The organism is Pseudomonas edaphica (assembly GCF_965277385.1).
Taxonomy (GTDB): Bacteria; Pseudomonadota; Gammaproteobacteria; order Pseudomonadales; family Pseudomonadaceae; genus Aquipseudomonas; species Aquipseudomonas edaphica.
In genome coordinates this window covers 2747972-2805182 of record NZ_OZ255725.1, presented here as the reverse complement: position 1 = coordinate 2805182, position 57211 = coordinate 2747972, and the positions used below count along the sequence as shown (strand labels likewise).

52 protein-coding genes (2 of these 52 cut by a window edge) are annotated in these 57211 nt (G+C 61.4%); 16 read left to right on the top strand and 36 right to left on the bottom strand.

Annotated features, from left to right (window positions below; genetic code table 11):
* The 9 genes in view from ACQY47_RS12730 to ubiE are tightly spaced (at most 41 nt apart) and all read right to left on the bottom strand, a layout consistent with a single transcriptional unit that may run on beyond the window.
* Positions 1-133 carry the start of a 16S rRNA (uracil(1498)-N(3))-methyltransferase gene (locus tag ACQY47_RS12730; protein ID WP_428557196.1) on the bottom strand. It extends 575 nt beyond the left edge of the window, so only the first 133 of its 708 coding nucleotides appear in the window; the start codon lies at positions 131-133; its stop codon lies off the left edge, out of view.
* Positions 130-921 carry a twin-arginine translocase subunit TatC gene (tatC, locus tag ACQY47_RS12725; protein WP_056860635.1) on the bottom strand — a complete coding sequence of 264 codons (792 nt, stop codon included), beginning with the start codon at positions 919-921 and terminating at the stop codon, positions 130-132. Before tatC ends, ACQY47_RS12730 begins: the two co-directional genes overlap by 4 nt.
* Positions 918-1319, bottom strand: coding sequence for a Sec-independent protein translocase protein TatB (gene tatB, locus ACQY47_RS12720; RefSeq protein WP_428557195.1), 402 nt, complete (start codon positions 1317-1319; stop codon positions 918-920). The genes tatC and tatB overlap by 4 nt, the downstream gene beginning before the upstream one ends.
* Positions 1320-1329: 10 nt before the next feature.
* A complete protein-coding gene (locus ACQY47_RS12715) occupies positions 1330-1608 on the bottom strand; it encodes a twin-arginine translocase TatA/TatE family subunit (protein ID WP_017138591.1) in 279 nt (92 codons plus the stop codon).
* 25 nt (positions 1609-1633) lie between these two features.
* Complete coding sequence (locus ACQY47_RS12710) at positions 1634-1966, bottom strand: phosphoribosyl-ATP diphosphatase (RefSeq protein WP_017138590.1); 333 nt, start codon at positions 1964-1966, stop codon at positions 1634-1636.
* A 2-nt stretch (positions 1967-1968) separates the two neighbouring features.
* Positions 1969-2361, bottom strand: coding sequence for a phosphoribosyl-AMP cyclohydrolase (hisI, locus tag ACQY47_RS12705; RefSeq protein ID WP_012721796.1), 393 nt, complete (start codon positions 2359-2361; stop codon positions 1969-1971).
* Positions 2362-2402: 41 nt separating this feature from the next.
* Positions 2403-4007 carry a ubiquinone biosynthesis regulatory protein kinase UbiB gene (gene ubiB, locus ACQY47_RS12700; protein WP_428557194.1) on the bottom strand — a complete coding sequence of 535 codons (1605 nt, stop codon included), beginning with the start codon at positions 4005-4007 and terminating at the stop codon, positions 2403-2405.
* The gene (locus ACQY47_RS12695; protein ID WP_017138587.1) at positions 4004-4627 is read right to left on the bottom strand and encodes a ubiquinone biosynthesis accessory factor UbiJ; all 624 of its coding nucleotides are present in this window, start codon (positions 4625-4627) and stop codon (positions 4004-4006) included. Before ACQY47_RS12695 ends, ubiB begins: the two co-directional genes overlap by 4 nt.
* Positions 4627-5397 (bottom strand): bifunctional demethylmenaquinone methyltransferase/2-methoxy-6-polyprenyl-1,4-benzoquinol methylase UbiE, encoded by a 771-nt coding sequence (gene ubiE / locus ACQY47_RS12690; protein WP_003171186.1) that lies wholly within the window; start codon positions 5395-5397, stop codon positions 4627-4629. Before ubiE ends, ACQY47_RS12695 begins: the two co-directional genes overlap by 1 nt.
* Before the next feature lie 145 nt (positions 5398-5542).
* Here ubiE and ACQY47_RS12685 point away from each other — a divergent pair, with 145 nt between their 5' ends.
* From ACQY47_RS12685 to ACQY47_RS12675, 3 genes are all read left to right on the top strand, one after another.
* Positions 5543-5818, top strand: a complete 276-nt coding sequence (locus tag ACQY47_RS12685; protein ID WP_017138585.1) for a polyhydroxyalkanoic acid system family protein — start codon at positions 5543-5545, stop codon at positions 5816-5818.
* A gap of 105 nt (positions 5819-5923) precedes the next feature.
* Positions 5924-6346 (top strand): phasin family protein, encoded by a 423-nt coding sequence (locus ACQY47_RS12680; protein ID WP_017138584.1) that lies wholly within the window; start codon positions 5924-5926, stop codon positions 6344-6346.
* A gap of 12 nt (positions 6347-6358) precedes the next feature.
* Positions 6359-7360 carry a phasin family protein gene (locus ACQY47_RS12675; protein ID WP_428557193.1) on the top strand — a complete coding sequence of 334 codons (1002 nt, stop codon included), beginning with the start codon at positions 6359-6361 and terminating at the stop codon, positions 7358-7360.
* Between the two features lie 170 nt (positions 7361-7530).
* Here ACQY47_RS12675 and ACQY47_RS12670 read toward each other — a convergent pair whose 3' ends face one another.
* The 10 genes from ACQY47_RS12670 to ACQY47_RS12625 form a co-directional block, all read right to left on the bottom strand.
* Complete coding sequence (locus tag ACQY47_RS12670) at positions 7531-8151, bottom strand: TetR/AcrR family transcriptional regulator (RefSeq protein WP_017138582.1); 621 nt, start codon at positions 8149-8151, stop codon at positions 7531-7533.
* Between the two features lie 27 nt (positions 8152-8178).
* Positions 8179-9861, bottom strand: a complete 1683-nt coding sequence (gene phaC, locus ACQY47_RS12665) for a class II poly(R)-hydroxyalkanoic acid synthase (protein ID WP_017138581.1) — start codon at positions 9859-9861, stop codon at positions 8179-8181.
* Between the two features lie 88 nt (positions 9862-9949).
* The gene (gene phaZ, locus ACQY47_RS12660; RefSeq protein ID WP_017138580.1) at positions 9950-10795 is read right to left on the bottom strand and encodes a poly(3-hydroxyalkanoate) depolymerase; all 846 of its coding nucleotides are present in this window, start codon (positions 10793-10795) and stop codon (positions 9950-9952) included.
* A gap of 166 nt (positions 10796-10961) precedes the next feature.
* A complete protein-coding gene (gene phaC, locus ACQY47_RS12655; RefSeq protein WP_099549478.1) occupies positions 10962-12641 on the bottom strand; it encodes a class II poly(R)-hydroxyalkanoic acid synthase in 1680 nt (559 codons plus the stop codon).
* Between the two features lie 249 nt (positions 12642-12890).
* Positions 12891-13268 carry a gamma-butyrobetaine hydroxylase-like domain-containing protein gene (locus ACQY47_RS12650; protein ID WP_017138579.1) on the bottom strand — a complete coding sequence of 126 codons (378 nt, stop codon included), beginning with the start codon at positions 13266-13268 and terminating at the stop codon, positions 12891-12893.
* A gap of 183 nt (positions 13269-13451) precedes the next feature.
* On the bottom strand, positions 13452-14789 hold the full coding sequence (hslU, locus tag ACQY47_RS12645) for an ATP-dependent protease ATPase subunit HslU (protein ID WP_138817210.1): 1338 nt from the start codon (positions 14787-14789) through the stop codon (positions 13452-13454).
* 36 nt (positions 14790-14825) lie between these two features.
* Entirely contained in the window at positions 14826-15356 is a 531-nt protein-coding gene (gene hslV, locus ACQY47_RS12640) for an ATP-dependent protease subunit HslV (protein WP_010563201.1), read from the bottom strand.
* A 258-nt stretch (positions 15357-15614) separates the two neighbouring features.
* Entirely contained in the window at positions 15615-16316 is a 702-nt protein-coding gene (locus ACQY47_RS12635; RefSeq protein ID WP_056860622.1) for an SPOR domain-containing protein, read from the bottom strand.
* A gap of 1 nt (position 16317) precedes the next feature.
* Positions 16318-18054, bottom strand: coding sequence for an arginine--tRNA ligase (argS, locus tag ACQY47_RS12630; protein WP_428557192.1), 1737 nt, complete (start codon positions 18052-18054; stop codon positions 16318-16320).
* Positions 18055-18258: 204 nt separating this feature from the next.
* Positions 18259-20478 carry a primosomal protein N' gene (locus tag ACQY47_RS12625; protein WP_138452622.1) on the bottom strand — a complete coding sequence of 740 codons (2220 nt, stop codon included), beginning with the start codon at positions 20476-20478 and terminating at the stop codon, positions 18259-18261.
* Between the two features lie 342 nt (positions 20479-20820).
* Here ACQY47_RS12625 and rpmE point away from each other — a divergent pair, with 342 nt between their 5' ends.
* On the top strand, positions 20821-21048 hold the full coding sequence (gene rpmE / locus ACQY47_RS12620; RefSeq protein WP_017138574.1) for a 50S ribosomal protein L31: 228 nt from the start codon (positions 20821-20823) through the stop codon (positions 21046-21048).
* Positions 21049-21336: 288 nt separating this feature from the next.
* On the top strand, positions 21337-22605 hold the full coding sequence (locus ACQY47_RS12615; protein WP_099548044.1) for a malic enzyme-like NAD(P)-binding protein: 1269 nt from the start codon (positions 21337-21339) through the stop codon (positions 22603-22605).
* 742 nt (positions 22606-23347) lie between these two features.
* Here the strand turns inward: ACQY47_RS12615 and ACQY47_RS12610 are convergent.
* On the bottom strand, positions 23348-25810 hold the full coding sequence (locus tag ACQY47_RS12610) for a penicillin-binding protein 1A (RefSeq protein WP_407073963.1): 2463 nt from the start codon (positions 25808-25810) through the stop codon (positions 23348-23350).
* A 219-nt stretch (positions 25811-26029) separates the two neighbouring features.
* Between ACQY47_RS12610 and pilM the strand changes: the two genes are divergently transcribed.
* From pilM to hemE, 10 genes are all read left to right on the top strand, one after another.
* Entirely contained in the window at positions 26030-26686 is a 657-nt protein-coding gene (gene pilM, locus ACQY47_RS12605) for a type IV pilus biogenesis protein PilM (RefSeq protein ID WP_138450206.1), read from the top strand.
* Positions 26683-27234: a PilN domain-containing protein gene (locus ACQY47_RS12600; protein ID WP_017138570.1), complete on the top strand. Its 552-nt coding sequence runs from the start codon at positions 26683-26685 to the stop codon at positions 27232-27234. Before pilM ends, ACQY47_RS12600 begins: the two co-directional genes overlap by 4 nt.
* The gene (locus tag ACQY47_RS12595; RefSeq protein ID WP_428557191.1) at positions 27231-28232 is read left to right on the top strand and encodes a pilus assembly protein PilP; all 1002 of its coding nucleotides are present in this window, start codon (positions 27231-27233) and stop codon (positions 28230-28232) included. Before ACQY47_RS12600 ends, ACQY47_RS12595 begins: the two co-directional genes overlap by 4 nt.
* Before the next feature lie 69 nt (positions 28233-28301).
* The gene (locus ACQY47_RS12590; RefSeq protein WP_017138568.1) at positions 28302-29630 is read left to right on the top strand and encodes a type IV pilus secretin PilQ; all 1329 of its coding nucleotides are present in this window, start codon (positions 28302-28304) and stop codon (positions 29628-29630) included.
* Between the two features lie 4 nt (positions 29631-29634).
* The gene (gene aroK / locus ACQY47_RS12585; protein ID WP_017138567.1) at positions 29635-30153 is read left to right on the top strand and encodes a shikimate kinase AroK; all 519 of its coding nucleotides are present in this window, start codon (positions 29635-29637) and stop codon (positions 30151-30153) included.
* Positions 30154-30276: 123 nt separating this feature from the next.
* The gene (gene aroB / locus ACQY47_RS12580; RefSeq protein WP_017138566.1) at positions 30277-31377 is read left to right on the top strand and encodes a 3-dehydroquinate synthase; all 1101 of its coding nucleotides are present in this window, start codon (positions 30277-30279) and stop codon (positions 31375-31377) included.
* A 10-nt stretch (positions 31378-31387) separates the two neighbouring features.
* Complete coding sequence (locus tag ACQY47_RS12575; protein ID WP_138450213.1) at positions 31388-32956, top strand: AAA family ATPase; 1569 nt, start codon at positions 31388-31390, stop codon at positions 32954-32956.
* A 354-nt stretch (positions 32957-33310) separates the two neighbouring features.
* Positions 33311-37756 carry a glutamate synthase large subunit gene (gene gltB, locus ACQY47_RS12570; protein ID WP_099548050.1) on the top strand — a complete coding sequence of 1482 codons (4446 nt, stop codon included), beginning with the start codon at positions 33311-33313 and terminating at the stop codon, positions 37754-37756.
* A gap of 32 nt (positions 37757-37788) precedes the next feature.
* Positions 37789-39207: an FAD-dependent oxidoreductase gene (locus ACQY47_RS12565; RefSeq protein ID WP_003187920.1), complete on the top strand. Its 1419-nt coding sequence runs from the start codon at positions 37789-37791 to the stop codon at positions 39205-39207.
* Between the two features lie 238 nt (positions 39208-39445).
* On the top strand, positions 39446-40513 hold the full coding sequence (gene hemE / locus ACQY47_RS12560) for a uroporphyrinogen decarboxylase (protein ID WP_428557190.1): 1068 nt from the start codon (positions 39446-39448) through the stop codon (positions 40511-40513).
* 117 nt (positions 40514-40630) lie between these two features.
* Here hemE and ACQY47_RS12555 read toward each other — a convergent pair whose 3' ends face one another.
* Entirely contained in the window at positions 40631-41857 is a 1227-nt protein-coding gene (locus ACQY47_RS12555; protein WP_428557358.1) for an MFS transporter, read from the bottom strand.
* 172 nt (positions 41858-42029) lie between these two features.
* Here ACQY47_RS12555 and ACQY47_RS12550 point away from each other — a divergent pair, with 172 nt between their 5' ends.
* Positions 42030-42923 (top strand): LysR family transcriptional regulator, encoded by an 894-nt coding sequence (locus ACQY47_RS12550; RefSeq protein WP_428557189.1) that lies wholly within the window; start codon positions 42030-42032, stop codon positions 42921-42923.
* A gap of 355 nt (positions 42924-43278) precedes the next feature.
* Here the strand turns inward: ACQY47_RS12550 and ACQY47_RS12545 are convergent, their stop codons facing one another.
* The 15 genes from ACQY47_RS12545 to ACQY47_RS12475 form a co-directional block, all read right to left on the bottom strand.
* On the bottom strand, positions 43279-43698 hold the full coding sequence (locus ACQY47_RS12545) for a hypothetical protein (RefSeq protein ID WP_017138558.1): 420 nt from the start codon (positions 43696-43698) through the stop codon (positions 43279-43281).
* Between the two features lie 26 nt (positions 43699-43724).
* Positions 43725-44951 (bottom strand): beta-ketoacyl-ACP synthase, encoded by a 1227-nt coding sequence (locus ACQY47_RS12540; RefSeq protein ID WP_017138557.1) that lies wholly within the window; start codon positions 44949-44951, stop codon positions 43725-43727.
* Complete coding sequence (fabG, locus tag ACQY47_RS12535) at positions 44951-45679, bottom strand: 3-oxoacyl-ACP reductase FabG (protein WP_099548055.1); 729 nt, start codon at positions 45677-45679, stop codon at positions 44951-44953. The genes ACQY47_RS12540 and fabG overlap by 1 nt, the downstream gene beginning before the upstream one ends.
* Entirely contained in the window at positions 45676-46137 is a 462-nt protein-coding gene (locus ACQY47_RS12530; protein WP_428557188.1) for a 3-hydroxylacyl-ACP dehydratase, read from the bottom strand. The genes fabG and ACQY47_RS12530 overlap by 4 nt, the downstream gene beginning before the upstream one ends.
* On the bottom strand, positions 46134-47300 hold the full coding sequence (locus tag ACQY47_RS12525) for a beta-ketoacyl-[acyl-carrier-protein] synthase family protein (protein WP_428557187.1): 1167 nt from the start codon (positions 47298-47300) through the stop codon (positions 46134-46136). Before ACQY47_RS12525 ends, ACQY47_RS12530 begins: the two co-directional genes overlap by 4 nt.
* Positions 47297-47779, bottom strand: a complete 483-nt coding sequence (locus ACQY47_RS12520) for a hypothetical protein (protein ID WP_428557186.1) — start codon at positions 47777-47779, stop codon at positions 47297-47299. The genes ACQY47_RS12525 and ACQY47_RS12520 overlap by 4 nt, the downstream gene beginning before the upstream one ends.
* On the bottom strand, positions 47776-48510 hold the full coding sequence (locus ACQY47_RS12515) for a class I SAM-dependent methyltransferase (protein WP_017138552.1): 735 nt from the start codon (positions 48508-48510) through the stop codon (positions 47776-47778). Before ACQY47_RS12515 ends, ACQY47_RS12520 begins: the two co-directional genes overlap by 4 nt.
* Positions 48507-49754, bottom strand: a complete 1248-nt coding sequence (locus ACQY47_RS12510) for an NAD(P)/FAD-dependent oxidoreductase (protein WP_428557185.1) — start codon at positions 49752-49754, stop codon at positions 48507-48509. Before ACQY47_RS12510 ends, ACQY47_RS12515 begins: the two co-directional genes overlap by 4 nt.
* Before the next feature lie 33 nt (positions 49755-49787).
* Positions 49788-52100, bottom strand: coding sequence for an MMPL family transporter (locus ACQY47_RS12505; protein WP_428557184.1), 2313 nt, complete (start codon positions 52098-52100; stop codon positions 49788-49790).
* Positions 52090-52752 (bottom strand): outer membrane lipoprotein carrier protein LolA, encoded by a 663-nt coding sequence (locus tag ACQY47_RS12500; protein WP_428557357.1) that lies wholly within the window; start codon positions 52750-52752, stop codon positions 52090-52092. The genes ACQY47_RS12505 and ACQY47_RS12500 overlap by 11 nt, the downstream gene beginning before the upstream one ends.
* Positions 52753-52796: 44 nt before the next feature.
* Positions 52797-53222 (bottom strand): acyl-CoA thioesterase, encoded by a 426-nt coding sequence (locus ACQY47_RS12495; protein WP_099548061.1) that lies wholly within the window; start codon positions 53220-53222, stop codon positions 52797-52799.
* Positions 53215-54756 carry an HAL/PAL/TAL family ammonia-lyase gene (locus tag ACQY47_RS12490; protein ID WP_428557183.1) on the bottom strand — a complete coding sequence of 514 codons (1542 nt, stop codon included), beginning with the start codon at positions 54754-54756 and terminating at the stop codon, positions 53215-53217. Before ACQY47_RS12490 ends, ACQY47_RS12495 begins: the two co-directional genes overlap by 8 nt.
* Positions 54740-55675, bottom strand: coding sequence for a glycosyl transferase (locus ACQY47_RS12485; RefSeq protein WP_428557182.1), 936 nt, complete (start codon positions 55673-55675; stop codon positions 54740-54742). Before ACQY47_RS12485 ends, ACQY47_RS12490 begins: the two co-directional genes overlap by 17 nt.
* Positions 55672-56406, bottom strand: coding sequence for a glycosyltransferase family 2 protein (locus ACQY47_RS12480; protein ID WP_017138545.1), 735 nt, complete (start codon positions 56404-56406; stop codon positions 55672-55674). The genes ACQY47_RS12485 and ACQY47_RS12480 overlap by 4 nt, the downstream gene beginning before the upstream one ends.
* A gap of 128 nt (positions 56407-56534) precedes the next feature.
* Positions 56535-57211 carry the final stretch of an AMP-binding protein gene (locus ACQY47_RS12475; protein WP_428557181.1) on the bottom strand. It continues 994 nt past the right edge of the window, so the window shows 677 of its 1671 coding nt (coding positions 995-1671); its start codon lies beyond the right edge, outside the window; it ends in the stop codon at positions 56535-56537.

Genomic DNA, 57211 nt, shown 5'->3' with positions numbered 1-57211 from the left:
CAATACGGCCGACCCGCAGGTTGTCGCCCACCACCGCGCGGTGGACTTCCTGCATATGCACCAGGCGCCGATCACGCAGGATCACCCGGTCGGCCGCGATGAAGTCGGCCTCTTCAAGCAACAGCAGGTTCACGGTTGCGTCGCTGGCGGCTGGTCGTCGTCGGCGGGTTGGTCATCCGGGTGATCGCCACGCTTGCTGATCAGGCTGCCAAACAGGATGCCAATCTCGAACAGCATCCACATCGGCACGGCCAGCAAGGTCTGCGAAAAGATGTCCGGCGGCGTGAGGATCATGCCGACCACGAAGCAGCCGATGATCACGTAAGGACGCACTTTCTTCAGGTATTTGACGTCGACCACGCCGATCCACACCAGCAGCACCACGGCCACCGGGATTTCGAAGGCCACGCCAAAGGCGAAGAACAGCGTCATCACGAAGTCGAGGTAGCTGGTGATGTCGGTCATCATTTCCACGCCGGCCGGGGTGGCGGCGGCGAAGAATTTGAAGATCAGCGGAAACACCAGGAAATACGCGAAGGCCATGCCGGTGTAGAACAGCAGGATGCTCGACACCAGCAACGGTACCGCGATGCGCTTCTCATGCTTGTACAGGCCCGGTGCAATAAAGCCCCAGATTTGGTGCAGAATCACCGGGATCGCCAGGAACAGCGAGACCATCATGGTCAGCTTCAGTGGCGTCAGGAACGGCGACGACACGTCGGTGGCGATCATCGTCGCGCCGGCCGGCAGGTACTGGCGCAATGGCGTGGAGACGAAGGTGTAGATCTGCTGGGTAAAGGCGAACAGCCCGGCAAAGATGATGAAGATGGCCGCTACGCAACGCAGCAGGCGGGTCCGCAGCTCGGTGAGGTGCGAGACCAGCGGCATATGCTGGTCGTTTTCCGGTTTATCAGCGCTCATGGGGCTCGCGGCGGCAATGTAGGGTCATGGGGAGCGGGCGACGCTACAGGCGTCGGCGCTGGCTCAGGCGGGGCGGGCGCGGTTGGCGATGCTTCGGCGGCCGGAGCAATGCTGTTTTCGGGCACAGGTTCCACCGGTTTGGCGGGCTCCTGAACCGGCGACAGAATCTTGCGCGCCTCCTGCTCCAACGACAGGATATGTTCGTTGTGCAGCTGGCGGCGGATCTCGTCGGCGCCGATTTCCCGTTCAACTTCCTGTTTGATGGCGTTGAAACTGCGTTTCAGGCGCCCGATCCACAGGCCGGCCGTGCGTGCGGCACCGGGCAGGCGTTCCGGCCCCAGTACCAGCAAGGCCACGAGGCCGACGAGCAGCAGTTCAGAGAAGCTGATACCAAACATTAGTCAGTGCTCACGAGTCTTTGCGGGTCGGCTCTTGGACTTTTTCAGCCTGCACGTCGAAGGTACGACGCTCGGTGATCGGCTGGGTGGCCTGTGGGTGTACAGGCTGCACCGGTGGTACCGGATTGGCCATCGGGTCGGCCGGTTTTTCATCGTCGTTCATGGCTTTACGAAAGCCCTTGATCGACTCGCCCACGTCAGTGCCCAGGTTCTTGAGTTTCTTGGTGCCGAACACCAGTACCACGACCACCAGAATGACGATCCAGTGTTTCCAGTCAAAAATGCCCATGCTGCAATTCCTCTGTAAAAGTTATTCAGGCGGACGGGCGCGAGGCCTTTTCTGCATGCCCGGACAAGCCGAAGCGACGGTCCAGTTCATCCAACACGGCCTGTGGGTGCTGCCCCAGTTGGGCGAGCATGACCAGGCTATGGAACCACAAGTCTGCGGTCTCGTAGATTACATCGCTGTAATCACCGCTGATTTGCGCATCTTTGGCGGCAATAATCGTCTCGATCGACTCTTCGCCAAGTTTTTCCAGAATCTTGTTCAAGCCCTTGTGGTAAAGGCTTGCGACATAGGAGCTGTCGGCGTCCGCGCCTTTGCGGTCTTCCAGCACCTGGGCCACACGGTTCAGGGTATCGCTCATGTTCAGTGTCCTGCGGAATAAATGGCGTGCGGGTCTTTGAGCACCGGTTCCACAACCTTCCACTCGCCGTTCTCGAACACGCGATAGAAGCAGCTGTGACGGCCGGTATGGCAGGCGATATCGCCGATCTGCTCGACCTTCAGGATCACCACGTCGGCGTCACAGTCGATGCGCATCTCGTGCAGGGTCTGCACGTGCCCGGACTCTTCGCCCTTGCGCCACAGTTTGCCACGCGAACGTGACCAGTAAATGGCGCGCTGCTCAGTGGCGGTGAGGCTCAAGGCCTCGCGGTTCATCCAGGCCATCATTAATACGCGCCCGGTCTTGTAGTCCTGGGCAATGGCCGGCACCAGGCCGTCACTGTCCCACTTGATCTCGTCCAGCCAGTCTTTCATGTTCGGCTCCGGCAATTTGCGACAGTGTATAACCGGATCGGCTATCGGTGCACGATCAGATAAATACCCACGGCGACCATGATGCCAGCCGGCCAATGGCCCAGTTGGTTCAGCGGCCCGCCAATCGCCAGCATCACGCCGCCGACCAAATGGGCGGCGCCCAACAGGCGCAGGAACCAGTCGTCCTTGCGCCTGTGCCACGGCGGTGCAGGGTCTTTGGCGTGGGGCTGGGACATGCGCTCCAGCAGGTCGCGGGTCATGTTGGCCAGGTGCGGCAGTTGTTCGAACTGGCTGTGCAGGTTGCCCAGCAGGGTTTTCGGGCTGACGCGCTCGCGCATCCAGCGTTCCAGGAACGGCTGCGCGGTGTTCCACAAGTCCAGGTCCGGGTACAACTGGCGGCCCAGGCCTTCGATGTTGAGCAAGGTTTTTTGCAGCAGTACCAGCTGCGGTTGCACTTCCATATTGAAGCGCCGCGCGGTCTGGAACAGACGCATCAGCACCTGGCCGAAGGAAATATCTTTTAACGGTTTTTCAAAGATCGGCTCGCACACCGTGCGGATCGCGGCTTCGAATTCGTTGAGCTTGGTTTCGGCCGGCACCCAGCCCGAATCGATGTGCAACTGCGCCACGCGGCGGTAATCGCGCTTGAAAAAGGCGAACAGGTTGCGTGCCAGGTAATCCTGGTCTTCCGGGGTCAGGCTGCCGACGATGCCGCAGTCGATCGCAATGTATTGCGGGCTCCACGGGTTGACGGTGCTGACGAAAATGTTGCCCGGGTGCATGTCGGCGTGGAAGAAGCTGTCGCGAAACACCTGAGTGAAGAAGATTTCCACGCCGCGCTCGGCAAGCATCTTCATGTCGGTGCGCTGGTCGGCAAGAGTGGCGAGGTCGGTGACCTGCACGCCGTAGATGCGCTCCATCACCAGCACTTTGGGACGGCACCAGTCCCAATACACCTGCGGCACGTACAGCAGCGCTGAACCTTCGAAGTTGCGTTTGAGCTGGCTGGCGTTGGCCGCTTCGCGCAGTAGGTCGAGTTCGTCGTAGATGGTTTTTTCGTAGTCGGCAACCACGTCCACCGGATGCAGCAGGCGCGCATCGGCGGAGAAACGTTCGGCGGCGCGGGCGAGGATAAACAGCCACGCCAGGTCCTGGCCGATGATCGGCTTGAGGCCGGGGCGAATCACCTTCACCACCACTTCTTCGCCGGTCTTCAATTGTGCGGCATGCACCTGCGCCACCGAGGCCGAGGCCAGTGGCTCGACGTCGAAACGGCTGAACACCTCGCTGATCTTCTTGCCCAGTTGTTCTTCGATCAGCTTCATCGACTGCTGGGAATCAAACGGCGGCACGCGGTCCTGCAACAGCATCAGCTCGTCGGCAATGTCTTCGGGCAGCAAATCGCGGCGTGTCGAGAGGATCTGCCCGAACTTGATAAAGATCGGCCCCAGGTCCTGCAACGCCAGGCGCAGGCGCGCGCCACGGCTCAGTTCCAGCGGTTTGCGCGGGAACCAGCGCCACGGCAACACATAGCGCACGGCCAGCAAAAACCACGGCAACGGCAGGGCGAACAGCAGGTCATCGAGGCGGTAGCGGATTACGACGCGCTGGATACGAAACAAACGGCGGACGGCGAGCAGCTTCATGCGTTATCGCTTGGATCAAGGGAACGGCTCAGGCGCTCGAAGCGTGCCTCAAGGCGTTCCAGGTCGATTTTGGCCTTGTCGAGTTCGCGAAAGCGCGCTTGCGCTTCCCGTTCTCCGACCAGGGTGCGCGATTCTTCGCTCAGGTATTCGGCGAGGTTCTGGTTGAGGCTGGCGAACCCTTGCTGGTACCAGCGCGAGCGGCTGCGCAGGTGCCCGCTGATCAGTTGGGTGGCCACCGGACCAATCCAGCGTGACAGCTCGTATTCCCAATCCAGTTCCAGGTCTTGCAGCACGGCGGCCAGGTCCATCAGCACGGCGCTGTCGCCTTCCAGCTCCACGTCGGGGCTGTGCAGGATCGCGGTCTTGTTGCGGCTCAGCGCCAGGTGCAACAGGCTCGAGGCGGGTGCGCGCAGGGTGCAGTCGGCCTCGGCGGCCCAATCGCCGGCGAGCAGCAGGCCTTCATCGCTGGGCAGGATAAACAGCTGCAGGGCGGGGCTGGTGCAATCGACGGCAATAACCTTGCCGTTCAAGTGCGCAAGCCGCGCCAGGGCGGTGCTGTCCAGGCGCAGGACACGGTTGATGCCGTGTTCGACGCTGGCGAGGAGGCCTGCGAACAGCATCAGGGCTTGATGCCGCGGTGCAGGGCGACGATGCCTGAGGTCATGTTGTGGTAGGTCACGCGGTCGAAACCGGCTTCTACCATCATCGACTTCAGGGTTTCCTGGTCGGGGTGCATGCGGATCGATTCGGCCAGGTAGCGGTAGCTCTCGGCGTCATTGGTGATCAGCTTGCCCATCAGCGGCATGAAGGCGAACGAGTAGGTGTCGTAGACCTTGGACATCAGCGCGTTGGTCGGCTTGGAGAACTCCAGCACCAACAGGCGGCCGCCCGGCTTGAGTACGCGTAGCATCGAGCGGATGGCGTCCTCTTTATGGGTCACGTTGCGCAGGCCGAAGGCGATGGTCACGCAGTCGAAATGGTTGTCCGGGAACGGCAGCTTTTCCGCATCGGCCTGGACGAACTCGATATTGCCGGCCACACCTTTATCCAGCAGGCGATCACGGCCGACCTTGAGCATCGAACCGTTGATGTCCGCCAGCACGACCTGGCCGGTCGGGCCAACCAGCTTGGAGAACTTGGCCGCCAGATCGCCCGTGCCGCCGGCGATGTCGAGCACGCGGTTGCCGGTGCGTACACCCGACAACTCGATGGTGAAGCGCTTCCACAGGCGGTGCATGCCGCCCGAGAGTACGTCGTTCATCAGGTCGTACTTGGCCGCAACGGAGTGGAACACCTCAGCGACTTTTTCCGCTTTCTGGCTTTCCGGAACGTTCTTGAAGCCGAAGTGAGTGGTGGGTTCGGCATCGCTGCCTTTGCGCTGATCAGTCATATCGCTGTCACCAAAAGAGAATGCGGGACATGATAATCCCCACCGCCTGCTTTGTCTTGGCAAGGCTGAAGGTAAGATAGGTGTTCATCGAGACCTTTTGCCGCATGGCAGGTGTTCTGAGTCGATATAAAGAGGAGTCATTGCAATGGCCCGTATTACCGTTGAGCGTGCACATTCCCTGGGTAAAGAAGGCGCGCGCGCGAAGGCCGAGAAGTTGGCGCACAAACTCAAGGAGCAATATGGCCTGGAGTCATCGTGGTCGGGCGATAGCCTGAACCTCAAGCGTTCGGGGGTTAAAGGCACGGTGTTAGTCGCCGATGAATCGCTGCGCATTGATGTTGAATTGGGCCTGTTGATGTCGGCCATGAGCGGCACCATCAAGTCTGAAATCGAGAAAGCCCTGGATAAGGCGCTGGCCTGATCAATGTGTTCTTAGGGTGCCGATTCTAATTTTCCAGCCTACTTTGTGCCCAAGCCCTCAACTCCTGCGGGCCGTTCCTCGACCCTAATCTGCGTGAGGTGCACCATGGCCAAAGTTATTTTGAAGAAAAAAATCGACCTTCAGTCCACTGCCCTGAGTGACGTTAAAAGCTACGCCCGCAAGATCTGGCTGGCAGGACTTGGCGCCTATGCCAAGGTCGGCAGCGAAGGCGGCGAGTACTTCAAAGAGCTGGTTAAGACCGGTCAACATGTTGAAAGTAAAGGCAAAAAAGTTGTGGTTGAACAACTTGATGCTGCCAACAGTCAGATTGACCAAGTAAAGAGTAATGTCTCCAGCGTCAAAGGTTTGGTTGAAGTTCAACTGGATAAAGTTGAAAAAGCTTTTGACACGCGTGTTGCGAGTGCCTTGAATCGAATCGGCATTGCGTCTAAACATGACGTGGAGACACTCTCTGCTAAGCTCGAAGAGCTGACGACATTGCTAGAACGTGTCGCGCGTAAACACTAAGGAGACATCGGGATGGCTGTTAAAAAGACTACTCAGAAAGAAGGCAGCTCGTGGATCGGGGAGGTTGAAAAATATTCCCGTAAGATCTGGCTTGCTGGTTTAGGCGTGTACTCGAAGGTTAGCAGTGACGGCGGCAAATACTTCGAGACATTGGTCAAGGACGGCGAAAAGGCCGAGAAGTTGACCAAGACCACGGTTGGTAAAAAAGTTGAAGCGGCCAAGGCCACTGCCGGCTCTGCCAAGTCGAGCATTTCTGACACTTGGGGCAAGTTGGAAGAAACCTTCGACAAGCGTCTCAACAGTGCCATTTCGCGACTGGGCGTGCCCAGCAAAGCGGAACTGAAGACGCTGCACAGCAAGGTCGATACCCTGACCAAGCAAATCGAAAAACTCACCGGCGCTAAAGTGGCTCCAGCCAAAACCGCCGCCGCTAAACCGGCTGCCAAGCCTGCGGCTAAAACTGCGGCTGCTAAACCGGCTGCCAAAACCGCCGCCAAGCCTCTGGTTAAAGCGGCCGCCAAGCCAGCTGCCAAACCTGCGGCCAAGGCCCCGGCTAAAGCTGCGGCAAAACCCGCTGCAAAAACCGCAGCTGCCAAACCGGCTGCCAAGCCTGCAGCAAAACCCGTGGCCGCTAAAGCTGCTGCCAAGCCTGCGGCTAAGCCGGCTGCCAAAGCAGCAGCAAAACCAGCGGCCAAGCCTGCGGCTAAAACCGCCGCTGCCAAACCTGCTGCCAAGCCGGCCACTGCGAAACCTGCAGCCAAGCCAGCCGCCGCTAAAGCCGCTGCCAAGCCTGCTGCAGCAAAACCTGTGGCTGCCAAGCCTGCGGCAAAACCTGCCGCCGCGAAGAGGCCAGCAGTAGCCAAGAAGCCAGCAGCGCCCAAGCCTGCTGTTGCGGCCAAGCCTGCAACTCCAGCGCCAACCGCTTCTACAGCCAATTCGGTGTCCGCACCGACACATGCTCCTGCCGCCCCGACTGCAACGCCGGTAACCCCGACGCCATCCAGTCAGTCCTGATTTTTTCAGGGCACAAAAAACGCCCGGCCTGTGAAGGTCGGGCGTTTTTTTATGGAAGTCTCATATACACCGCATTTCCAATGTGGGAAGCGGGCTTGCCCGCGATGGCGGAGTGTCAGCCACCCAGGTATTGGCTGATAAATTGCTATCGCGGGCAAGCCCGCACATTTTTAATCGATATCATCCAGGTATTTGAGCGCAAACCGCTCAGTCGCCTGCCGCGCCGGCAACAACAGATGCGGCGCGACCAGCATCATGACCTGGTACACCACCACCCGCACCTCGCCCTCGCGGTCGAGAATCCGCTGGTAGTCCAGGGAAAACAGCAGGGTCATGGTGATCTGTTCCACCAATTGCCCCAGTGCCTGGGTGTCACTGACCAACTGTCCCGCTGCCTTCAGGCGCGCAAGCAGTGAAGCCAGGGTGCGCTTGAGCGCCGTGAGCAAGTTGCGAATGCCCTTGGCCAGCTTTGGCAGGCGCCCGGCCAGGTTCGACAGGTCCTGGAACAGGAACCGGTAGTGGGCCATGCGCTCGATGATCAGGTGCAGGAACAGCCAGTAATCTTCGGGTTTGAGTTGCGCATCTGCCGGCGGGTCGAGCAGCGGCGCCAGTTCATTCTGGAAACGCTCGAACAACCCGAGCACCAAGGGCTCCTTGCCATGGAAATGGTAATAAAGGTTGCCGGGGCTGATCCCCATTTCATTGGCCACCTCCATGGTCGACACGTTCGGTTCGCCCTTGTGGTTGAACAACTGCAGGGCACATTCAAGGATACGGTCGCGGGTCTTCATCCAGTCTTCTTAATGTGATCGTTGAGCTCAGCGCACCCGCACGTAAGTGCCTGGCGCCGCTTCCATCGGTGGGTAATTCTGGTTGCCCAGGGCGGTGAGTGTTTCGCGTTGCACGCCCGAACGTTGCTGGATCCACGCAAGCCACTGCGGCCACCAGCTGCCTTCGACGTGACTGGCGTCGTAGTACCAGGCACGCGGGTCGCTGCTCAGCTTGGGGTTCTCGACGTAGTTGGCCTTGGGGTTGCCCGGCGGGTTGAGGATGCTCTGGATATGCCCGCTGTTGGACAGCACAAAGCGCCGCTCGCCGCCCAGCAGTTGCGTGGAGCGATACACCGCGTCCCACGGCGTGATGTGGTCGTTGATCCCGGCCACGCTGAAGCTGTCCACTGTGACCTTCTGCAGGTCGATGGGCGTGCCGCACACCTCAAGGCCACCCGGATGGCTGAGCGGGTTGTGCTTGAAGAAGTCCAGCAGGTCGCCATGCAACGCGGCGGGCAGACGCGTGTTGTCGTTGTTCCAGTAGAGGATGTCGAACGCCGGCGGTTCTTTGCCCAGCAGGTAATTATTGATCCAGTAGTTCCAGATCAGGTCGTTGGGGCGCATCCAGGCGAAGACCTTGGCCATGTCTCGACCCTCCAGCACGCCTTGCTGGTAGGAGCGGCGCTTGGCGGCTTCCAGGGTCTGTTCATCGGCAAACAAGGTGGCGGGGCTGTCGATCTGGCTGTCCAGCAGGCTCACCAGGTAACTGGCGCTGGAGATGCGCCGCAGCTGGCGCTTGGCTTGCAGGTGGCCTTGCAGCGCGGCGATGGTCAAGCCACCGGCGCAGGCGCCCATCAGGTTGACCTCACGGGCACCGGTGATTGCCCGGCACACGTTCAGCGCTTCCTCCAGCGCCGCCACATAGGTGGACAGGCCCCACTCGCGGTGACGCACATCCGGGTTGCGCCAGCTGACCATAAACGTCTGCAGGCCGTTTTTCAGGGCGTACTGCACAAAGCTGTTGGCGGGGCTGAGATCGAAGATGTAGTACTTGTTGATTTGCGGCGGCACGATCAGCAACGGCTTGGCGTACTGCTTTTCGCTCATGGGCTTGTACTGGATCAGTTCCAGCAGCTCGTTGCGAAACACCACGGAGCCCGCGGTCGTTGCCACCGTTTTGCCCACTTCAAAAGCGTGTTTGCTGACCTGGCTGGGCAGGCCGTTGTTGTGCAACAAATCGTTAAACAAATTACTCACGCCGCGCACCACACTGTTGCCGCCGGAGTTGAGCAGCTCCTTGATGGCCAGCGGGTTGAGCAAGGTGTTGGAGGGCGAGACGGCATCGTTGATCAGCGAGAAGGCAAAGTGCGCGCGGGCGCGGTCATCGGCGCTCATCGAGCTGTCGTCGATCCAGTGACGCGTTTGTTTCTGCCAGCTCAAATAGGCTTGCAGGCTGCGCCGGTACAGCGGATTAAGCGTCCAGGTGGGGTCGGCGAAGCGGCTGTCAGCGGGGTTGGGGGCCTGTACGGTTTCACCCAGCAGCACGCGACCGAGTTGGCCGCCCAAGGCCAGGGCGTGCCGAGCGGTGTACAGCGGGTTGCGCAAGCCATGGTTGGCGACACTGCGCAGGGTCGCCAGCAAATCGCGGCCCCGCAGGCCACTGATCGCATTTTGCGCGTTGATGAACGCGGCCGGGGTGGGCGCCGGGTTCGTCACGGGTCTTTCTCGCATGAGCCAACACTCCTTCGTCAAGCCATCAACAGGCACGCCAATTCAGAACCATAGTCGGTTCCTGGCAAGTTGCGCGGCGGCGTAGTCCTTACACCGCTGGTCGAGGGTGAATCACCGCACGCAGGCGCTCCTCTTCAAGAAACTTCATGATGATCGGCGCCACGGCTTCGGCGCGGGTGATCAGGAACAAGTGGCCATCATCGATGATGTGCAACTGTGCGTTGGGAATGCGCCAGGCGAGCATGCGCATATTGATCAGCGGGATCAGCGGGTCGTCGTCGCCGGCCAGCACCAGCGTCGGCTGGCGGATCTTGTGCAGCCAGTGAATGCTGGTCCAGCCAAGGCCCGCAAACAGCTGCCAGTAGTAACCGAGCTTGCCCGCCGAGCGCACCTTGCTGGCGTGTTCGGCGGCCAGTTTGGAGTCGCGGCGGAACGAGCCGCCATAAATCATCGGTGCAATACGCACCACGTGGGACGGTTGGATATAGCGCCTGGGGCTTGCCATCAGCCATAGCACCTTGGGTTTGCCCGGCACCATAAAGGCCCCGGCTGCCGTCGCCGCCAGGATCAGTTTTTTGCAGCGCTCGGGGTAATCATAGGCAAACTGCTGCGCCAACGCGCCGCCCCAGGACACACCCACCGCATTCACCTGGCCATAGTCCAGGTAATCGAGCATGCGTGCGGTGAGCTTGGCCAAGCCGGGAAAACGATAGGGCACGCTGGGTGTGGAAGACCCCCCCACACCTGGCACATCGAAGGCGATCACTTCCAGGTCCGGGTCCAGCGCCTGGACGAACGGAAACACCAGCTCAAGGTTGGCGCCGATGCCGTTGAAGATCAGCAGCGGCGTCAAGTGAGGCTTGCCCGGGCGTACCGCCGTACGGATGGTCTGGCCATCCAGGTCGATGGTACGGAAGATGAACGGTTGCGGCATGCTCAAGCCCTGTGAAGTGGCGCTATTTGTCTGGGAAAACTCGGTTCCTGTGGGAGCTGGCTTGCCTGCGATAGCAATCTTTCAGTTAGCTCATCATCTAGCTGGCCCACCGCTATCGCAGGCAAGCCAGCTCCCACATTGATCGCATTTCTACCGCAAAATCTGCTTATCGTTCGTGCACATAAGTACCCGGTGCCGCCTCAGCTGCGGCATAGGCTTTGTTACCCAGGCTTGTAGGTGCTTTCTTCAGTTTGCCCGCCCGCTCGGCCTGCCACGCCTGCCAATGCAGCCACCATGAGTCAGTATGCTTGGTGGCATTCTCCTGCCACTCCAGCGGCTTGCCCGCCAACCCATCGCTGGTCTGGTAACGCGCCTTGGGGTTGCCTGGCGGGTTGAGGATGCTCTGGATATGCCCGCTGCTGGACAACACAAACTCCACTTTGCCACCAAACAGCTGCGCCGATTTGTAGCACGACTGCCACGGCGTGATGTGGTCGTTGGTGCCGGCCAGGGAATAGATATCGGCGGTCACCTGCTTGAGGTCGATCGGCGTGCCGCACACCTCCAGGGCATTGGCGCGTACCAGCGGGTTGTTCTTGAACAGCTCAATCAAATCGCCATGGAAGGCGGCCGGCAAACGTGTGGTGTCGTTGTTCCAGAACAGGATGTCGAACACCGGCGGCTCGTTGCCGAGCAGGTAGTTATTGACCCAGTAGTTCCAGATCAGGTCGTTGGGGCGCATCCAGGCGAAGACCTTGGCCATGTCGCGGCCCTCCAGCACACCGGCCTGGTAAGAATGGCGCTTGGCGGCTTCCAGGGTCTGTTCGTCGACAAACAGCGCCACCTGGGTGTCCAGGGTGGTGTCCAGCACACTCACCAGCAAGGTCAGGGCGTTGACCTTCTTCTCGCCCAGCGCCGCGTAGTGGCCCAGCAGGGCGGTGCAGGTGATGCCGCCCGAGCAGGCGCCGAGCATGTTCACGTCTTTGCTGCCGGTAATCGCCGTGACCACATCGACCGCTTCCTTGAGCGCCTCGATATAGGTCGACAGGCCCCACTCGCGCTGCGCCTTGGTCGGGTTGCGCCAACTGACGATAAACGTCTGCTGGCCATTGCGCAGGCAGAAGCGCGCCAGGCTCTTCTCCGGGCTCAGGTCGAATACATAGAATTTGTTGATCTGCGGCGGCACCACCAGCAGTGGGCGTTCGTGCACCTGCTCGGTGATGGGCTTGTACTGGATCAGCTCCAGCACGTCATTGCGAAACACCACGGCGCCTTCAGTGGTGCCCAGGGTCTTGCCGACTTCGAAGGCGCCCATGTTGACTTGGCTGGGCATGCCGCCGTTGTGCACCATGTCTTTGGCCAAGTGTGACAGGCCATCAAGCAGGCTTTTGCCGCCGGTTTCAAAGAAGCGTTTGACCGCCGCCGGGTTGGCCGCGCTGTTGGTGGGGGCCATGGCTTCGGTCATCAGGTTGATCACGAAGTGGCCGCGGCTGATGTCCTGTTCCGACAGGTTACTGTCGCCGATCCAGTCGTGCAGTTCCTTGCGCCACGCCAGGTAAGTTTGCAGGTAACGCTTATAGAGCGGGTTCTGGCTCCACGCCGGGTCGTTGAAGCGACGGTCGTCGCCTTCGGGGGCCAGTGCGGATTTGCCGAACATCACGTTCTTCAATTCCACGCCAAAATGCGCGACGTGTTTGACGCTGTGCAACGGTTGCTTGATGGCTTGGGTCAGTACCATCTTCGCTGAGGCCAATAAATCCTTTTTGCGTAACGCGATGATCGGGTTCAGCCCCAGGGTGTTTTCCGAGGCCTGGCGTTTCAAGTCATCGTTATTCTTGTTACTCATCTACGACGCTCCATTGTCCGAAAGACGAGTACCGGCGATTGCTGCGCACCCAATTTCGATACACGACACCAGCCTGGTACTGCGACTCGGGTGACCGTTGATACCGCATCGTCAAATGCAGGGAACTTGCCAGTTCCATTGGTTACCCGAGTTTAATTTTTTTCGCAAGCGGGCCAATCGTTGACCACGCGACAGGGCATTCAAGCAGATGAAATTAGAAAATGCCCTCTAAAGAGCGAGACGCCTGAGTTAGAGCATCAGCCGCACGACCGATTCGCTCGGGTCGCGGGTTTTGCCGGCGGCTTTAAGCTCAGCCAGATAATCGGCCCACAACGCATCCTGGCGCACGGCCAACTGGTAGAGGTAGTCCCAGGTGAACAGTCCGCTGTCATGGCCGTCGTCGAAGGTCAATTTCAGTGCATATTGGCCGGCTGGTTCTATCTTGATCAGCCGCACGTTGAGCTTGCCGAACTGCAGGATGGGTTTGCCGTGGCCCTGGACCTCGGCGGAAGGCGAGTGGGTGCGTAGCAGCTCAGCGGGGAGCTGGTAGACCTCGCTCGGCCCGTAGGTAAGGCCGAGGGTGTTGGAGGTTTTGTGCAAATTTACAGCGGTGGGGAATTTGGTCATTGGAGAACCGCCCAGAGATAGTCCTGAGAACCGGCTTAAAACTGTAGGAGCTGGCTTGTGTGGGAGCCGGGCTTGCCCGCGATGCAGACACCTCGGTGTTTCAGAAACACTGAGGTGATGCTATCGCAGGCAAGCCAGCCCCCACACAAGTCCGGCTCCGACACAAGCCGTTTTCTGTGAGGCTTACAGGATATAACGAGACAGATCTTCGTTCTGCGCCAATTCGCCCAGGTGGCTGTTGACGTACTCAGCGTCAATCTTGATCGCTTCGCCATTCTGCAAACCGGCCATGTCACCAGCACTGAAGGACACTTCCTCCAGCAGACGCTCAAGCAGGGTGTGCAGGCGACGGGCACCGATGTTTTCGGTCTTCTCGTTGACCTGCCAGGCAATCTCCGCCAGGCGCTTGATGCCGTCCGGCTGGAATTCGATGCCCAAACCTTCGGTTTTCAGCAGTTCGCGGTATTGCTCGGTGAGCGAAGCATGCGGCTCGCTGAGGATACGTTCGAAGTCGCCGGGGGTCAGCGCCTTGAGTTCCACGCGAATCGGCAGACGGCCTTGCAGCTCCGGCACCAGGTCGCTGGGCTTGCTCAGGTGGAACGCGCCGGAGGCGATAAACAGGATGTGGTCGGTCTTGACCATGCCCAGCTTGGTGTTCACCGTGCAGCCTTCGATCAGCGGCAACAGGTCGCGCTGTACGCCTTCGCGGGACACATCGACGCCGCCGGAGTTGCCGCGCTTGGCCACCTTGTCGATCTCGTCGATAAACACGATACCGTGCTGCTCGACCGCTTCCAGGGCTTTGGCCTTGAGCTCTTCCTCATTCACCAGGCGCCCGGCTTCTTCGTCGCGCACCAGCTTCAGCGCGTCCTTCACCTTGAGCTTGCGGCTTTTCTTCTTGCCCTTGCCCATGTTGGCGAACAGGTTCTGCAACTGGCTGGTCATTTCTTCCATGCCAGGCGGTGCGGAGATGTCGACGCCGGACACTTCGGCCACTTCGATCTCGATTTCCTTGTCGTCCAGCTGGCCTTCACGCAGGCGCTTGCGGAACAGCTGGCGGGTGTTGGAATCCGAGCTTGGCGCGGCGTCTTCGTTAAAGCCCATGCGTGCCGGTGGCAGCAGGGCATCGAGAATGCGTTCTTCGGCGGCGTCTTCGGCGCGGTGGCTGACCTTGGTCACTTCCTGTTCGCGCAGCATTTTCAGGGCGGCGTCGGCCAGGTCACGAATGATCGACTCGACGTCACGGCCTACATAGCCCACTTCGGTGAACTTGGTGGCCTCGACCTTGATGAACGGAGCATTGGCCAGTTTGGCCAGGCGTCGGGCGATTTCGGTTTTACCCACGCCTGTCGGCCCGATCATCAGGATGTTCTTGGGCGTTACTTCAACACGCAGTTCTTCGGGCAGTTGCATCCGGCGCCAGCGGTTACGCAGCGCAATGGCAACGGCGCGCTTGGCATCGTCCTGGCCGATGATATGGCGATTAAGTTCATGGACGATTTCGCGGGGAGTCATGGACATAGTGTTTGGCGGCCTCAAGCGGAATAAGCCTACGGCTTACTCGGCGAGGTCCTGCTCCTCAATGGTGAAGTTGTGGTTAGTGAACACGCAGATATCGCCGGCGATACCCAGGGCGGTCTCGACGATTTCGCGGGCCGACAGGTCGGTTTTCTTCAGCAGGGCGCTGGCTGCCGCCTGGGCGTAGCCGCCGCCGGAACCCATGGCGATCAGGCCGTGCTCGGGTTCAACCACATCGCCGTTACCGGTGATGATCAAGGATGCGTCTTTGTTGGCGACCGCCAACATGGCTTCCAGGCGGCTGAGGGAACGGTCGGTGCGCCATTCTTTGGCGAGTTCGACAGCGGCGCGAACGAGGTGGCCCTGGTGTTTTTCCAGCTGGCCTTCGAAGCGTTCGAAGAGGGTGAAAGCGTCGGCAGTGGCGCCAGCGAAACCGGCGAGAACCTGGCCGTGGTACAGGCGACGCACTTTCTTGGCGTTGCCTTTCATCACGGTGTTGCCCAGGGAAACCTGGCCGTCGCCGCCCATGACGACTTTGCCGTGGCGACGTACTGAAACGATGGTGGTCAAGGGGAGAGTCTCCACGCAGCGGGGCGAAAATGCCCTGATGGAATCTCATATGGGGGTGGCGGGGGGGATTTCAACCGTAGGACGTGTGTGCGGACGAGTGGTGTTTGCTGGTCTGACACCTTCCAGAGAGCACCGCAAAACCAACTGTGGGAGCTGGCTTGCCTGCGATAGCGGTGTGTCAGCCACTGAAAATATGGACTGTTACATCGCTATCGCAGGCAAGCCAGCTCCCACATTTTGATCAGCGTTGAGCCGGAATCAACGGCTCTGGCGTTGTTGTAACAACAGATTGCTAAAGCCTGCACCCGCCAGTTGCTTCTGCGCCACGGTCAGCTGTTCACGGTTGCTGAACGGCCCGACCAATACGCGATACCAGGTCGCATCCTTCACGGTGCCGGACTCCACTGTTACCGACTGGCCCAGCAGGATGATCTGCGCACGCACACGATCCGCATCCGCCTGTTTCGGGAACGAGCCCGCTTGCAGGAAGAACTTGGTCACCGGCGCCGCCTTGGTGGTCGCCACCGGTGGCGGTGGCGGCGGAGTGATCCCGGCCAACGCGGCTTGAGCGCGTGCGGTGTCGATTTTCGCGGCTTCCGCTGGTGTCACCGGCGTGGTCGGCACTTGTGGCGTCGGCAGGGTTTTCTCCGGCACGGCGTCAGGTGGCACGATCACTTCCGATTCCGGCAACAGCGTGTAGAAGTCGTATTTCGGCTTCACGGGTGCGGTCGGGCTTGGCGCTGTTTTATTGGCCTCGGCCATTTTCGTGGCCTTCTGCTGTTCTTGCTTGACCCGTTTGACGTCATCACCCTTGCCGGGCTCCAGCTTCATCAGGATCACCACAAACGCGCCGACCGCCAGGCCGATAGCCATCCACAGCCAGCCCGGGATTGGCTTCTTCGCCGGTGCCTGATAGCGGCTGGCGCCGCGCTTGGGTGCAGGTTTTTTCTTGGCAGCCAACTTACATACGCTCCAGGGTTTCCAGGCCTAACAGTTCCAGGCCTTGCTTGAGGGTCCGTCCAGCCAGTGCGGCGAGGCGCAGGCGACTTTGCTTTTGGGCTTCGTCGTCTGCCGTAAGGATCGGGCAGTTCTCATAGAAGCTGGAGAACAGACCGGCGACTTCGTACAAATACGTGCAGAGGATATGCGGCGTGCCTTTTTCACCGACGCTGTTGAGCACTTCGCCGAACTGCGCCAGCTTGGCCGCCAGGTCCTGTTCATGCGGGGCATCCAGCACGATTTGGCCTTCAACCTCGCTGAAATCCTTGCCCAGCTTGCGGAACACGCCGGCCACACGGGTGTAAGCGTACAGCAGGTACGGCGCGGTGTTGCCTTCGAAGTTGAGCATCAGTTCGAAGTTGAAGCTGTAGTCGCTGGTGCGGTGCTTGGACAGGTCGGCGTACTTCACCGCACCAATACCTACCACGCGGGCGATATTGCGCAGGTCGGCTTCGGCCAACTCCGGGTTCTTTTCCTTCACCAGGTTGTAGGCACGGTCCTGGGCTTCGTTGAGCAGGTCGATCAGCTTCACGGTGCCGCCGTCGCGGGTCTTGAACGGGCGGCCATCGGCGCCGTTCATGGTGCCAAAACCCATGTGTTCCATGTGCATCGGGTGGGTGACGAAGCCTGCGCGGCGCGCCACTTCGAACACTTGCTGGAAGTGCAAGGCCTGGCGCTGGTCGACAAAATACAGCGCGCGGTCGGCCTTGAGCACGCCGCTGCGGTAGCGCACGGCTGCCAGGTCAGTGGTGGCGTACAGGTAGCCGCCGTCGGCCTTGACGATGATCACCGGCAGCGGCTCGCCGTCGGCGGTCTTGAATTCTTCGAGGAACACGCACTGCGCGCCGTTGCTCTCAACCAACAGGCCGGCAGCCTTGAGGTCGTTGACCACGTTGATCAGGTCGTCGTTGTATGCGCTTTCGCCCATCACGTCGGCCATGGTCAGCTTCACGTTGAGCAGCTCGTAGATTTCCTGGCAGTGCGACAGCGAAATCTCACGGAAACGGCCCCACAGCGCCAGGCAATCTTCATCGCCGGCTTGCAGCTTGACCACCAGGCCACGGGCGCGGTCGGCGAACTCTTCGGATTCGTCGAAGCGCTTTTTGGCGGCGCGGTAGAAGTTTTCCAGGTCGGCCAGCTCGTTGCTGGTGATCGGGTTTTCCTGCAGGTAGGCCATCAGCATGCCGAACTGGGTGCCCCAGTCGCCCACGTGGTTCTGACGGATCACGTCGTCACCCAGGAACTCCAGCACCCGCGCCACGCCGTCACCAATGATGGTCGAGCGCAGGTGGCCCACGTGCATCTCTTTGGCCAGGTTGGGTGCCGACAGGTCAATCACCACACGCTCCAGGGGGCCGGCCTTGCGCACGCCAATGTTGGCGTCGGCCAGGGCCGCGTCCAGGCGCGAAGCCAGGGCCTGGGTGTTCTGGAAGAAGTTGATAAAGCCTGGGCCGGCGATTTCGGCCTTGGTCACACTCTCGTCGGTCGGCAGCGCGGCGATGATTTTCTCCGCCAGGTCACGCGGTTTCATGCCGGCAGGCTTGGACAGCATCATCGCAATGTTGCTGGCAAAGTCGCCATGGGTCTTGTCGCGAGTGTTTTCCACCTGGATCGCCGGCGACAGGCCTTCAGGCAACACACCTTCGTTGACGAGTTGGGTGAGGGCTTGTTGGATCAGCTGGCGAATGGTGTCTTTCATGGTGTTCTCTTTCGACCGCAAGCGGCGGTGCGCGATGCGCAGGTGGAAAAACTCGGCATTATCCGTGGCGAGGGCGGGCTTGCCAACCGTTCAGACAGGTTGATGGACCTGCGGACCTCATCGCGGGCAAGCCCGCTCCCACATTTAAAGGGGTTCATATTTCAAAATGTGGGAGCTGGCTTGCCTGCGATAGCGATTTCGCAATCAATACAGGTCTACCGGATCCACATCCAACGACCATCGCACTTGGCGGGCGCTGGGCATTTGCTCCAGGGCAAGCATCCAGCTATTTAATAGTCGATGCAGCGGTGCACGGGACGTTGCCTGCAAGAGTAGCTGAGCGCGATATCGCCCGGCGCGCCGCTCCATCGGCGCGGGGACTGGGCCGAGCAATTCGATGCCGGCCAGACTCAACTCACCGAGCAAACGTTCGGCGGCGCTGCATGCCTCGTCGAGAAAATTTTCGGCCTGCCCTGGCTTGTGCGCTTCGGCGCGCAACAGTGCCAGGTGTGCAAACGGCGGCAGGCCGGCGGAGCGGCGTTCGCTCAGGGCCTGTTCGGCGAAAGCGAAGTAGCCCTGTTCTGTCAGTTGAATCAGCAAGGGGTGGTCGGCCAGATGCGTCTGGATAATCACCTTGCCCGGCTCTTCGGCGCGCCCGGCACGGCCTGCCACCTGCACGATCAGTTGCGCCATGCGTTCGCTGGCGCGGAAGTCGCCGGAGAACAAACCACCGTCGGCGTCCAGGATCGACACCAGCGTTACCCGTGGGAAGTGGTGCCCTTTGGCGAGCATCTGTGTGCCGATCAGGATGCACGGCTGGCCTTTCTGAATGGTCGCGAACAGCTGGTTCATCGCGTCTTTGCGCGAGGTGCTGTCGCGGTCGACGCGCAGCACCGGGTAATCCGGAAACAGAATGCCCAGGCGCTCCTCGGCACGCTCGGTGCCCGCACCCACGGGGCGCAAATCCACTTTGCCGCATTGTGGGCAGTGGCGCGGCACGCGCTCCACATGGCCGCAGTGGTGGCAGCGCAGCTCGCCGTGGCGCTGGTGTACGGTCATGCGCGCATCGCAGCGTTCGCACTCGGACATCCAGCCGCAGTCGTGGCACAGCAGCGTCGGCGCAAAGCCCCTACGGTTAAGAAACACCAGGACTTGCTGGCCGGCGGCGAGGGTTTGGCCGATGGCTTGCTGCATCGGCCCGGAAATGCCGCTGTCCAGTGGGCGGCTTTTTACATCCAGGCGCAGAAACCGTGGTTGCTTGGCGCCGCCTGCGCGCTCGTTGAGACGCAGCAGGCCATAACGGCCGGTGTAGGCGTTGTGCAGGCTTTCCAGGGACGGTGTAGCCGAGCCGAGCACAATCGGGATGTCTTCCTGGCGCGCGCGTACCAGCGCCAGGTCGCGGGCGTGGTAGCGCAGGCCTTCCTGCTGTTTATAGGAGCCGTCGTGCTCCTCGTCGATGATGATCAGCCCGGGGTTTTTCATCGGCGTGAACAGTGCCGAGCGGGTGCCGATAATAATGTCGGCCTCGCCGTCCCGCGCCGCCAGCCAGGCTTCCAGGCGCTCGCGGTCGTTGACCGCCGAATGCACCAGCGCGATGCGCGCGTTAAAACGTTGCTCGAAACGCGCCAGGGTTTGCGGGCCGAGGTTGATCTCCGGGATCAACACCAGTGCCTGCTTGCCGGCTTGCAGGGTTTCGCGGATCAGTTGCAAATACACTTCGGTCTTGCCGCTGCCGGTGACGCCGGCGAGCAGGAAGGCATGGAAGCTGTCGAAACCGGCGCGAATGGCTTCATAGGCGGCGCGTTGCTCGGGGTTCAGCGGCAACTCCGGTTGAGCCAGCCAGTGGTCATGGCGCGGGTCCGGCGCGTGCTTGCGGATTTCCACCTGCACCAAGCCCTTTGCCAGCAGCAAGTCGAGGCTGTCTTTGCTCAGCATCAGTTTGCTTAACAACTGGTGGGCTACGCCATGGGGGTGTTGGGCCAGGGTCGCGAGGGCTTCGCGTTGGCGTGGCGCGCGGGCGATGCGTGGGTCATCCAGGCGCGCGCCGGGCACCATCGACCAGAAACGCTCCTGGCGTGCTTCAGCCAGTTCGCCCTGGCGCAGCAGCACCGGCAGTGCCCAGCTCAGGGTATCGCCGAGGCTGTGCTGGTAATACTGTGCGGTCCACAGGCATAACTTAAACAGCGCGGGCGGCAGCGGCGGTGTAGCGTCGAGGATGGCCAGGGCCGGCTTGAGCTTTTCGGCGGGGACTTCGCTGTGGTCGGCCACCTCGATCAGGATGCCGATCATCTCGCGACGGCCAAACGGCACGCGCACGCGCATGCCCGGCTGCAACTGCGCCCGCAACACGCCGGCCGGGGCTCGGTAGTCGAACAGGCGGCGCAGGGGCGAGGGCAGGGCTAGGCGCAAAATGGCGTCGGGCACGCGGGGAGTCTCATATAAAGGCAGGCAGTGGCGCAGGGGCGGGAGCCTAGCAGACCTGCGGTGGGGGTGTCCTGTCTTGCGGCACTTCTGTGGGTGCCGGGCTTGTTGTGGCGAGCAGCAGGCTTGCCCAGCGCAGGGCAAGCCTGCTCGCCACAAAAAAGTGCGTCCTTGCAGATGGGCGGTGGTGTGTTGGGTTTTTCTGATGAAAGGGGCTTTTATGTAGGCAAAGCACGGGAGGCGCCGCTTGCGCGTTTAAAAAGGTCTGGTAGAATCCGCGGCCTAATTACGTGCGGTATTCGACAATAGTGTCGAGTGGCGGCACGCTAGCCCGAGGAAGTCACCATGAAAGCCGATATCCATCCAGCGTACGAAACTATCGAAGTAACCTGCAGCTGCGGCAACAAGTTCGAAACGCGTTCGAACCTGTGCAAGCCACTGGGTACTGACGTATGCAACGAGTGCCACCCGTTCTACACCGGTAAGCAGAAAACTCTGGACACCGGCGGCCGTGTACAGCGCTTCGCAGATCGCTTTGGTGCTTTCGGCAAGAAGCCTGCTGCTGCAGAGTAAGGCTCAAAAGCCCCCAGGGTTTTTGCAAGCTGTTGAAAAAGGCGCCCCTTGTGGGCGCCTTTTTTGTGCCTGCGATTTGACCGTGCTGCACTCAAAGCGATTTTAATAAAATAATTGTAGACATTTTTTATCGCAATTGTGAACAGTTAAGCCCTTGTATCCCGTGGCTCTTGGCCGAAAGTCGTAGTGCGCGGCCCTTGACGGCAGTGACTGACCAGTCTTGTGGGGACTTTCTCACACGCGTATCCTCGGCGGTCCGTCGACCAACAGTAAAAGCGGAATGCCGATATGTCTGATTTGAAAACTGCCGCTCTCGAATATCACGCCCATCCTCGTCCAGGAAAGCTGAGTGTAGAGCTCACCAAAGCCACTGCCACTGCCCGCGACTTGTCGCTGGCCTACAGCCCTGGCGTTGCCGAGCCCGTACGTGAAATCGCCCGCGACCCTGAACTGGCGTACAAGTACACCGGCAAAGGCAACCTGGTTGCAGTGATTTCCGATGGCACCGCGATTCTCGGCCTGGGCAACCTCGGCCCATTGGCTTCCAAGCCAGTCATGGAAGGTAAGGGCGTGCTGTTCAAGCGCTTTGCCGGCATCGACGTTTTCGACATCGAAGTCGATTCCGAAAGCCCGCAAGCTTTCATCGACACTGTAAAGCGCATCTCCATCACTTTCGGTGGCATCAACCTGGAAGACATCAAGGCACCTGAGTGCTTCGAGATCGAAAAGGCCCTGATCGAACAGTGCGACATTCCGGTATTCCACGATGACCAGCACGGCACCGCGATCGTTACTGCGGCCGGCATGATCAACGCCCTGGAAATCGCTGGCAAAACCCTGGCTGACGCCCAGATCGTCTGCCTGGGCGCTGGTGCTGCGGCCATCTCCTGCATGAAGTTGCTGGTGAGCATGGGCGCCAAGCTGGAAAACATCTTCATGGTCGACAGCAAGGGCGTTGTTCAGTCCGAGCGTACCGACCTGAACCAGTACAAGGCGATGTTTGCCCACGCTACCGACAAGCGCACCCTGGCTGACGCCCTCGACGGTGCCGACGTGTTCGTTGGCCTGTCCGGCCCGAACCTGCTGAGCGCCGAAGGCCTGAAGTCCATGGCGGCCAACCCGATCGTGTTCGCCTGCTCCAACCCGGACCCGGAGATCTCGCCTGAGCTGGCCCACGCCACTCGCAACGACGTGATCATGGCCACCGGCCGTTCGGACTACCCGAACCAGGTCAACAACGTGCTGGGCTTCCCGTTCATCTTCCGTGGTGCCCTGGACGTTCGCGCCAAGCGCATCAACGAAGAGATGAAAGTGGCTGCCGCCAACGCCCTGCGTGAACTGGCCAAGCTGCCGGTACCTCAGGACGTGTGCGATGCCTACGGTGGTGCCCCACTGGCATTCGGTCGTGAGTACATCATCCCGAAACCAATGGATAAGCGCCTGATCACCCTGATCTCGGATGCCGTGGCCAAAGCCGCGATCGAGACCGGTGTGGCTACCCTGCCGTATCCGAAGCACTACCCGCTGAAAAGCGTGGATGATGTGTTCAACGGCTAAGCCGTTGTAGCGCACCAACAAAAAGCCCCGGCTCTTGCGAGTCGGGGCTTTTTTGTAGCTGGCTGAATGCGATCTTCCGGCGCCAGTTAAACCCTGTGGGAGCCGGGCTTGCCCGCGATGGCGGTGTATCAGGGGATGAATCAGTGGCTGATACACCGCCATCGCAGCATAGGTTACACAGCCGGTTAGCACGAAGTCTGTGGCAGGTGGGCTGTTGTGGCGAGCAGGCTTGTCGAATCGTCGCACCGCCGGCGTTGGGCTGCGAAGCGGCCCCAGTAAAGGCACTGCAATTTTCCTGAAAGTACTCAGTGTCAGGGTTTGGGGCCGCTTCGCGGCCCAACGCAGGACAAGCCTGCTCGCCACAGGAGAAAGTGGCGGCCTTCAAAAGTTGTGTAGATGCCTATGGCCATCGCAGGCAAGCCAGCTCCCACAGTGGAGCTGGGTCGGCCATTGATCTCATCAGAACAAATCGATCGGCGCCGCCTAATCCGCCGGCAGCGGGCTGCCCGGTGTAAAGCGTGGATGATGTGTTCAACGGCTAAGCCGTTGTAGCGCACCAACAAAAAGCCCCGGCTCTTGCGAGTCGGGGCTTTTTTTGTGGCTGATGAATACGGTCTTCAGGCGCCAGGTAAACCCTGTGGGAGCCGGGCTTGCCCGCGATGGCGGTGTATCAGGGGGTGAATCAGTGGCTGATCCACCGCCATCGCAGGCAAGCCAGCTCCCACAGTGGAGCTGTGTCACATTAGAAGAGATCGATCGGCGCCGCCTCATCCGCCGGCAGCGGGCTGCCCGGTGCAACGCCGTTGCCCAGCTCGTTGACCGACGGCGGTGTGTCTTCGCTCTTGAACAGCTCGAAGTACGCATTCGGCGTGCTGGGTGATGCCGCGCGGCCACTGACCGGGTCGATCCGCAGGCTGAGGATGCCTTCCGGCTCAGCCTGGGTATGCAGCGGCTTGTCTTTCAAGGCTGCGCCCATGTAACTCATCCAGATCGGCAGCGCGACGGTGCCGCCAAACTCGCGGCGGCCCAGGCTTTCCGGTTGGTCGTAGCCGGTCCACACAGTGGTCACGTAGTCGGCGTTGTAGCCGGAGAACCAGGCATCCTTGGACTCGTTGGTGGTACCGGTCTTGCCGGCGATATCCGCGCGACCCAAGGCCAGGGCGCGGCGGCCGGTGCCTTTCTTGATCACGTCTTCCAGAATGCTGTTGAGGATGTAGGTGGTACGACCATCCACCACACGCTCGGCCACTGCTGGTGCCTGTGGCTCGGCGGGCACGGCGGCATTGGCGGCCGGTGCTGCGCCTGGCGTCGGCTCAATGGTGATGCCGCCGTTGTTCGGTGCTGCAATGCCATCGGGTGCAGCCACACCGTTTACCACGTCGCCCGGCACGCGTGGCGGGTTGGCGGTGAACAGCGTGTCGCCATTGCGGCTTTCGATCTTGTCGATCAGGTACGGCGTGATCTTGTAGCCGCCGTTGGCAAAGGTGCTCCAGCCGGTAGCAATTTCCATCGGCGTGAGGGTCGCGGTGCCCAGCGCCAGGGACAGGTTCGGTGGCAGGTCCGACTTGGCGAAACCGAAACGCGTCATGTAGTCGATGGTCTTGCCCACGCCCATCGCCTGCAGCAGGCGGATCGATACCAGGTTACGCGACTTGTACAGCGCCTCGCGGATGCGGATTGGGCCGAGGAAGGTGTTGGTGTCGTTCTTCGGGCGCCAGACCTTGTCCAGGTACTCGTCGACAAACACGATCGGTGCGTCGTTGACCAGGCTGGCGGCGGTGTAGCCGTTATCCAGCGCGGCGCTGTAGACGAACGGCTTGAAGCTCGAGCCCGGCTGGCGCTTGGCCTGGGTGGCGCGGTTGTAGTTGCTCTGCTCGAAGGCAAAGCCGCCGACCAGCGCACGGATTGCACCGTTCTGCGGGTCCAGGGACACCAGTGCGCCTTGGGCCACAGGCACTTGGCTGAATTTAAGGCTGTCGTCTTTCTGGCGTTGCACGCGGATCAAGTCACCGACCTGCGCCACGTCCGACGGCTGCTTGGGCATCGGGCCCATGCTGTTGGTGTTCAGGAACGGGCGTGCCCATTTCATGCTGTCCCACGACACATGGCCTTCGCCGCTGCGGGTGAGCACTTGCACGCCATCCTTCTTCACCTGGGTGACGATGGCTGGCTCCAGGCCACTGATCGGGCGCTGTTTACCCAGCTCGGTGGTCCAGGCGCTCAGGGTCTTGCCCGGCAGGCGCGATTCGGGGCCACGGTAGCCATGGCGCTGGTCGTAGGTCACCAAACCGTCGCGTACTGAGTTATTGGCGATTTCCTGCAGGTTGCTTGGAATGGTCGTGGTCACGCGGAAGCCTTCGGTGTAGGCCTCGCTGCCATAACGGCCGACCATCTCGGCACGTGCCATTTCAGCGATATACGGCGCATTTACTTCCGGAGTCGGCACGTGGTAGCTGGCGTTCAGCGGCTCGGCCACGGCGCTCTCATAGGCGGCCTGGTCGATTTTGCCCAGCTTGTACATGCGCCCCAGGATCCAGTCGCGACGCTCCTTGCTGCGCGCCGGGTTGGCCAGCGGGTTGAAGCGCGACGGCGCCTTGGGCAGGCCGGCGATCATTGCCATCTGCGCCAGGCTGGCATCACGAATCGACTTGCCGTAGTACACCTGCGAAGCGGCTTCGATCCCGTAGGCGCGATTGCCCAGGTAGATCTTGTTGACGTACAGCTCAAGGATTTCGTCCTTGGTCAGCTGACGTTCGATCTGCAGCGCCAACAGAATTTCGGTGGCCTTGCGCGAAAAACTGCGCTCGCTGGTGAGGAAAAAGTTCTTCGCCACCTGCATGGTGATGGTGCTGCCGCCGGATTGAATGTGTCCGCTTTTTACCAGCTGGGTGGCTGCGCGCACCAGGCTGCCTGGGTCGACGCCGTAGTGGTTGGCGAAATTATCGTCTTCAGCCGAGAGCAGGGCGTTGATGAAATTGGGTGGAATGTCGGCGAAACGGATCGGTGTGCGGCGCATTTCGCCGAACTCCGCGATCAGTTTTTCATCGCTGCTGTAGACCCGCAAAGGAATCTGCAACTGGATACTTCTGAGTGCCTCTACTGAGGGCAAACCCGGACTAAGGTAGAGGTAGGCCCCGCTGAGTACGAGCAGCAGCCCGCAGACGATCGCGACAATGGAGTACCCGAAAAACTTCAGCAGACGAATCAAGGCTTTTGGATTTCCAGAGAAAAGAATGAGTTACGCGTCGGGGCATGCATGGCAAACGATGGATCGACCCGAGCAGCAGGAAAAAGCGGGAAAAAACGCTGGGCATTAAAGCATTTTCGGCCTGGGGCGTCATTCGTGGCGGCCAAACAAGTCGACCGAATGCACGATTCCCAGCGGCAATCAGGCGGTATGACAGGCAAAGTTTTAGGGAGTTTTATGAGAAAGGGATTTTTCAGGCGCAAAGCCGACACCCTGCTGGGCGTCGACATCAATGACACCGGAATCAAGCTGATTGAACTGGACCACACCGCCGGCGCCTACAGCGTCAAGGCATACGTCGCGCAGGGGCTGCCCGCCAATGCGGTCGTCGATGGCACGTTGTTGGACCTTGAAGGGGTGGGGCAGGCACTGCAGCAGGCATTGTCCCGGTTGCACTCGTCCGTCCGGCAGGCGGCAGTGGCGGTATCGGGGCCATCGGTCATCACGCGGGTGATCGACATGGAGGCGGGGCTCAGTGACGAAGAGATGGCCTGGATGATCCAGATGGAAGCCGACCAGTACATCCCTTACCCACTGGATGACGTCGCCATCGATTTTCAGGTGCGCGGCCCTTTAGCTAAGGACTCGGCGCGGGTCGAGGTGGTCCTGGCTGCGTGCCTGAAGGAGCAGGTCGAGGCCCGCGCAGCTGTTTTGGCCCTGGCCGGGCTGGTTGCGAGGGTGGTGGATGTCGAAGGGTTTGCATTGGAGCGCGCTTGCCGTCAGGATTTCGCCAGCTTCATGCCGGGCCATCGAGTCGATGGCGCACAATGGGCCGTGGATGCCCACGGGATGGGAATTGCTTGCGGGCTGGCCCTGAGGAGTTTCGCTGGATGACACGAATCAATCTTTTGCCCTGGCGCCAGGCGCAGGCAGAACGGCGGCGCAAATACTTCCTGATATTTCTGCTGGGGTTCGCCGGTGTGGCACTCGCGGCGGTGTGGCTGGCGAACCAGGTCATCGATCAGGCGATCGACCGGCAAGTGACACGCAACAGCCACCTCAACAAAGACGTCGCCATCCAGGACTCGCGCCTCAAGACCATCGATGACTTGCAGGAGCAGAGCCAGCAATTGGCCGCGCGAATGAAGGTCGTACAGGACCTGCACGAATCTCGCTCGGCCGGCGCCCAGCTATTGGACCAACTCGCCCGTGCCGTGCCCGATGGGGTGCACCTGCATGAGGTGGTTGCCAAGGGCAATACGGTGAGTGTCAGTGGCAGTGCCGAGTCCAGCCAGGATATCGCTCAACTGATGCGCCGCCTCGAGGCCTCTGAAGGTGCCCACGCAACCCGACTGCAGCACGTGCGTGCGCAAGGCCAAGGCGGAGGCAACGAATTCCAGTTGATGGTGCGTCAAGGGGAATCCACCGAGGCCCAGCCTTGAGCCTGCCCAGGCTCGACTTTTCCACGCTTTCTCACAACGCTGCCAAATGGCCCCTACCGGCCAAGCTTCTGCTCGGCTGCGCGCTGGGGGGATTGGTGTGGGTGGTGGGCGATGGATGGCTGCTGGCTCCGGCACGTGAACAGTTGCAAGGGTTGCAAGCGCAGACGCTGATGTTGCAACAGCAACTTACGCAAAAGACCGGCCTGGCCGCCGATCTTGAGGCGCGCGCCCATCAGGCCCGGGGAGCCCAGGCGCAGGTTGCCGGGCTGTTACGGCAGCTGCCCGGCGAATCCGACATGCCGGGCTTGCTCGAAGACATCGCGCGGCTGGCGGCGGCCAACGGTTTGGTGGTCGAAGGTGTCACGGTGCTGGGTGAACAGGCGCAGCCGTTCTACATCGAGGAACCGGTACAAGTCGGTGTGTTTGGCGCCTACCACGACCTGGCGAGCTTCGTGAGTGCCCTGGGTGGTTTGCCGCGGATCGTCACTGTGCATGATGTGGTGCTTCGGTCTGAAGGGGCGTTGTTGCGCCTTGATTTGCTGGCCAAGACTTATCGTGGCATGGGTGCGCCTGGCCAGCCTGAACCGGTAGCCGAGCAGGGCGCGCGTTTTGTCTACGACGGGGCAACCCTGCGTGACCCGTTCCAGCCGCCTGCGGCGCAGGTCGACCACATGCCGGGCCAACCCGCTCTTGCGCCGGACCTGGCGCGCAAGCGCGGCACGCTGGAAGGCCTGGCCGTCGACCAGTTCGAAATGGTCGGCACGCTTTCAATCAATGCGGTGTCGGTCGAAGAACTGCCCCATGGCCTGCAAACCTTCGCCCTGCTGCGCACATCTTCTGGCGTGCACCGGCTGGCGGTCGGCGACTACCTGGGGCCTAACCATGGCCGGGTCACGGCCATTCATTCCGGCCACATCGAACTGGTCGAACTGTTCCCGGACGAACAGGGCGCATGGCTTGCGCGTTCGCGAACCCTGGTTTTAAACGTCAACTCATAACGGAATCAAACAATGAAAAGGACTTTCTCGTCCTTCGGTGTGGCGCTATGGATAGCGTTCACGGCACCGATGGCATTTGCTGTGCCCAATCGCGTCGATCTGATCCAGCTGCCGCCTCCTGGCAGCGTGGTTCCCAGTGGCGCCTACAACGGCGACACGCTGACCCTCAACTTCCAGAACATCGAATTGCGCGCCGTGTTGCAGCAAATTGCGGATGTGGCCGGGCTTAATCTGGTGGCCAGTGATGAAGTGCAAGGCTCGATCACTTTGCGGCTCAAGGATGTGCCCTGGGACCAGGCGCTGGATCTGGTGCTGCAAACCAAAGGCTTGGATAAGCGCGTGAAGGCCGGCGTTTTGCTGGTGGCACCCGCCGAAGAATTGGCGGCCCGCGAGCTGCTGGCGCTGGAGTCGCGCAAGCAGATGGAAGAGCTGGCGCCCTTGCGGCGCGAGCTGTTGCAGGTCAATTACGCCAAGGCGGCGGACCTGGCCAAGTTGTTCCAGTCGGTGACAGGCGTTGACGGTTTTACCGATGAGCGCGGCTCGGTGGCGGTGGATGATCGCACCAATAACATCATCGCCTACCAGACCCGCGAGCAAATTGACGAGCTGCGGCGCATCGTGGCGCAGCTGGATGTACCGGTACGCCAAGTGATGATCGAGGCGCGGATTGTCGAGGCTAATGTCGATTACGACAAAAGCCTGGGCGTGCGCTGGGGCGGGCGGCTCAATCGCGGCAACTGGGGCGCGGGCGGTATCAGCAAACCGTTGGCCGAGGGTGCGGAGCCACCGGAGAATCCGCCCAGCTCGCCGTTTGTCGATATGGGCTCGCTGGCCGGTACGTCTGGCTTGGGCATCGCTTTTATTACCGACAACCTGTTGCTCGACCTGGAACTGACGGCCATGGAAAAAACCGGCAACGGCGAAATCGTCTCACAGCCCAAGGTGGTCACTTCCGACAAGGAAACTGCGCGCATCCTCAAGGGCACCGAGATCCCTTACCAGGAATCCAGCTCGCGTGGCGCCACCTCGGTGTCGTTCAAGGAGGCCTCACTGTCGTTGGAGGTGACCCCGCAAATCACCCCGGATGGCTGGGTGATCATGGAGGTCAAGGTCACCAAGGATGAGCCGGACTACCTGAACAAGCTCAACGACGTACCGCCGATCAAGAAAAACGAAGTCAACGCCAAGGTGCGGGTCAAGGATGGCGAGACCATCGTCATTGGCGGGGTTTTCTCCAATACGCAAAGCAAAGTGGTAGATAAAGTGCCATTTTTGGGCGATGTACCGTATCTTGGCCGCCTTTTCCGGCGCGATGTGCTGGCGGAGAAAAAATCCGAGCTGCTGGTATTCCTGACTCCGCGTATTATGAATAACCAGGCGATTGCTGTGAGTCGTTGATTCTGTGCGAAATTTGATTCTTGTAGGACCGATGGGGGCTGGAAAAAGCACCATCGGCCGTTTGCTGGCCAAAGAGCTGCGCCTGCCGTTCAAAGATTCCGACAAGGAAATTGAATTGCGCACGGGTGCCAATATCCCATGGATCTTCGATAAGGAAGGCGAACTGGGCTTTCGCGACCGCGAGCAGGCGATGATTGCCGAGCTGTGCGGCTGCGATGGCGTGGTATTGGCCACCGGCGGCGGTGCAGTGATGCGCGATGAAAACCGCCGGGCTCTGCATGCCGGTGGTCGCGTGGTTTATTTGCATGCATCGGTCGAGCAGCAGGTGGGGCGTACCGCGCGCGATCGCAACCGCCCATTGCTGCGTACCGCAGACCCGGCAAAAACCTTGCGGGACCTGCTCACGCTGCGCGATCCGCTGTATCGGGAAATCGCCGATCTGGTGGTCGAAACCGATGAGCGGCCGCCTCGAATGGTGGTCCTCGACATTCTTGAGCGTTTGCAGCAGTTGCCACCCCGTTAAAGCCAGGCCCGAAATGCGCTATTCTCGGCGGCGCGCCATCCTCCTCCGGAGTATGGCGCAGAGCCATCAGGCGACGAAAATCCGAGCGTTGCCGATCGTACTTATTTCTTCACGCGGGGACACATGCAGACACTTAAGGTCGATCTAGGCGAGCGCAGCTACCCAATCCATATTGGCGAAGGTTTGTTGGACCTGCCCGAGTTGCTCGCACCGCATATTGCCGGTCGGCAAGTGGCGATCATCTCCAATGAAACGGTCGCGCCGCTGTATCTTGAGCGTCTGAGCCGCAGCCTTGCGGCCTACTCGGTGATTTCGGTGATCCTGCCCGATGGCGAGGCTCACAAGAACTGGGAAACCCTGCAACTGATCTTTGACGGCCTGCTGACTGCACGGCATGACCGACGTACCACGGTGGTCGCCCTGGGCGGCGGCGTGATCGGCGACATGGCCGGCTTTGCCGCAGCGTGCTACCAGCGCGGCGTGGACTTTATCCAGGTGCCGACCACCTTGTTGTCCCAGGTCGATTCGTCGGTGGGCGGCAAGACCGGCATCAACCACCCGCTGGGCAAGAACATGGTGGGTGCGTTCTACCAACCACAAGCCGTGCTGATCGACACCGCGACCCTCAACACCTTGCCGCCGCGCGAGCTGTCGGCCGGTCTGGCGGAGGTCATCAAGTACGGGCTGATTTGTGACGAGCCGTTCCTGACCTGGCTCGAAGAACACATGGACGCCCTGCGTGCCCTGGACCAGGTGGCACTGACCGAAGCGATTTCCCGTTCATGCGCCGCCAAGGCGCTGGTGGTGAATGCCGACGAACGGGAGTCCGGTGTGCGCGCCACCCTGAACCTGGGCCACACCTTCGGCCATGCGATCGAAACGCACATGGGCTATGGTGTGTGGTTGCACGGGGAAGCCGTGGCGGCTGGCACAGTAATGGCACTGGAAATGTCGCAACGCCTGGGCTGGATCAGCGCCCAGGAGCGTGATCGCGGCATCCATCTGTTCCAGCGCGCCGGCTTGCCGGTTATTCCGCCGGAAGAGATGACCGAGGCGGATTTCCTCGAACATATGGCAATCGACAAGAAAGTGATCGACGGTCGCCTGCGACTGGTGCTGCTGCGCCACATGGGTGAAGCGGTAGTGACCGACGATTATCCGAAAGAGATTTTACAGGCCACGCTGGGAGCGGATTACCGCGCCCTGGCCCAGCTTAAAGGTTAATAAGATCCCGATGACTAGTTTGCATGCCGACGAGGCGTTCCTCGGCCACTACCAGTTAAGCCACGACCCTTTTGCTCCACGGGTGCCTGGCTTCAAATTTTTCCCTGCCCAGCGCAAGCCGGTGCTCGGTCAGTTGCACCACCTGGCGCGCTACAGCCAACTGTTGCTGGTTGTGACCGGCCCGTTGGGCAGTGGCAAGACCCTGCTGCGCCAGGCGCTGGTCGCCAGCACCAACAAGCAATCGGTACAGAGCGTGGTGGTATCGGCCCGTGGTGCCGGTGATGCAGCCGGCGTACTGCGCCAGGTTGCCCAGGCGCTGAACGTTGCCAATGCCGAGCCGAACGCGATCCTCAAGCAGGTTGTGCAGTTGGGCCTCACCGGCCAGGAAGTCTACTTGCTGGTGGACGATGCCGAGCAGCTCGACGAATCCGCCCTGGAAGCGCTGCTGGCGCTGGCGGCGGGTACGCCGGAAGGGCGCCCGCATGTGTTCCTGTTTGGTGAGTCGTCCTTGATCGCCGATCTGGAGCAGATCAGCGGTGAGCAGGAGCTGTTTCACGTCATCGAATTGCAGCCGTACGAAGAGGAAGAAACCCGCGAATACCTGGCTCAACGCCTCGAAGGCGCCGGTGCCGGTATCGAACTTTTCACGGCAAATCAGATCTCTGATATTCACGAAAGCGCAGGCGGCTGGCCTGGCACCATCAACCAGGTTGCCCGCGATGCCTTGATCGAAGCCATGATTGCCAGCCGCTCTGCGGTTAAGCGTCCAAAGATGGGGTTTACTATGCCTAAGAAGCACGTATTGGCGATTTCTGCCGTGGTCGTGGTCGCTGTCGCTGCTGCCTGGTTGATCCCGGGTCGCAGCAAGGCACCCGCCACCGCCGGCGCGCCAACCGAACAGGCGCAGTTGCCACTGGGCAAGCCCACGCCAAATGTCGAATTCGCCAACTCCGGCCAACCGACCAACCTGCCGATGGTCGGCCAGCCAGTCATGCGCGGCCCGCTCGCTGAAGCCGCCGGTGGTATCTCCGAAGGTGACGACGGTGTGCCGGTGGAAGGCTCCAGCGCCACGCCGCCAACCGTAACCACCACCGCACCGCCTGCCGGCGTTCCGGCTGGCCCGGCAGCCGCTCCAGTTGCCAAGCCGACGCCAGCGCCGACCGTTGCCACTGCCAAGCCTGCCCCGGTTGCCAAGCCTGTCGCGCCTGCGCCAGTGGCCAAGCCGGCACCGGCCGCCAAGCCTGCTGAAAAACCTGCCGCTGTTGCCAAGGCCGCTGCGCCTGCCGCCGCCGGCAGCAGCTGGTACACCAGCCAGCCAACCGGTAATTTCGTCGTGCAGATCCTGGGCACCAGCTCCGAAGCCAACGCCCAGGCGTTTGTGAAAGAGCAGGGCGGCCAGTACCGTTATTTCAAGAAAGTGCTCAACGGCAAGCCTCTCTACGTGATCACCTACGGCAGCTTCCCAAGCCGTGCAGCAGCTGATTCCGCTATCAAAGCCTTGCCAGCGAAGGTTCAGGCTGGTAAACCTTGGCCTCGCACTGTTGCCAGCGTTCAACAAGAACTCGCAACAACTCGCTGAAGATTCGGCGGCCTTACCCAGGCCGCCTCTCCCGGCACCTCAAAATTAAAACCGCAAGTGCGTGCTGCCCTCAAGGCCGCGCGCCTTGCGGTGTCTGCGTCACAGTAGCTTTTGAGTCGTAGCGGTCAGAATTAAAAAAGTTTTGACTAGCACAGCATATCGCTTTAAACCTTTCATAAATGCGACATAGATTTGCGACATTTCGTCGCTAAATTTGTGAGCGTTCGTGTCGGTGTGTACAATGACCTCCCTTTTGCCCCCGCTAAGCCGGCGTACGTTCGGCGTGGAAGGTAACCGGTTGAATTGAAAAGAAATTTGCCTCGATATAAGAGGCAGCCTGGTGAGAAAGTGTCTATGAAAGCAGGTCTGTACCAACCCGATGAATTCAAGGATAACTGCGGTTTCGGCCTGATAGCCCACATGCAGGGCGAGCCCAGTCATACCCTTTTGCAAACGGCCATCGAGGCCCTGACCTGCATGACCCACCGCGGTGGGATCAACGCCGACGGCAAGACCGGTGACGGTTGCGGCTTGCTGATTCAAAAGCCCGACCAGTTCCTGCGCGCTGTCGCAAAAGAGCAATTTGCTGTCGACCTGCCCAAGCAGTACGCCGTGGGCATGGTGTTTTTCAACCAGGACCCGGTAAAAGCCGAAGCCGCTCGCGAGAACATGAACCGCGAGATCCTGGCTGCCGGCCTGCAACTGGTGGGCTGGCGCAAGGTGCCGATCGACACCAGCGTGCTCGGCCGCCTGGCCCTGGAGCGCCTGCCGCAGATCGAACAAGTGTTCATCGCAGGCGATGGCCTCAGCGATCAGGACATGGCGATCAAGCTGTTTACCTCGCGTCGTCGTTCGTCGGTGTCCAACGCCGCCGACACCGACCACTACATCTGCAGCTTTTCGCACAAGACCATCATTTATAAAGGCCTGATGATGCCGGCGGATTTGACCGCCTTCTATCCAGACCTGAGCGACGAGCGCCTGCAAACCGCAATCTGCGTGTTCCACCAGCGCTTCTCCACCAACACCCTGCCGAAATGGCCGCTGGCTCAGCCATTCCGCTTTCTCGCCCACAACGGCGAGATCAACACCATCACCGGCAACCGCAACTGGGCCGTGGCCCGTCGCACCAAGTTCGCCAACGATTTGATGGACCTCGAAGAGCTCGGCCCGCTGGTTAACCGCGTGGGTTCCGACTCCTCCAGCATGGACAACATGCTCGAACTGATGGTCACCGGCGGCATTGACCTGTTCCGTGGCGTGCGCATGATCATTCCGCCTGCGTGGCAGAACGTCGAGACCATGGACCCGGACCTGCGTGCATTCTACGAGTACAACTCGATGCACATGGAGCCGTGGGACGGCCCGGCCGGCGTGGTGATGACCGACGGCCGCTACGCGGTGTGCCTGCTCGACCGTAACGGCCTGCGCCCGGCGCGTTGGGTGACTACCACCAACGGTTTTATCACCCTGGCGTCGGAAATCGGCGTGTGGGACTACAAGCCTGAAGACGTGATCGCCAAAGGCCGTGTAGGCCCGGGCCAGATCCTGGCCGTGGACACCGAAACCGGGCAGATCCTCGACACCGACGCCATCGACAACCGCTTGAAGTCGCGTCACCCGTACAAGCAATGGCTGCGCAAGAACGCCCTGCGCATCCAGGCGACCATGGAAGACAACGACCACGGTTCGGCTTTCTACGACGTCGACCAGCTCAAGCAGTACATGAAGATGTACCAGGTCACGTTCGAAGAGCGCGACCAAGTGCTGCGCCCGCTCGGTGAGCAAGGCTATGAGGCGGTCGGCTCCATGGGCGATGACACGCCAATGGCCGTGCTGTCCCAGCGCGTGCGCACGCCGTATGACTATTTCCGCCAGCAGTTCGCCCAGGTGACCAACCCGCCGATCGACCCGCTGCGTGAAGCCATCGTGATGTCGCTGGAAGTGTGCCTCGGTGCCGAGCGCAACATCTTCCAGGAATCGCCTGAGCACGCCTCCCGTGTGATCCTCAGCTCGCCGGTCATTTCCCCGGCCAAATGGCGCTCGTTGATGACCCTGGAGCGTCCAGGTTTCGACCGTCAGATCATCGACCTGAACTACGACGAGAGCCTCGGCCTTGAAGCCGCTGTGCGCAACGTCGCCGATCAGGCCGAAGAGGCTGTGCGCGCCGGTCGTACCCAGATCGTGCTGACCGACCGTCACATCGCGCCAGGCAAGCTGCCGATCCACGCCTCCTTGGCCACCGGCGCGGTGCACCACCGCCTGACCGAAAAAGGCCTGCGTTGCGACTCCAACATCCTCGTGGAAACGGCTACTGCCCGCGACCCGCATCACTTCGCAGTGCTGATCGGTTTCGGCGCCTCGGCGGTTTACCCGTTCCTGGCCTACGAAGTGCTGGGTGATTTGATCCGTACCGGAGAAGTGCTGGGCGACCTCTATGAGGTGTTCAAGAACTACCGTAAGGGCATCACCAAGGGCTTGTTGAAGATCCTGTCGAAGATGGGCATCTCCACCGTCACCTCGTACCGTGGCGCACAGCTGTTCGAAGCCATCGGCCTGTCCGAAGAAGTTTGCGAGTTGAGCTTCCGTGGCGTGCCAAGCCGCATCAAGGGCGCGCGTTTCGTCGACATCGAAGCCGAACAGAAAGCCCTGGCAGCCGAAGCCTGGAGCGCGCGCAAGCCGATCCAGCAAGGCGGCCTGCTCAAGTTCGTACACGGTGGCGAATACCACGCGTACAACCCGGATGTGGTCAACACCCTGCAAGCCGCCGTGCAGCAGGGCGACTACGCCAAGTTCAAGGAATACACCGCGCTGGTGGATAACCGCCCGGTGTCGATGATCCGTGACCTGTTCAAGGTGAAAACCCTGGACACGCCGCTGGCCATCAGTGAAATCGAGCCATTGGAATCGATCCTCAAGCGCTTCGACTCCGCCGGTATCTCTTTGGGCGCCTTGTCGCCTGAGGCCCACGAAGCCCTGGCCGAAGCCATGAACCGCCTGGGTGCGCGTTCCAACTCCGGCGAAGGCGGCGAAGACCCGGCGCGCTACGGCACCATCAAGAGCTCGAAAATCAAGCAAGTGGCGACGGGTCGTTTCGGTGTAACGCCGGAATACCTGGTTAACGCCGAAGTGCTGCAGATCAAAGTCGCCCAGGGCGCCAAGCCCGGCGAAGGCGGCCAGCTGCCAGGCGGCAAGGTCAACGGTCTGATCGCCAAGCTGCGTTACGCAGTGCCGGGCGTCACCCTGATTTCGCCGCCGCCGCACCACGACATCTATTCGATTGAAGACTTGTCGCAGCTGATTTTCGACTTGAAACAAGTCAACCCGCAGGCGCTGGTTTCGGTGAAACTGGTAGCAGAAGCCGGCGTCGGCACCATCGCCGCTGGTGTGGCCAAGGCCTATGCCGACCTGATCACCATCTCCGGCTATGACGGCGGCACCGGCGCTTCGCCGCTGACTTCCATCAAGTACGCTGGCGCACCGTGGGAGCTCGGCCTGGCTGAAACCCACCAGACCCTGCGCGGCAACGACCTGCGCGGCAAGGTGCGGGTGCAGACCGATGGCGGCCTGAAAACCGGCCTCGACGTGATCAAGGCCGCGATCCTCGGCGCCGAAAGCTTCGGCTTCGGTACTGCGCCAATGATCGCCCTGGGCTGCAAATACCTGCGCATCTGCCACCTGAACAACTGCGCCACCGGCGTCGCCACTCAGAACGAGAAGCTGCGCAAGGATCACTACATCGGCACCGTCGACATGGTGGTGAACTTCTTCACCTACGTCGCCGAAGAAACCCGTGAGTGGCTGGCCAAGCTGGGCGTGCGTTCGCTGGAAGAGCTGATCGGCCGTACCGACCTGCTCGACATCCTCGAAGGCCAGACCGCCAAGCAACAGCACTTGGACCTGACGCCGCTGTTGGGCAGCGATCACATCCCGGCAGACAAGCCACAATTCTGCCAGGTGGACCGCAACCCGCCGTTCGACAAGGGCCTGCTGGCCGAGAAGATGGTCGAAATGGCCAGTTCCTCGATCAATGACGCCAGCGGTGGCGACTTTGCCCTGGATATCTGCAACTGCGACCGCTCGATCGGCGCACGCATCTCCGGCGAAATCGCGCGCAAGCACGGCAACCAAGGCATGGCGAAAGCGCCGATCACCTTCCGCTTCAACGGCACAGCCGGCCAGAGCTTTGGCGTATGGAACGCCGGCGGCCTGCACATGTACCTCGAAGGTGACGCCAACGACTACGTGGGCAAGGGCATGACCGGCGGCAAGCTGGTGATCGTTCCGCCTAAAGGCAGCATCTACAAGACTCAGGACAGTGCCATCATCGGCAACACCTGCTTGTACGGTGCCACCGGTGGCAAGCTGTTCGCTGCCGGTACTGCCGGTGAGCGTTTCGCCGTGCGTAACTCCGGTGCCCACACCGTGGTGGAAGGCACTGGCGATCACTGCTGCGAGTACATGACCGGTGGCTTTGTCGCGGTACTGGGCAAGACCGGTTACAACTTCGGCTCGGGCATGACCGGCGGTTTCGCCTACGTGCTTGACCAGGACAACACCTTCGTCGACAAGGTCAACCACGAGTTGGTCGAGATCCAGCGGATCAGCGGCGAAGCCATGGAGTCCTACCGGAACCACTTGCAGCACGTGCTGGACGAGTACGTCGAGGAGACCGGCAGCGAATGGGGCCGTAACCTCGCCGAAAACCTCGATGATTACCTGCGTCGTTTCTGGCTGGTCAAGCCCAAGGCTGCCAACCTGAAATCGTTGCTTTCCAGCATCCGTGCCAACCCGCAGTGATATGCGCCTGAAGAGTTTGATGAGGTTTTAACATGGCTGAACGTCTGAATAACGACTTCCAGTTCATCGATGTCGGGCGCAAAGATCCGAAGAAGAAACTGTTGCGTCAACGCAAGAAAGAGTTCGTGGAAATCTACGAACCCTTCAAACCCCAGCACTCGGCCGACCAGGCCCACCGCTGCCTGGGTTGCGGTAACCCGTATTGCGAATGGAAGTGCCCGGTGCACAACTTCATTCCCAACTGGCTCAAGCTGGTGGCCGAGGGCAACATCCTCGCTGCCGCCGAGCTGTCGCACCAGACCAACACCCTGCCGGAAGTCTGCGGCAGGGTTTGTCCCCAGGACCGTCTGTGCGAGGGTGCCTGCACCCTTAACGACGGCTTCGGCGCGGTGACCATCGGTTCGGTGGAGAAGTACATCACCGACACCGCGTTCGCCATGGGTTGGCGCCCGGACATGTCCAAGGTCAAGCCGACCGGCAAGCGCGTTGCAATCATCGGTGCAGGCCCGGCGGGCCTGGGCTGCGCCGACGTACTGGTGCGTGGTGGCGTGACCCCGGTGGTGTTCGACAAGAACCCGGAAATCGGTGGCCTGCTGACCTTTGGTATTCCCGAGTTCAAGCTGGAAAAAACCGTGCTGAGCCACCGTCGTGAAGTCTTCACCGGCATGGGTATCGAGTTCCGTCTCAATACCGAAATCGGCAAAGACATCACCATGGAGCAACTGCTCGCCGAATACGATGCCGTGTTCATGGGCATGGGCACCTACACCTACATGAAGGGCGGCTTTGCCGGTGAGGACCTGCCGGGCGTGTATGACGCGCTCGACTTCCTGATCGCCAACGTCAACCGCAACCTGGGCTTTGAAAAGTCGCCGGAAGATTTCGTCGACATGAAAGGCAAGAAGGTCGTGGTACTGGGCGGTGGTGACACCGCGATGGACTGCAACCGCACCTCGATCCGCCAGGGCGCCAAGTCGGTGACCTGTGCCTATCGTCGTGACGAAGCCAACATGCCCGGGTCGCGCAAAGAGGTGAAGAACGCGAAGGAAGAAGGCGTGAAGTTCCTCTACAACCGCCAGCCGATCGCCATCGTTGGTGAAGACCGTGTTGAAGGTGTGAAGGTGGTCGAGACCCGTCTTGGCGAGCCGGACGCCCGTGGCCGTCGCAGCCCCGAGCCGATCCCGGGTTCCGAAGAAATCATCCCGGCTGACGCCGTGGTTATCGCCTTCGGTTTCCGCCCAAGCCCGGCGCCGTGGTTCGAGCAGTTCGAGATCCAGACCGACAGCCAGGGCCGCGTGGTAGCCCCGGAACAAGGCCAGTACAAGCACCAGACCAGCAACCCGAAAATCTTCGCCGGTGGCGATATGGTGCGCGGCTCTGACCTGGTAGTGACCGCGATCTTCGAAGGCCGCAACGCCGCCGAAGGCATCCTGGACTACCTGCAAGTTTGATTTGAAACACGGTCAACGGTGGGAGCTGGCTTGCCTGCGATAGCGATAGTGAATTCACCACCGCCATCGCAGGCAAGCCAGCTCCCACACAAACCCCATTCCAGATAGGGTTTGGTGGTGTCTGTCATACCGCAAGACACCGCGACAAATTGACCCGATAGACAAAAGGCACGGCTCACTCCGTGCCTTTTGCGTCGCGCTCTGAGAAAATGCCCGCACTTTTTTTGCGGATGCCGACATGACTGCCCTCAAGAACGACCGTTTCCTTCGTGCCCTGCTCAAGCAACCCGTAGACGTCACGCCCGTGTGGATGATGCGTCAAGCCGGTCGCTACCTGCCGGAATACCGCGCCAGTCGCGCCAATGCCGGTGATTTCATGAGCCTGTGCATGAACCCGGAGTTCGCCTGCGAAGTCACGATGCAGCCGCTGGACCGCTACCCACAACTGGATGCGGCCATCCTCTTCTCCGATATCCTCACCATTCCTGACGCCATGGGCCAAGGCCTGTATTTTGAAACCGGCGAAGGCCCGCGTTTCAAAAAAGTTGTCAGCACACTGGCCGACATCGAAGCCCTGCCGATCCCGGACCCGCATAAAGACCTCGGCTACGTGATGGACGCTGTGAGCACCATCCGCCGCGAGCTTAACGGCCGCGTGCCGCTGATCGGCTTCTCCGGCAGCCCGTGGACCCTGGCTACCTACATGGTCGAAGGCGGCTCGTCGAAAGACTTCCGCAAAACCAAGGCCATGCTTTACGACAACCCGCAAGCCATGCACCTGTTGCTGGACAAGCTGGCGCAGTCGGTTACCAGTTATCTCAACGGCCAGATCATGGCCGGCGCGCAAGCGGTGCAGATCTTCGACACCTGGGGCGGCAACCTGTCGTCGGCGGCGTATCAGGAGTTCTCCCTGGCTTACATGCGCAAAATCGTCAGCGGCCTGATCCGCGAACACGAAGGTCGCAAAGTGCCGGTCATCATGTTCACCAAAGGCGGCGGCCTGTGGCTGGAAAGCATTGCTGATGCGGGCGCCGATGCACTGGGCCTGGACTGGACCTGCGACCTCGGCGAAGCCCGCCAGCGCGTGGGCAGCCGCGTGGCGCTGCAAGGCAACATGGACCCGACCGTGCTCTACGCCAAGCCGGAAGCGATCCGCAACGAAGTCGGCCGCATCCTGGCCAGCTATGGCAAGGGCAGCGGCCACGTGTTCAACCTCGGCCATGGCATCACCCCGGAAGTGAACCCGGAGCACGCTGGCGCGTTCCTGCGTGCAGTGCATGAGCTGTCGGCGCAATACCACGAATAAAACGCAAACCAAATGTGGGAGCTGGCTTGTCGAATCGTCGCACCGCTGCGATAGCAGTAGTGAATTCACTATTGCTATCGCAGGCAAGCCAGCTCCCACATTAAAAGCAGGACCGCGTCAGGTTTTTACATTCCTCAGCGGTGGTAATTTCGCCAGCTTCAGCGCCACCAGCAGCGCGCCAATCAACAGCGCCACGATAAACCCGCCAATCCCGTTCCACCCGGCAAAGTGCCAGAAGAACCCGCCCGCCGTCCCCGCGACACTCGACCCCACGTAGTAGCAGAACAGGTACAGCGACGACGCCTGCCCTTTGGCCTTCACCGCCCTCCGCCCAATCCAGCTGCTGGCCACCGAATGCGCGCCGAAGAAGCCGAAGGTGAAGATCAGCATGCCCGGCACCACCAGCCACAGCGGCGTGAACAGGGTCAGCAGCATCCCCGACAGCATCAAGACGATGGTGCCCCACAGTACGCGACGGCGGCCGAGACGGTCAGCCAGAGAGCCGATTTTCGCCGAGCTGTAGATGCCTGACAGGTACACCAGCGACAGCAGGCCGACCACCGCCTGGCTCAGCTCATAAGGCGAGGCCAGCAGGCGATAGCCGATGTAGTTGAACATCGTCACGAACGCGCCCATCAGCAGGAAGGCTTCGAGGAACAGCCACGGCAGGCCCGCGTCCTTGAAGTGCATGACAAAACCGTCCACCAGGTTGCGCGGCTTCAGGCTGCTGGCGCGGAAGTTGCGCGATTCGGGGAGGATTTTCCAGAACACCGTGGCCGCGATCAGCGCCAGCGCACCGATGATCAGCATTGCGGTGTGCCAGCTGACAAAGTCGATCAAGACGCCGATGATCAGGCGCCCGCTCATGCCGCCAATCGCGTTGCCGCCGATGTACAGGCCCATGGCCAAGCCAATGTGCTGAGGGTGGATCTCTTCGCTCAGGTAAGTCATCGCCACGGCGGCCAGGCCGCTTAGCGACAAGCCCACCAGCGCACGCATCAGCAGAATGCCTTCCCAGGTCGGCATCAAGCCGCTGGCGATGGTGGCCAGCGCGGCACAGAACAATGCAGCAACCATCACCGGCTTGCGCCCCAAGCGGTCGGAAATCGGTCCGGTAATCAGCAGGCCCAGCGCCAGCATCGCCGTGGCGACCGAGAGGATCAGGCTGCTTTGCGCCGCATTGATGGAAAACTCGTGGGATAACGCCGGCATCATCGGCTGCACGCAGTACAACAGGGCAAAGGTGGCAAACCCGCCGGAGAACAGCGCCAGCACCGTGCGCATGAACATCGGCGTGCCTTTTTCGATGTACGCGTCATTGAGCTGGGCGACCACCTCATCCAAGGCGGTAGGCGGGACTTCTTGAGCGAATGGCGCGACAGCAGATTTCACGGGGACCTCGGGGAGGAAAAGCCTGCCAGGACTGGCAATACGAAAAAGAATATAGCTGCCTAATGATTCTTTCCAATATATTGTTCGACCTGTTTAAGAGCTTTTACGACCTAATGAGGTTTGCATGGAATTGCGTCACTTGCGGTACTTCATTGCCGTCGCCGAAGAGCTGCATTTTGGCCGCGCCGCGCAGGTGCTGGGCATCTCTCAACCGCCGTTGAGCCAGCAGATCCAGGCGCTGGAACAGGAGGTAGGCGCACGCTTGTTTGAGCGCACCAATCGTCGGGTTGAGCTGAGCGAGGCCGGCCGATTGTTCCTGCACGAGGCGCGTTTGGTGTTGGCGCAGGTGGATAAAGCCGCCGACGTTGCCCGCCGCGCGCAATTGGGGGAGTTAGGCGAACTGAAGATCGGCTTCACCTCGTCGGCGCCATTCAACTCCAGCATTCCACAGGCGATCTTTGCGTTTCGTAAAGCCTTCCCTGCGGTGCACCTGAATTTGCAGGAAATGAGCAGCACCGAGGTGGCCGAGTCGCTGGTGGATGAGTCGATTCAGGTGGGCCTGATGCGCCCGCTGCCGTTGCCGGATTCTCTAAGCGTAATCGAGTTGATGCGCGAGCCGTTGGTTGCGGTATTGAACGCTGGCCATCCGTTGGTGGACGGCAGCGAGCGCGGCCTGCACCTGGCGCAACTGGCCGAAGAGCCGTTTGTATTTTTCCCGCGCACCTACGGCAGCGGCCTCTACGCTCAGCTGCTCAACCTGGCCCGCGATGCCGGCTTCAGCCCGCACTTCGCCCAGGAAGCCGGGGAGGCGATGACCATCATCGGCCTGGTGGCGGCGGGGTTGGGGGTGTCGGTGCTGCCGGCGTCTTACCAGCGCATCCGCATTGATGGCGTGGTCTATCGCACCTTGCTCGATCGGGAGGCCGTGACGGCGGTGTGGCTGGTGCAACGCAAGGGTGCGCAAACGCCAATGGCCAAGGCCTTTGTGGAGCTGCTGACGCGCCAGGCGATCTTATAGTCGAACACGGTCAAAAGTGGGAGCTGGCTTGCCTGCGATGCAGGCGCCTCGGTTTATCAGAAAAACTGAGGTGATCCCATCGCAGCATAGGTATCTACACAACCGGTTAACACGAAGTCTGTGGCAGGTGGGCTATTGTGGCGAGCAGGCTTGTCCTGCGTTGGGCTGCGAAGCGGCCCCAGTACAGGCACTGCAATTTTGCTGAAAGTACTCAACGTCTGTTTTTTGGGGCTGCTTCGCAGCCCAACGCAGGACAAGCCTGCTCGCCACAGGAGAAATAGGGTGCTTTTAAAAGTTGTGTAGATACCTATGCCCATCACAGGCAAGCCAGCTCCCACATTTGGATGCGAAAGCCTCAGTTCTGCTTCAAGGCCTCCACGCCATTGATACCCGCACTCTGCAAGCCCGCCATGATGTCGCGATCCAGCATGCTCACCCAGCGGTTGTAGTTGCGATGGATCTTGCCGTCCTTGTAGCCCAGGTCGCGGCTGTCGCGGTAGGTGATGGCGTAGCTGGTGCGGGTGTAGCGGATATCGATTTCGGCGTGGAATTGGTTGCGCACAGTGATTTCGGCCTGCACCAGTTGCGGGCTCAGGCGTTGCACGGTCCATTCGCGTTTTTGCAGGGCCGCGACGATCACCTGTTTGATTTTTTCTTCGCTGAGCTGGGCCGTGACCGGCAAATCGTGCTGGGTGTTTAGCACGGGTTTGTTGGTGCAACCGGCGGTGGTCAGCAAAGCCAGAGTGATCAGGGTGGCGCGTAGCAAGGAAGACATTCCGTTTTCTCCAATCAATTAAAAAATCAGGACCAGCGGCGAAAGATCAGCGAAGTGTTGACGCCGCCAAAGGCAAAGTTGTTGTTCATCACGTAGTCGTTGTGCATCTCGCGAAACCCACCTTGCAGGTAATCCAGCTCGCCGCATTGCGGGTCGACGGCATCCAGGTTGAAGGTATGCACATACTGGTCGCGGTTCATCATTTCGATGCTGAACCACGATTCCAGTGCGCCGCACGCGCCCAAAGTGTGGCCCAGAAAGCTCTTCTGCGAACTGATCGGCATGCGGCTGCCGAACAGGCTGCTGGTGGCCAGCGTCTCGGCGATGTCGCCCTGATCGGTGGCGGTGCCGTGGCCATTGACGTAGCCGATGGCGGATGGCTCAAGCCCTGCGTCTTCCAGGGCCAGCTCCATGGCGCGGCGCATGGTTTTCTGCTCCGGGCGCGTGGTGTGCTGGCCGTCGGCGTTGCTGCCGAAGCCGACCAACTCGGCGTGGATATGCGCACCGCGCGCCAGGGCGTGCTCCAGTTCTTCGAGCACCAGCATGCCGCCGCCTTCGCCGATCACCAGGCCGTCGCGGCCGCTGTCGTAAGGGCGTGGGCTGGTCTGCGGCGCGTCGTTTTTGAGGCTGGTGGCGTAGAGCGCGTCGAACACCATGGCTTCGGTGGGGCACAATTCCTCGGCGCCGCCGGCAAGCATCAACGGCAAGCGGCCGAACTTGATCGCCTCGTAGGCGTAACCAATGCCCTGGCTGCCGCTGGTGCAGGCGCTGGAGGTGGGGATCAGCCGCCCGGTGAGGCCAAAGAAGATGCTGATATTCGCTGCTGTGGTGTGCGGCATCATGCGCACATAGGAGTTGGCATTCAGCCCCTCGGCCACTGAGTTCAGCAGCATATTGCCGAACGCCTTGATCTCATCGGTGCTGCCGGTGGATGAGCCACAGGCCACGCCCATGCGCCCGTCCTTGATCGATTCGTCGCCGAGCAAGCCGGCATCCTGCAACGCCTGTTCCGCCGCCCACACCGCCAGGCGAGAGACGCGGCCCATGCTGCGCAGTTGCTTGCGCGTCCAGTGCGCAGGCACGACGAAATCGTCGATCGGCCCGGCCAGACGCGTGTTCAATTCGGTAAAACGGTCCCACTCATCCATGCGCCGGATGCCGCTGCGGTTGGCGCGAAAGTTGGCGGCGATGGTGTCCCAATCGCTGCCCAGGGAGGTCATGCCGGCCATGCCGGTGACGACGACGCGCTTCATCAGCACAAGCCCCCATTCACGGCCAGCACTTGGCGCGTTATATAGCCGGCCTCGGCCGACATCAGGAAGTTCACCGCACCGGCGACTTCTTCCGGGGTGCCCATGCGTTGCGCCGGGATCATCTTCATCAGTTCTTCGACCGGCACGTTTTCATCCAGCATCGCCGTGTCGATCAAGCCTGGGGCGACGCAATTGACGGTGATCTTGCGCTTGCCCAGTTCAATAGCCAGCGCCTTGGCCGCGCCGATCAAACCGGCTTTGGAGGCGCTGTAGTTGACCTGGCCACGGTTGCCGATCAAACCGGAAACCGACGTGATACAAACGATACGGCCAGCGGCGCGACGACGAATCATCGGCATCATCACCGGGTGCAGCACGTTGTAGAAACCATCCAGGTTGGTGCGCATCACCACATCCCAATCGTCTTCGGAGAGGGCCGGGAACGCACCGTCGCGTGTCAGGCCGGCGTTGAGCACCACGCCGTAATAGGCGCCATATTGCTCCACGTCGGCCTCAAGGATTTCCTTGCAGCTGAAACGATCCGCCACATCAAATTGCAGCACCCGCGCCTTGCGGCCCAGCGCCTCGATCTCGAGCTTTACCGCGTCCGCTTCAGCGCGGCCACTGCGGCAATGCAGCACGATGTCATGCCCGGCCTGGGCCAGGCGCAGGGCAATGGCGCGGCCGATGCCACGGCTGGAGCCGGTGACCAGTACGGATTCAGTCATGGCGTTGAGTCCTTCGATTCATCTAAATAATTGGCCGCCTGGGGCGGTCGAAATACGTTCAAACGTGCGCTGGCCTGGATACCGTCACCGGTCAGGTGGCATTCGAACACACCCATACCGTTGTCGTCTTCCAGCGAGCGCAGGCCGTGGATGCGCAGCTCGGCGCCGGCCGGGAAGTGTTCCACGTTGCATTCGAATTTGCGCGTGCCGAGCAGGAAACCCAGTTCCACTGCCTCGCCATTCTGGCGCGCGCGGCAACCGGCATAGGCGGCGACGCTTTGCGCCATCAGCTCGATGCCGACCCAGGCCGGCAGGCTGCCGTCCGGCCGGTTGAACAGGCCGGCTGGCTTGACGGTGGCGCGGGTGTGAACCTGCTCTTCATCGAACGACAGCACCTGGTCGATCAGGATCATGTCGCCCGCGTGGGGCAGCAGTTCGGCGAGTGGCCAATCGATCATGGGGCCTCCGCGATTATCAGGCTGACGTTATTGCCGCCGAAGGCAAACGAGTTGCTCATCAGGCAGCGTTTTTTCAAGGTGTCGCCGACCTGCGCCCACTGCAACGCGGGCAGCGCCGGATCGGCTTGGCCGTCCCACACATGCGGCGGTACACGGTCATGCATCAGGCTCAACCAGCAGAACGCCGCTTCCAGCGCGCCTGCGGCACCGAGGGTGTGGCCGCTCATGGGCTTGGTCGACGAACACGTTACACCTTGAGGAAACAGGCTGGCGACGGCCAGGCTTTCCATGGCGTCGTTGTGTTGGGTGGCAGTGCCGTGCAGGTTCAGGTAACCGATGTGTTCCGGTTCAAGTTTGGCGCTGGCCAGCGCCTTGCGCATCGCCTGAAACGCACCTTTGCCGCTGGGCTCGGGCGCGGAGATATGGTGCGCATCGCAACTGGCGCCACTGCCGAGCAAGGCAATCCGCGCGGGCGTTTTAGTCATAAGAAACAGCACCGCTGCTTCACCGATATTGATGCCGTTACGGTTTACCGAAAACGGATTGCAGCGTTCGCTGGCGACCGCTTCCAGCGCGGTAAAGCCGTTCAGCGTCAGCTTGCACAGGCTGTCGACACCGCCGCAGATCACCGCATCACACACACCCAGGTCGAGCAGGCGCTGGGCACTCATCAACGCACGGGCGCTGGAAGTGCAGGCAGTAGAAATCACATAGGCCGGGCCGCTTACCTGTAGCCAGTCAGCGAGAAAATTCGCCGGTGCGCTGAGTTCCTGTTGCTGGTAGTCATAGTCGCCCGGGAACTGCTGCCCACGCAGGTAATGCGCGATGCCGCGACTGGCTTCATCGATGCCCGAGGTGCTGGTGCCCAGCACAATGCCAACCCGCGAGGCGCCGTAGGTGTGGATTGCCTGGCGCAGCTCGCTTTCAATCTGCAAGGCCGCTTCCAGCAGCAACTGGTTATTGCGGCTGCTCTGCGGGCGTAGCTCAGCCGGGATTGCCACCAGCTCGCTGCGCACGCCGCCCACCGGCAGCACGCGCTCCGGCACCCAACCGCTTTCGGCGCGCATGCAGGAGCAATCGCCGGCAAACAGGCTGCGGCTGACTTCAGCCTGGCCGCGGCCCAGGGCGCAGATCACGCCCAGGGCATTCAGGTAAGCCGTCATCGCGCCGCCCCCAGTGGGGTGATGCGGTAGCTCAACGGCTGGCCCGCCATGTTCACGCTGAACACCTCGGAGGACTGATAGACGATCTGCCAATGCCCCGGCAGCGTGCGCGTCAGGTCCATCGCCTGGGCACGCGGGTACAGCGTGGGTATGTCATCGGCCGAGGTCAGCGCAAACAACAGCGCCGCAAACAGTTCACGCGCCTGCGGATTGGGCGGCAGCAAGCCGTCGGCCTGCCACTGGCCATTGATCAGCTTTTGCCGGGCCTGGGGAATACCCAACGGGTCCATCATCGACCAGCGAATGGCCGCACCTTCGCGCTGGATCACCAGCAGCCAATCCTGGGTTTGGCCGTCGGCGCGGCGCTGCACGTGCAGTTGCATGGGCAAGGCCAGGGCCGGGGTTTTTTCGGGCAGCGGCGGCTGGCTGACGCAGGCGCTCAGCAGCAACAGGCAACCCATCAACAGCATACGAATCATGTTTCGGCGCTCGCTAAAGGTTTACGCGCCACGCAGTTGACCAGCGTTTCTTCGCGCTGGCCAACCGGTGGTGGGCTGCGCAGGCCCCAGCGTTCCAGCAGGCCGAAATCGCTGGAGCGGCTCCACCACAAATACGGGTACGAAACGTTCTGCGGGCCGAACTCAAAACCCTGCTCGCGCAGCATCTCCAGGTATTCTTCAGCGCTTTTCTGCACATGCATCGGGTGGCGGAACAGCCAGCGAATCACCCAAGTGTCGATATAGGCTTCGGTGGATTCGGCAAACAGCAGATAGCCGCCCGGCTTAAGGACGCGATAGAACTCTTTCAAGGCGCGATGCTGTTCAACCAGATGGTGGAAGGTCTGGTGGCAGAACAGGATATCGACGCTTGCGTCCGGCACCTGCAGCGTGGCGCAGTCGCTGCCGATCAGCTCAATGGCCAAGCCTTGGCGCTTGGCTTCCGCCTGGCTCAGCTCAAGGCTGTGCGGGTCGGCATCCAGGCCGATCAAGCGCTGTGGCGCGAACACCTGCTGCAAATACTGGAACGACTTGCCCTGGCCGCAACCGGCGTCCAGCAGCACCGGCGCCACGGGCAGCGGGTCGGTGAACAGGCCGCGCAGGTCGTTGATCGCCACGCGCAATACATGGTGCTGCCAAGTGTGGCTGCGCAGGAACCAGAAGCCGAATTTGGTTTCTTCGACGTAGTTTTTACTCAGGTATTGGCTACTCATACCGGCTCACCCGCACAAATTTCCGACAACATCCGCAGCCGCCGTTTGGGCTCGCTGACAAACGGGTTGCGCTCATCCCAGGCGTAACCGGCGAGGATCGAACTGATCATCCGGCGAATCTCCGGCGAGCTGCCTGGGTGAAAAATCACGTCCTGGAAGGTGCCTGCATACCAGCCTTCGACATAGCAACGGAAGGTGTCGACCCCGCGTTTCAGCGGCTCGGCGAACTCGGTTTGCCAGTCGACGGTTTCGCCCTTGAGTTGGCGATGTAACAGCGCTGCGGCCATGCTCGCCGAACGCATGGCGATGGTCACGCCGGAAGAGAACACCGGGTCGAGAAATTCCGCCGCATTGCCCAGCAGCGCAAAGCCCGGGCCGTGCAGGTTTTTGACGTTGGCCGAATAGCCGGCGAGGGTACGCGCGGGCGTATCCCACACGGCGTTTTGCAGCACGCCCGCCAGGCTTGGCGTTTCAGCGATGAAACCGCGCAGGCAGGCGTCGAGGTCGCTGTCGCGGCCGTCGAAATGTTCTTTTGCCGCCACAACGCCTACCGAGCAGCGGCCATGGCTGAACGGGATGGTCCAGAACCAGATATCGCGTTGGGTCGGGTGAGTGGTGACGAGGATTTTGCTGCGATCAAAACCTGGGTGTGTGATGTGATCTTCAACGTGGGTAAACACCGCCTGGCGCACCGGGAAATTCGACGGTGCTTCCAGGTCCAGCAGGCGCGACAGCACGCGGCCGTAGCCGCTGGCATCGAGCACGAACTTGGCCTTGAGGTGATACTCGCTGCCATTCTGGCGACGCACGTGCAGGTAGCGGCTTTCACCGGCGAAATCCACACCGACGATGCTTTCGCCATAGCGAATATCTACGCCTTGCAGCGCCGCTTGATCAGCCAGCAACTTGTCGAACTCGCCGCGCTGCACCTGGAAGGTGGTGGGCTTGCCGTTGCTGAAGGTGTCACCGAAATCAAACGCACTGTAGCGCTCGCCCCAGGCGAACGCCGCGCCGGTTTTTACCTGGAAACCCGCGGCCTGTACGGCGTCGAGCATGCCGGCCTCTTCGATAAAGTCGATGCAGTGCGACAGCAGGCTTTCGCCAATCGAGAAGCGCGGAAAATGCTCGCGCTCGATAATCAATACATCATGCCCGTTGCGCTTTAACAGCGCGGCGGCGATAGCGCCGGATGGCCCGGCACCAATCACCACCACCTGGCGACGTTCCATTTCAACTGTGGGCACGAGGGCTCCTTGCCACTTTGGCGATTAACACATTCATAAGGCGTGCTTCTGATGCCCGGCCCAAGGCGCCAGCATAAAGCTGAACGCCAGGCCGAGGCTGACCGACAGGCCGAAATTGCTCACGGCGGGTGTACTCGACACCGCCAGCAGGCCAAACGACAACCAGGTCGTCAGTGCTGCCAGCAGCGTACCTAAAAGACTCACGGCCGCGCCGCCGATCTGCTCGCGCATCAAGATCGCATAGTCGACGCTGATGGCGGTGACCAACAGCAGGCCGAACAGGCTGAACAAGGTCAGCGGCTGGCCCAGCCAACCGAGGCTGGCGAGGCTGCACAGCGCCGCGAGCAGTGGCAGGGCGACGATGCGCAGGGCACCGCCAACACCGAACGGCATAATCAATAACAGCACGATCAGCACACACGACATCAGCTTCAACTCAGCCGCGCTGATCTGCGTGTCGGCAAACACTCGGTTCAAATCACCCAGCCGGTCAACCAGTTGCACGCCGGGTAAGTCCAGCGCTTGCACACGCAACAGCGCCGGGTTGTTCAGGCCTTGCAGGCTGACCATCGCCGCCACGCCGCCGTCCACTGGCCCCAGCCACAAGGTGCGCCAAGGCTCAGCCAATGGCCCAACCAGTGCGGCGTCGATGTCTTCGGTGGGCAGCGCTTGCAGTTGCGTGACTTCGGCTTGCAGCGCGCTGGCAGGCACGCCCAGGTCCAGCAGCGGCTGCCAGTGCGGCGCGAGGTTGTTCAGCGCAGCGCGCAATTGTTGCTGCTCAGCTGGCAGGCTCACCAGCTGGTTGAGCGCCAGGTAGCCTTGCAGCTTGCCCATGTTCACCAACTGATCCAGGCGTTCGCCCAGGGCGGCCTGGCGTTCCAGCAACTGCTGCTGGTTGTCGGCGCGCACCAGGAAAAACTGGCTGGTGGGCTGGAAGCCGGTGATGCGCGCCACGGACTGGGCTTCTTGCAGCAATTGTGGCGGGGCACCGATCCATTGGCGGATATCGTTTTTACTGTTCAGGTGCCACAGGCCGCCCGCGCAAAACAGCAGCAACAGCGCCAGCAGCACAGGGCTTGGCACGCGCTTGAGCAACGCGGCGCGCAATAGCCACAGGCATTCGGCAACCCGCAGCGGCCACTGTGCCGGGCGCAGTTCCACGCCCTTGAGCAGCGCGGGCAGCAGGCACACCGCCGACAGGTAAGCACCGACTAAACCGGCAGCGGAGAACACCGCGATTTGCGTCAGCGCCGGGAATGGCGTCCAGGCCAGCGCCAGGTAGCCAATGCAACTGGTCGCCAGGCTCAGGCTCAGCCCCGGCAGGGTCAGGCGCAAGGCCGGCCAGCTGCGCCACGGTTGCAGGCTCCAGCTTTTGGACAGGTAGTGCAGCGGGTAATCCACCGCCACGCCGATCAGGCTGGAGCCCAGCACCAGGGTCATCACATGCATATGGCCGAACAGCGCCACACAGGCCACCGCGCCAAACAGCATACCCACCAGCACCGGCACAAACGCCAGCAGCACCCGCCAGCGCCGAAACGCCAGCAACAGCAACAACAGGATGCCCAGCGTGGCGCCACCACCGACCCAGGTGATTTCCCGCGTGGCCTGTTGCTGCCCGTTGGCGGCGTAAAGCAGGCCGCTGGCAGCGAGCAATTGCGCGCCTTGCTCGCTGGCCTGTTCGCGACTGGCCTGGAGCAGGTCCGCCACTTGCAGCGGCAGTTTCATATCAAAGGCATTGCCGGTGGTGCGCGCACGCAGCAGCACCCAGCTTTTGCCGTCGGCATCGGCAATCAAGGCGCCGCTGCCGATATCGAGCTGCACTGAGCCGTGCTGCGGCTGGCTGTTCTGGATGCGCCCGGTAAGGCCCAGCCAGTCGTCCTGGCTCGGCACCAGGCTGAACCCGGTAAACGGGTCGAACAGCGCTTGCACGCGCTGCTGAATGAACGCGTCTGGGTGCTCGATCAGTTGCTCGCGGTCCTTGGCCGAGAGCATCGCCAGCCGACCGCGCAGCAATTGTTCACGCAGGGCGGGCAAGTCGGCTTGCAGGTTCCACTGCACTTTTTCAAACAGGCCGCTGGCCTGCCAGCGTTCGCCCATTTGCTGCGCCACTGCTACGGCTTTTTGCCGATCGGCATGCCCCACCAACACCAGCATTTCGCGGTTCAGCGGTTCCTGCATACGCTGTTCTGCCTTGAGTTCCAGCGCATCCGGCGTGCTGCCCGGCACCAGTTCCATCAGGTTGGCCGACAATGGCGCGCCATGGCGCCACTGCCAGCCGGCCAGCGCCAACACCGCCACCAGCAGGATCAGGAACAGGCGTGGCAGCCAGCGCTCACTGGGCAAAGTCGTGTTGCTCCGATTCGCTCAACGGTTGGCCGGCAGTGCTGTCCTGCATGCGCAGCACGGTGCTGTCGCCCTGGGTTTCGAGCAGTTCGATGGTTTGCACCAGCTCGCCGCCGTCGATATTGATCTGGGTGAATACCTGCTTGAGCAGCAGCGAGCGTGGGACCAGCGTCAGCTTCCACTGTTGGGCTTCGCCTTGCAGCTGTAACTCGAAATCGCGCTGCAAGCCACTGCTGTCGCCTTGGAGTACGGCAAGGAACAGGCGATTCTGCTCGGCACCGGCGCTCTTGTTCGGCAGCAATTGCCAGCCATTGGCGTCACGCCGAGCGATGCCTTGGGCGCTGATGCGGTAGTCCTGTTGCAGCGGGGTTTTCAACAGCCACAGCAGGCCGTGGTCTTTGGCGAGTACGAACGTGCCTTTGCTGACCAGTGGCTGGGGCAGGGCGCGCAGGTGTTTTTCCTGGATGAAGCTGCCGTGGATTACGGCGGGTTTGGCCAGTTGGTCGCTTAGCTGCTGCAGGTCGAAGGCGTGGGCCAGGCCTGGAATACACAACAACAGGATTAGCACAATCCCTGTGGGAGCGGGCTTGCCCGCGATGAACCCGAGGGCGCCGCGTAGTATCAGGCGAAGCGCGTTATCGTTGACGACCATCGCGGGCAAGTCGAATCGTCGCACCGCCGCTCCCACATTGGATCTCATTTCAAGGCCCTTTCTACTGCGTTGGTAAAGACTGCGGGCGAGGCCAGTTGCATCTCGCGGCTGGCGATTTCCACCGCCACTTGCACGGTGCTGGCGCGGGTCAGGCGCTCGCCGCTGGCCAGGTCGGTGATCAGGTAGTTCACCTTCAAACGGTTCTCCCACTCCACCAGGCTGGCGCGCACATTGATCGTTTGGCCAAAGGTCGCGCCGCGTACATAGCGCAGTTGCATGTCGATCACCGGCCAGGCGTAGCCGGATTCGAGCATCGCCGTGTAGTTGTGGCCGAGCTTGTCCAGCAACGCGCAGCGCGCCACTTCCAGGTACTTCACGTAATGCCCGTGCCACACCACGTTCATGGTGTCGACATCAAAAAACGGCACGAGGATTTGCGTGTCGCAATGCAACACGCCCTGGCTACGCATGCAGCCTCCAGTGTTGCTCGGCGATACGTTTGAGGCACAGGCGCAGTTCGCCTTCCAATGCGCGGTCTTCGATCACCGGCGGGAAGTCTTTTGCCAGCGCTTCATGCATGGCCGCCAAGGCCGGTGGCAGTGGGCGCGCGTCTTCAGCCTGGGCGCGCAGCCACACGCCCTGGTTGGCGGCGAGCAAGGTGGCGGCGGCGACCTGTTCGGTCAGCTCCAGCACGCGGATTGCGTCGCGGGCGGCGATGGTGCCCATGCTCACCTTGTCCTGGTTGTGGCATTCGGTGGAACGCGAGAACACGCTGGCCGGCATGGTGTTTTTCAGCGCTTCGGCGGTCCAGGCGCTGGTACCGATCTGCACGGCCTTGAAGCCGTGGTTGATCATCGCGCGGTCGGCCGGCGCGCCGGACAGGTTGCTCGGCAGGCCGTGGTTGTAACGCACATCCACCAGCAGCGCGAGCTGACGGTCGAGCAGGTCGGCGACGTTAGCCACCAGGGTCTTGAGGCTGTCCATGGCAAAGGCGATATGCCCGCCGTAGAAGTGCCCGCCGTGCAGCACGCGCTCTGCTTCGGCGTCGATGATCGGGTTGTCGTTGGCGCTGTTCAGCTCGATTTCAATGAACGAGCGCAGCCAGTTCAGGCTGTCGGCCAGCACGCCCAGCACATGGGGCGCGCAGCGCAGCGAGTAGCGATCCTGCAGACGATGCAGCGGCGCAGTCGGCGCATCGATCGCCAGGTCCTTGCGCAGCCAGGCGGCCACTTGCATCTGCCCCGGGTGCGGCTTGGCGGCGAACAGGCGCTCGTCGAAGTGTTCCGGGTTGCCTTGCAGCGCTACCACGTTCAATGCGGTGATGCGCGTGGCCAGTTGCAGCAGGTAGTCGGCGCGGGCGAAGGCCAGGCAGGCAAGGCCGGTCATCACGGCGGTGCCGTTCATCAAGGCCAGGGCTTCTTTGGGGCGCAATACCAGCGGCTCCCAACCCAGTTCGCGGTGTACGTCAGCAGCCTGGCGGCGTTCGCCACGGAACAGCACTTCGCGCTCACCGGACAGGGTCGCCGCCACGTAGGACAGCGGCGTCAGATCACCGCTGGCGCCCACTGAACCTTCTTCCGGAATCAGCGGCAGCACGTCGTGTTCGAGGAACGCATGCAGGCGCTCCAGCAACTCCACACGCACGCCGGACACGCCGTGGCACAGCGACTGCAAGCGTGCGGCGAGTACGGCGCGGGTGGCCTGTGCGTCGAGCAACTTGCCCAGGCCGCAACCGTGGAAGGTGTAGAGGTGACGCGGCAACGCCTCGACGTGCTGCAACGGCACCGCCACCACGCATGAATCGCCGTAGCCGGTAGTCACGCCATAGATCACGCCTTCCTTGTCCAGCAGCGAGTCGAGGAACTGCGCGCCCTTGGCGATGCGCTGGCGATAGGCTGCGTCATCTTGCAAGTGCGTGGGCGCCTGACGGTTGGCCAGGGCCAGCACGTCTTCGATTGGCAGGTGGCGTTCGCCAAAAATTACCGGCTCAAGATGCGGGGTCATCGGTCTTCCAGAAAGGGTAAAAGTTGAACCATTGTTGGGGCGCCTCCAGGCAAAACTCGCCCAGGCGTGCGGCGTAGCGGGCGGTCCACTGGGCGATGACGTGTTCGCGGGTGCTGCGCTTCCATTCGATCAATGCGGCGAACGGCTCAATGGTCAGGCGGTAGCGGCCATTGTGCTTAAGGCACATCAGCAGGTTGACCGGGCATTTAAGCAGGCCGGCCAGCAGCCACGGGCCTTGGGGGAACGCGGCGGCATGCCCGAGAAAGTCCACGCGCACCTTGCGCCCGCCGTGTAGGGGCACGCGGTCACCGGCAATCGCCAGCCACTCGCCCTCGTCCAGGCGCTGGCTGAGCAGCAGCATGGTCGCCGGGTCCAGCTCGCTGACCTGGATCAGGCGCAAGTGCGTGGCCCCGGCCTCGCCCAGCAGGCGGTTGAATTGTTCGGCGTGCTTGGTGTGCACCAACACGTTCATGGTGACTTGTTCGCCAATCTCTGCGAGTGCGCGGCACACCTCCAGGTTGCCCAAGTGCGCGCCCACCAGCATCTGGCCGCGCTCGCCGCGTAACTGCCCGCGCAATTGCGCCGGGTCGTTGATTTCGATCTGTTCGATGCGCAGCTTGCCGTTCCACACGTCGAGCTTGTCGAGCAAGGAGTCGGCGAAGGCCATGAACTGCGCGAACACGCTTTTATGGCTGGGCCGCAACGCAGCGCGCCCGCTCCAGTCGGCCAGGCGCTGCTGGTATTGCCAGGCACTTTGGCGCGCCGTGCGCCCGAACAGGAAAAAGTACAAAACGATGCCGTACAGCACCGGGCTCAACAGGCGGCGGCCCAGCACTTTGGCCGCGAACGCGGTGAGTTTCATCAGCCAGAAGCTGCCGCGCTCTTCGCGGTCGGCCCAGTGTTTGGTGCTGTCGCTCATGCCTGCCACCGTCGCCACACTATCATCGGTGCGCGTACCAGCATGCCGAAGAACAGCCTGGTGTGCATGGCGCTGATGCGCACGTTGTCGCGGAACAGGCGGAAGTGTGACACGCCATCGGTAGGGTAATGCACTTGGGTCGGCAGCCAGCGCATCGGCTGGTTGCGCCAGGCCAGGCGTACCAGGATGTCGGAGTCGAAATCCATGCGCGTGCCGATGTACGCCGAATCCATCAAGGCCAGCGTCGGCGCCAGCGGGTACACGCGAAAACCGCACATCGAGTCGCGAATCTGCAGCGACAGGGTGTTGATCCACACCCACACGTGGGTCAGGTAGCGCGCGTAAAGGCGACCTTTGGGCACGCTGTCGTCGTATTCGGGGTAGCCGCAGATCACCGCATTTGGGTGCGTGCGCGAGGCGTCGAGGAAGCTGTCGACTTCGCGCAGGTCGTGCTGGCCGTCGGCGTCTACCTGCAGCGCGTGGGTGTAGCCCAGGCGCGCGGCTTCGCGAAAACCGGCCATGACCGCGCCGCCTTTGCCTTGGTTGTTTGGCAGGGTCAGCAAGGTGACGTGATCGAGCGTTGCCAGTTGCGCCAATACCGCCGCGCACGCCGGGCTGCTGCCGTCATCGACCAGCAGGCACGGCAGGCCGCTGTTCAACAGGCTGTGAACCACGGCGGGCACGGCGGCTTCGTGGTTGTACACCGGGATGAGGGCGCAGGGGTTATGCATGGGCGGGGTCTCCTGAGAGACCGAGTTGCCTGCATCGCAGGCAAGCCAGCTCCCACCTTTGAATGTGCTCACATGTCAAAGTGTGGGAGCGGGCTTGCCCGCGATTGAGCGCGCAGCGCTCATTGGGACTATGCATGCGCAGCCACCAATTGAATCCGGCCGCTGGAGCAGGCCGCATCGCCGTTGCGGTACGCGAAGTACAGCCTGCCGCGCTCCGGGTCGAAGCGCAGGTGCAGTTCAACCTGATCACCAGGGCGCACCAGTTGCTGGAACTTGAGCACTTCCATCCCGGCAAAGGTCGCGGGTAAATCGAGCAGTTGCTGGCCGAGGTTGAAGGCCCATTCCACCTGCACCACGCCGGGCAGCACCGGCGTGACCGGGAAATGGCCGCTGAAGTAGGCCAGGTCCGGTGGGATGCTCAGTTGCACAGTCCATTCGCCGTTGGCTTCGACCTGTTCCAGCACTTCGGGTGCTTTTGGGCGTGGTGCCAGCAGCAATGCCTCGGCGTCAGCCTGGGGCAGTTTGCCTTGGCTGTTCAGCGGCAGCTGGCGCAGCAAACGCCAGCGACGTGGCAGGGCCAGGGCTTCGCAATGTTGGCTTAAATGCTCGCGCAGGGTTTGGGTGACGCTGCGTCGCCCCTGGTTGCGCAGCGCATGCAGGCCCTCGGCGCTCAGCACCACCAGCGCGCCAAGTGAAGCGCGATTTTCCTGCACCACGCCCAGGCGGGTTTCAGCGACCCAGGCGTGGGTCAGCAGTGCCTGTTCGAGCATGGGCAGGGAGATGCGTTTTTCTTCCAGTTTGACGA

What these genes read in the sequence shown, in the direction of transcription:
- ACQY47_RS12490 (WP_428557183.1), bottom strand. Translation starts at nt 54,756, where the DNA reads ATGACCCCGCATCTTGAGCCGGTAATTTTTGGCGAACGCCACCTGCCA.
- ACQY47_RS12480 (WP_017138545.1), bottom strand. Translation starts at nt 56,406, where the DNA reads ATGCATAACCCCTGCGCCCTCATCCCGGTGTACAACCACGAAGCCGCC.
- ACQY47_RS12685 (WP_017138585.1), top strand. Translation starts at nt 5,543, where the DNA reads ATGGCCCGTATTACCGTTGAGCGTGCACATTCCCTGGGTAAAGAAGGC.
- phaC (WP_099549478.1), bottom strand. Translation starts at nt 12,641, where the DNA reads ATGAGTAACAAGAATAACGATGACTTGAAACGCCAGGCCTCGGAAAAC.
- ACQY47_RS12495 (WP_099548061.1), bottom strand. Translation starts at nt 53,222, where the DNA reads ATGCGTAGCCAGGGCGTGTTGCATTGCGACACGCAAATCCTCGTGCCG.
- ACQY47_RS12600 (WP_017138570.1), top strand. Translation starts at nt 26,683, where the DNA reads ATGACACGAATCAATCTTTTGCCCTGGCGCCAGGCGCAGGCAGAACGG.
- ubiE (WP_003171186.1), bottom strand. Translation starts at nt 5,397, where the DNA reads ATGACTGATCAGCGCAAAGGCAGCGATGCCGAACCCACCACTCACTTC.
- ACQY47_RS12650 (WP_017138579.1), bottom strand. Translation starts at nt 13,268, where the DNA reads ATGACCAAATTCCCCACCGCTGTAAATTTGCACAAAACCTCCAACACC.
- fabG (WP_099548055.1), bottom strand. Translation starts at nt 45,679, where the DNA reads ATGACTGAATCCGTACTGGTCACCGGCTCCAGCCGTGGCATCGGCCGC.
- tatC (WP_056860635.1), bottom strand. Translation starts at nt 921, where the DNA reads ATGAGCGCTGATAAACCGGAAAACGACCAGCATATGCCGCTGGTCTCG.
- phaZ (WP_017138580.1), bottom strand. Translation starts at nt 10,795, where the DNA reads ATGCCGCAACCGTTCATCTTCCGTACCATCGACCTGGATGGCCAGACC.
- ACQY47_RS12545 (WP_017138558.1), bottom strand. Translation starts at nt 43,698, where the DNA reads ATGTCTTCCTTGCTACGCGCCACCCTGATCACTCTGGCTTTGCTGACC.
- ACQY47_RS12565 (WP_003187920.1), top strand. Translation starts at nt 37,789, where the DNA reads ATGGCTGAACGTCTGAATAACGACTTCCAGTTCATCGATGTCGGGCGC.
- ACQY47_RS12515 (WP_017138552.1), bottom strand. Translation starts at nt 48,510, where the DNA reads ATGAGTAGCCAATACCTGAGTAAAAACTACGTCGAAGAAACCAAATTC.
- ACQY47_RS12520 (WP_428557186.1), bottom strand. Translation starts at nt 47,779, where the DNA reads ATGATTCGTATGCTGTTGATGGGTTGCCTGTTGCTGCTGAGCGCCTGC.
- rpmE (WP_017138574.1), top strand. Translation starts at nt 20,821, where the DNA reads ATGAAAGCCGATATCCATCCAGCGTACGAAACTATCGAAGTAACCTGC.
- ACQY47_RS12540 (WP_017138557.1), bottom strand. Translation starts at nt 44,951, where the DNA reads ATGAAGCGCGTCGTCGTCACCGGCATGGCCGGCATGACCTCCCTGGGC.
- argS (WP_428557192.1), bottom strand. Translation starts at nt 18,054, where the DNA reads ATGAAAGACACCATTCGCCAGCTGATCCAACAAGCCCTCACCCAACTC.
- ACQY47_RS12590 (WP_017138568.1), top strand. Translation starts at nt 28,302, where the DNA reads ATGGCATTTGCTGTGCCCAATCGCGTCGATCTGATCCAGCTGCCGCCT.
- ACQY47_RS12615 (WP_099548044.1), top strand. Translation starts at nt 21,337, where the DNA reads ATGTCTGATTTGAAAACTGCCGCTCTCGAATATCACGCCCATCCTCGT.
- ACQY47_RS12680 (WP_017138584.1), top strand. Translation starts at nt 5,924, where the DNA reads ATGGCCAAAGTTATTTTGAAGAAAAAAATCGACCTTCAGTCCACTGCC.
- hemE (WP_428557190.1), top strand. Translation starts at nt 39,446, where the DNA reads ATGACTGCCCTCAAGAACGACCGTTTCCTTCGTGCCCTGCTCAAGCAA.
- phaC (WP_017138581.1), bottom strand. Translation starts at nt 9,861, where the DNA reads ATGCGAGAAAGACCCGTGACGAACCCGGCGCCCACCCCGGCCGCGTTC.
- ACQY47_RS12525 (WP_428557187.1), bottom strand. Translation starts at nt 47,300, where the DNA reads ATGACGGCTTACCTGAATGCCCTGGGCGTGATCTGCGCCCTGGGCCGC.
- hslU (WP_138817210.1), bottom strand. Translation starts at nt 14,789, where the DNA reads ATGTCCATGACTCCCCGCGAAATCGTCCATGAACTTAATCGCCATATC.
- ACQY47_RS12675 (WP_428557193.1), top strand. Translation starts at nt 6,359, where the DNA reads ATGGCTGTTAAAAAGACTACTCAGAAAGAAGGCAGCTCGTGGATCGGG.
- ACQY47_RS12530 (WP_428557188.1), bottom strand. Translation starts at nt 46,137, where the DNA reads ATGATCGATTGGCCACTCGCCGAACTGCTGCCCCACGCGGGCGACATG.
- ACQY47_RS12485 (WP_428557182.1), bottom strand. Translation starts at nt 55,675, where the DNA reads ATGAGCGACAGCACCAAACACTGGGCCGACCGCGAAGAGCGCGGCAGC.
- aroB (WP_017138566.1), top strand. Translation starts at nt 30,277, where the DNA reads ATGCAGACACTTAAGGTCGATCTAGGCGAGCGCAGCTACCCAATCCAT.
- ubiB (WP_428557194.1), bottom strand. Translation starts at nt 4,007, where the DNA reads ATGAAGCTGCTCGCCGTCCGCCGTTTGTTTCGTATCCAGCGCGTCGTA.
- tatB (WP_428557195.1), bottom strand. Translation starts at nt 1,319, where the DNA reads ATGTTTGGTATCAGCTTCTCTGAACTGCTGCTCGTCGGCCTCGTGGCC.
- ACQY47_RS12500 (WP_428557357.1), bottom strand. Translation starts at nt 52,752, where the DNA reads ATGGTCGTCAACGATAACGCGCTTCGCCTGATACTACGCGGCGCCCTC.
- ACQY47_RS12710 (WP_017138590.1), bottom strand. Translation starts at nt 1,966, where the DNA reads ATGAGCGATACCCTGAACCGTGTGGCCCAGGTGCTGGAAGACCGCAAA.
- ACQY47_RS12715 (WP_017138591.1), bottom strand. Translation starts at nt 1,608, where the DNA reads ATGGGCATTTTTGACTGGAAACACTGGATCGTCATTCTGGTGGTCGTG.
- ACQY47_RS12670 (WP_017138582.1), bottom strand. Translation starts at nt 8,151, where the DNA reads ATGAAGACCCGCGACCGTATCCTTGAATGTGCCCTGCAGTTGTTCAAC.
- ACQY47_RS12550 (WP_428557189.1), top strand. Translation starts at nt 42,030, where the DNA reads ATGGAATTGCGTCACTTGCGGTACTTCATTGCCGTCGCCGAAGAGCTG.
- ACQY47_RS12575 (WP_138450213.1), top strand. Translation starts at nt 31,388, where the DNA reads ATGACTAGTTTGCATGCCGACGAGGCGTTCCTCGGCCACTACCAGTTA.
- ACQY47_RS12695 (WP_017138587.1), bottom strand. Translation starts at nt 4,627, where the DNA reads ATGCTGTTCGCAGGCCTCCTCGCCAGCGTCGAACACGGCATCAACCGT.
- gltB (WP_099548050.1), top strand. Translation starts at nt 33,311, where the DNA reads ATGAAAGCAGGTCTGTACCAACCCGATGAATTCAAGGATAACTGCGGT.
- hisI (WP_012721796.1), bottom strand. Translation starts at nt 2,361, where the DNA reads ATGAAAGACTGGCTGGACGAGATCAAGTGGGACAGTGACGGCCTGGTG.
- pilM (WP_138450206.1), top strand. Translation starts at nt 26,030, where the DNA reads ATGAGAAAGGGATTTTTCAGGCGCAAAGCCGACACCCTGCTGGGCGTC.